Raw genomic sequence first — 48,806 nt, 5'->3', positions numbered from 1 at the left:
CGAGGTGCCGTCCGGCATCAGGCCCTTGCCTTGCGTCGAGCGGATGGCCTGGCACAGGTTGGTCTTGCGCGACAGGCAGAACTTGCACTGGCGGCACTCCGGCGTGTACAGCGGGATCACGTGGTCGCCCGGCCTGAGCGAAGTCACGCCCGGGCCGACGTCGGTGACGATGCCGGCGCCCTCATGGCCGAGAATCGCCGGGAAGATGCCTTCCGGGTCCGCGCCCGACAGCGTGTAGTAATCGGTGTGGCAGATGCCGGTGGCCTTGATTTCCACCAGGACTTCACCGGCGCGCGGCCCGTCCAGGTCCACCTCTTCGATCGTTAGCGGCTTTCCCGCCTCCCAGGCAACTGCTGCGCGTGTTTTCATTGAACGTCCCTATTGAATCAAGCTCTTGGTGCCAGACTATAAATGGACCGACGATGGCGATGGCCGGTCCGGTATGCAGTTGTCCAAAGACGGACGCAAGTTGGCCGACGCCCGTCATCGCTCGTGCGAACGGAACGCGGAGAAAGACAATTTCCCCATCATGGAACGACAGGTTCAGCATTCGCTTTCACTTTCACTTTCAGTGAGCGCCGCTACCTCGGTGGCATTGCCATCGCGCTGCGACGCCGGATCTATGCCCTTGTCGCGATAGGTGGCGGGCGGGATTCCGAACTGCTTGCGAAATTCTCGGCCCAGGTGTGATGCGTCGGCAAAGCCGCAGCCCAACGCGATGTCGGAAACCGTGCGGTCCGAGCTGTTCAACAGCCACGCCGCCGTGCGTAGCCGCACATGCTTGGCGAATGCCTGCGGGCTCTTGCCGGTCTCTGCCTTGAAGAGGCGCTCAAGCTGGCGCGGCGACATGTCGAGCTTGCAGGCGAGCGCCTCAAGCGGCAGCGCCCGGCCGACGTGCTGCTCCATCAGCAGGATCGCGCGCTTGACCTTCGGGTGCGTCGCCGGCTCGAGGCCGGGCGGATGTGGCTGCGGCGCGTTGCCTTTTTGCATCTCGCCGACGAGCAGGATCCGCAGCGCCTTCTGTACCGTGGCGTGATCGAAGTGGCGCAGCAAAATGGCGGCGGCGACGTCGATCGACGCCCGCCCGCCCGAGCAGGTGATGCGCCGGCGGTCGATCACAAACAGCCGGTCCGCAATCAGCAGGTCCGGATCGACCGAGGGAAAGCGCTCAACAAAATCCCAGTAATGGAACCAGCTGACGCAGGCGCGATGCCCTTCGAGTACACCCGCGCGCATCAGCGAGAAGACGCCGGTGCAGATGCCAACGATCGTCGCGCCGCCGGCGGCCGCGCGACGGATGAACTCGAGCGTCTCAGGTCCCGCCTGGGGCCCCGAGTGCAGTAGCCCGCCAACCACGACCACGTAGTCGAACGGCTCCGCGTCGTCGAATGTCTCCCATGGCGCGACCTGGATCCCGCAACTCGCGCGTACCGGCGCGAGGGTGTTTCCGATTACCGTCCAGACACACCGCACCGGCTTGCTGTAGTCGCCGTCGTCCGCCGACAGTCTGAGCATGTCGACGAAACCCGAAAACGCGGTCAACGTGAAGTTCGGCAGCAGCACGATGCCGAAGCGGACGCGCCGGGGCGCCGGCTCGGCGACGGGAGAAATGGGTACGTCGGGTGTCATGGCGGCATCCATCTTGACAGGCTCGTGCAGGCGGGCGGATCGGGGTGGCGGGCTGGAGCTTCGGTGGCGAACGCTGGTGATGCATACGGCATCCCATGCAGCCCTCGCGGCCCACCCGCACGACGCGGCTCCGTCACCGCCAGAGTCGCCGATCGGCGGGGCGCGGACTTGTGCATTTGCGACACGAATCATCGCCAAAGCGAACTTCCGGCGAGTCCGGACCGCCCCCTGGCGTCGCTGTCCCACGTTGATGCCGCTTTTGTTCTATCGGCAATTTCCGCACTTTGATGTACTGGCATCCAACGACACCTACCAGGCCAGAGCAAAGAGGCAGCCAGATGAATGTCAGTGTTTTCGACCTTTTCAAAATCGGCATCGGTCCATCGAGTTCACACACAGTCGGCCCGATGATCGCCGCATGTCGCTTCGTTTCGCATCTTGAGGATGCGAACCTGCTCGGCTTCGTGCGGCGCGTGCGGGCGGAACTGTACGGTTCGCTCGGCGCGACCGGCAAGGGCCATGGCACCGACAAGGCGGTGCTGCTCGGGCTGGAGGGAAGCCTGCCGGACCGGATCGATCCGGACGCCATTGAGCCACGCCTTGCGCAGATGCGCAAGGACAGGCGCCTGCTGCTCCTTGGCAAGCATGAGATCGCCTTCGACGAGAAGGAGCATATCGGCTTCTTCCGCCGGCTGATGAGCGGCACCGGGAACGTCGTGCATCCCAACGGCATGCGCTTCCAGGCGTTCGACGAGCAGGGGCAGTTGCTCGTCGAAAAAGAGTTCTACTCGATCGGTGGCGGCTTCGTCATCAATCGCGACGGGGACCGCGTGAATGGCGTGCGCGCGGCGGCCGAGGTGCCGTATCCGTTCCGCACCGGGGCCGACCTGATGCAAGCCTGCGGCGACAGCGGCTTGTCGATTGCGGCGCTCGTCTTTCGCAACGAATGCGCGCTGCGCCCGGCGGAAGACGTACGCGCCGGGCTGCTGGCGATCTGGCAAACGATGGCGGCCTGCGTCGAGCGCGGCTGCAAGGTCGAGGGCGAGCTGCCCGGCCCGATGCGCGTGAAGCGCCGCGCGGCGGAGCTCAACCACCGGTTGCGCACACGCTCCGAGGAATCGCTGCGTGATCCGCTGTCGATGCTTGACTGGGTCAATCTCTATGCAATGGCCGTCAATGAGGAGAACGCGGCGGGCGGCCGCGTCGTCACCGCGCCGACCAACGGCGCGGCTGGCGTGATCCCGGCGGTGCTCCACTACTACGTGAAGTTCGTGCCCGGTTCGAATGACGATGGCATCGTCGACTTCCTTTTGACGGCGGCGGCGATCGGGATGATCTACAAGGAAACCGCGTCGATCTCGGGCGCCGAGGTCGGTTGCCAGGGCGAAGTGGGCGTTGCGTGTTCGATGGCTGCGGCCGCGCTAGCCGCAGTGATGGGCGGCACCCCGGGCCAGGTCGAGAACGCCGCCGAAATCGGCATGGAGCACAACCTCGGGATGACCTGCGATCCGGTCGGCGGGCTGGTCCAGATCCCATGCATCGAGCGCAATGCGATGGGTGCAATCAAGGCGCTCAACGCCTCGCGCATGGCGCTGAAGGGCGACGGCCAGCACTACGTGTCGCTCGACTCGGTGATCAAGACCATGCGCGAGACCGGTGCCGACATGAAGACGAAGTACAAGGAGACGTCGCGCGGCGGTCTGGCCGTGAACGTCATTGAATGCTAACGAGGGTCCATCCAATGAGCCGCTATTCGATATTCAGTCTGTTCCGCAACGGCTTGTCCTATCACGAGAATTGGGAGAAGCAATGGCGGAGCCCGGAGCCCAGGCGCGAGTATGACGTGGTGATCGTCGGCGGCGGTGGGCACGGCCTCGCGACCGCCTACTACCTCGCGAAGGAGCACGGCATCACGAACGTCGCCGTGCTCGAAAAGGGCTGGATCGGCGGCGGCAACACGGCGCGCAACACGACCATTGTCCGCTCGAACTACCTGTGGGACGAGTCCGCGGCGCTCTACGAAAAGGCGATGAAGCTGTGGGAAGGCTTGTCGCAGGACCTGAACTACAACGTGATGTTCAGCCAGCGCGGCGTGATGAACCTGGCCCACACGCTGCAGGATGTGCGCGACACCGAGCGCCGGGTCAACGCGAACCGCCTGAACGGCGTCGACGCGGAGTTCCTGACGCCGCAGCAAATCAAGGAGATCGAGCCAACGATCAACCTGAACAGCCGCTACCCCGTCCTTGGCGCGTCGATCCAGCGCCGGGCCGGCGTGGCCCGGCACGACGCGGTCGCGTGGGGCTTCGCGCGCGGCGCCGATCGTGCCGGGATCGACATCATCCAGAACTGCCAGGTGACGGGCATCCGCCGAGACGGCGGCGCGGTGGTGGGCGTCGAGACCGTGAAGGGCTTTATCAAGGCGAAGAAGGTCGCGGTGGTCGCGGCCGGCAACACGACGACCATCGCCGACATGGCGGGCGTGCGCCTGCCGATCGAGAGCCACCCGTTGCAGGCCCTGGTGTCGGAGCCGATCAAGCCGGTCGTCAACTCGGTGATCATGTCCAACGCGGTGCACGCGTACATCAGCCAGTCTGACAAGGGTGACCTGGTGATCGGTGCCGGCATCGACCAGTACACCGGCTTTGGCCAGCGCGGCAGCTTCCAGGTCATCGAAGGGACGCTGCAGGCAATCGTCGAAATGTTTCCGGTGTTCTCGCGTGTGCGGATGAACCGGCAGTGGGGCGGCATCGTCGACGTGTCGCCGGATGCCTGCCCGATCATCAGCAAGACCGACGTGAAGGGCCTCTATTTCAACTGCGGCTGGGGCACGGGCGGCTTCAAGGCGACGCCGGGCTCGGGCTGGGTATTCGCGCACACGATCGCGCGCGACGAGCCGCATCCGATCAACGCCCCGTTCGCGCTGGATCGCTTCTATACCGGCCACCTGATCGACGAGCACGGCGCTGCCGCTGTCGCGCACTGAACGCCCCAAGGAGAAAGAAATGTTGCTGATCGAATGTCCATGGTGTGGCCCGCGCGCCGAATCCGAGTTCTCGTGTGGCGGCGAGGCCGACATCGCGCGCCCGCTCGAAACCGATAAGCTGTCCGACCGCGAATGGGGCGACTACCTGTTCATGCGCACCAATACCCGCGGCACGCATCGCGAACAATGGATCCACGCCCAGGGCTGCCGCCGGTGGTTCAAGGTCGAGCGCGATACCGTCACCTACGACATCAAGGGCTACGAGACCTTCGTCCAGCCCGCCGCCAATGCATCGCAGAAAGGGGCCAAGAAATGAGCCAGAAAGACCGTCTCGGCGCGGGCGGCCGCATCCATCGCGGCCAGCCGCTGGCCTTCACGTTCAACGGACGCGCCTACCAGGGCTACCAGGGCGACACGCTGGCGTCCGCGCTGCTCGCCAACGGCGTCCGCTTTGTCGCGCGCAGCTTCAAGTACCATCGCCCGCGCGGCATCATGACCGCCGACGTCGCGGAGCCAAATGCCGTGGTGCAACTGGAACGCGGCGCGTACACGGTGCCGAATGCCCGCGCGACCGAGATCGAGCTGTACGAAGGGCTCATCGCCACGAGCGTGAACGCCGAACCGGACCTGGAGCACGACCGCATGGCGGTCAACCAGAAGTTCGCGCGCTTCATGCCGGCCGGCTTCTACTACAAGACCTTCATGTGGCCGCGCAAGATGTGGCCGAAGTATGAGGAGAAGATCCGCGAGGCGGCGGGCCTGGGCAAGGCGCCGACGACGCTGGACGCCGATCGCTACGACAAATGCTACGCGCATTGCGATGTGCTCGTGGTCGGAGGCGGCCCGACCGGCCTTGCGGCCGCCCATGCGGCGGCAGAGACCGGCGCACGCGTGATTCTGGTCGACGACCAGCGTGAGCTCGGCGGCAGCCTGCTGTCCGGGCGGACCGAGATCAACGGCAAGCCCGCACTGCAGTGGGTCGGCGAGATCGAGAGCAAGCTGCGCAAGCTGCCTGACGTGACGATCCTGTCGCGCAGCAACGCGTTCGGCTACCAGGACCACAATCTTGTCACCGTGACGCAGCGCCTCACCGACCATCTGCCGGTAGCGATGCGCCATGGCTCGCGCGAGCTGCTGTGGAAAATCCGCGCAAAACGGGTGATCCTGGCGACCGGCGCACATGAGCGCCCGATCGTCTTCGGCAACAATGATCTGCCGGGCGTGATGATGGCATCGGCGGTATCGACCTACATCCATCGCTTTGGCGTACTGCCGGGGCGCGACGCGGTCGTGTTCACCAACAATGATCGCGGCTATCAGGCGGCGCTCGACCTGAAGGCAAGCGGCGCGAAGGTGACGGTCGTCGATCCGCGCGCTTCGGCCACCGGCGCGCTGCCCGCCCTCGCGAAGCGGCAGGGCGTGACCGTCATGAACGGCGCGGTCGTGATGGCCGCGTCCGGCAAGCGGCACGTTACGTCAGTCAATGTGACTTCCTATGCAAACGGGCAGGCCGGTAGCAAGGTGTCCAGGATCCCCTGCGATCTCGTCGCCATGTCCGGCGGCCTGAGCCCGGTGCTTCACCTGTTCGCACAGTCGGGCGGCAAGGCACAGTGGAGCGATGAGAAGGTGTGCTTCGTGCCAGGCAAGTCGCTGCAGGCCGAGGTGAGCATTGGCGCCGCGGCAGGGGAATTCAACCTGGCACTGGCGCTGCCGCTCGCGCTGGAAGCGGGCCTCGACGCGGCCAGGGCTGCCGGCCTCGGTAGCGCAAAGCGCCCGGCCGTGCCGAAGGTCACAGCCCTCGCCGAGGGCGCGCTGTTGCCGCTTTGGCTCGTCGGCAGCCGCGCGGCCGCCGCACGCGGGCCGAAGCAGTTCGTCGACTTCCAGAACGATGTCGCCGCGTCGGACATCCTGCTTGCCGCGCGCGAAGGCTTCGAATCGGTCGAACATGTGAAGCGCTACACCGCGATGGGCTTTGGTACCGACCAGGGCAAGCTCGGCAATATCAACGGGATGGCGATCCTGGCACAGGCGCTCGGCAAGTCGATTCCCGAGACCGGCACGACCACGTTTCGTCCGAACTACACGCCGGTCACGTTCGGCACGTTCGCCGGGCGGGAAGTCGGCGACTTCCTTGACCCGATTCGAAAGACCTGCGTGCACGAATGGCACGTCGAGCATGGCGCGCTGTTCGAGGATGTCGGCAACTGGAAGCGTCCCTGGTACTTTCCGAAGCGGGGCGAGGACCTGCATGCCGCGGTGAAGCGCGAATGCCTCGCCGTGCGCAATAGCGTCGGCATCCTCGATGCGTCGACGCTCGGCAAGATCGACATCCAGGGTCCGGACGCAGTGACGCTGCTTAACTGGATGTACACGAACCCCTGGAACAAGCTCGAAGTCGGCAAGTGCCGCTATGGCCTGATGCTTGACGAGAACGGCATGGTCTTCGACGACGGCGTGACGGTGCGGCTTGGCGAGCAGCATTTCATGATGACGACGACGACGGGCGGCGCCGCGCGCGTGCTGACCTGGCTTGAGCGTTGGCTGCAGACCGAGTGGCCGGACATGAAAGTCCGGCTGTCATCGGTCACCGATCACTGGGCGACCTTCGCGGTGGTCGGGCCGAAGAGCCGAAAGGTGTTGCAGAAGGTCAGCCATGACATCGACTTCGCGAACGATGCATTCCCGTTCATGAGCTATCGGAACGGCACCGTCGCCGGTGCAAGGGCGCGCGTGATGCGGATCAGCTTCTCGGGCGAACTGGCGTACGAAGTGAACGTGCCGGCAAACGCGGGCCGCGCGGTGTGGGAAGCGCTGATGGCGGCAGGCGCCGAGTTCGACATCACGCCGTACGGCACGGAAACGATGCACGTGCTGCGTGCGGAGAAGGGCTACATCATTGTTGGCCAGGACACCGACGGTTCGATCACGCCGTACGATCTCGGCATGGGCGGCGTTGTCGCGAAGTCGAAGGACTTCCTGGGCAAGCGCTCGCTGACGCGTTCGGATACCGCCAAGGACGGCCGCAAGCAGTTCGTCGGCCTGCTGACTGACGACGCGGACTTTGTGCTGCCGGAGGGTGCACAGATCCTCGCGCCGGGTACGCGCCTGTCGTCCACCGAGGCAACACCGATGATCGGTCATGTGACCTCCAGCTACTACAGCCCGATCCTCAAGCGCTCGATTGCGCTCGCCGTGGTCAAGGGCGGCCTGGGCAAGATGGGCGAGAGCGTTGCGATCCCGCTGGCCGATGGCCGGCGCGTGATGGCAAAGATCTCCAGCCCGGTTTTCTACGATACCGAAGGGGTGCGCCAGAATGTGGAATGAAACGGGAAATGCTACGCCGGTGGCCGACATGCCGGCGTCTGAGGCGCGCAAGCGCGCCGTGCGACTCGAGTCGCCGTTCGTCGGCGCGGCCGACCTGCTGAACGCGCAGATGTCGGGTGCGGCGAAGCTGTTCGTGATGCGCGAGCGGGCCTTTCTGGATCTCGTGATCGTGCGTGGTGAGTTGTCCGATCCCTTGTTCGTCGATGCGTTCGAGAGCGTGGTCGGTTGCCGCCCACCCGCAGCACCGAACACCGTCGCGCGGAGCGCTACCTATGACGTGCTGTGGCTCGGCCCGGACGAGTGGCTCGTGCGGTCGAACGGGCCGGTGCCGGCGGGTGTACTGGAGCCGAAGCTTACCCAGGCGATCGCCGGGGCGTATGCGGCGGCGGTCGACGTCGGCAGCGGCTACACGGTTGTCGAGATCCGTGGCGAGCGTGTGCGTGACGTGCTCGCGCGCGGCTGCCCGCTCGACCTGCATCCGCGCGTGCTCAAGCCGGGGCAGTGCGTGCAGAGCCACTACTTCAAGGCCTCGATCGTGCTCGTGCCGACAGAAGCCGACCGCTTCGAGATCGTGGTGCGCCGCAGCTTTGCCGATTACTTCTGCCGCATCATCCTGGACGCGGCGGTGCCGCTGACATCATGAAGCTCGTCGATAACGCGTTCAACGGTCCGCTGGCCGCGCTTGATGCACCGCTCCTGCCCGGGCGCGGGTGGAGTGTGTTCATCGATGCCCTGGCGGTGCCGGTGCGGATAGGCATCCATCCGCACGAGCACGATGCACCGCAGCCGATCATCATCGATGCGCGTCTCGGCTATCGCAGCGAGCCGCGCGAAGATGGCGAATGGATCGACTACGAAGGCTATTGTGCTCGCCTGGCCGGGTTTCTCGGGCACAAGCCGCATACGCGGCTGCTCGAGACGCTGGTGGCCGAGATCGCGGAGCTGTCGTTTCGCGAATGGCCCGCGCTCGACACGTTGACGCTGGCCGTGCATAAGCCGAAGATCCGGCCCGGCACGCAACGCGTCGGTGTCGCACTCGAGTGGACACGCGCCGATTACCTGAGGCGCAGCGGGAAAGTGGCCTGAGCACTGCCGGGACCATGTCGGCCTTGTTCAAACGCGTGTCGGTATTCGACATGGGCTTCCCGGCCTTCCGGACTACTCTCCTAGACGCCGCCGCAGTTGGCGCACCGACCGGTGAGCCAGCGGCGCAAGCAAGTCACATAAACACGAGGAGAGAATCCGATGAAAATGGGAGCGACTGCGGGCTCGGCCCTGGCTTTGATGGTTTCCACGTCCGCCTTTGCCCAAAGCGGCGTCACGCTGTACGGCATCATCGACGAAGGCATCAACTACACCAGCAACGTCGGTGGACATAGCCTGACCGAGGTGGCAAGCGGTTTTGCGCAAGGCAGCCGCTGGGGCCTGAAGGGCACGGAAGACCTGGGCGCCGGCCTCAAGGCGCTGTTCCAGCTCGAAGGCGGCTTCAATGCGAGCAATGGCAAAGCGGCACAGGGCGGATTGCTGTTTGGCCGGCAAGCCTATGCCGGGCTTTCCGACAACCGATTCGGCAGCGTCACGGTCGGGCGCCAGTATGACTCGGTGATCGACTATCTGGCGCCGACGACTGTTGCCGGAAACTGGGGCGGTACCATGTTTGGCCATCCCTACGACAACGACAACTTCATCTACTCGTTCCGCGTCAACAATACCGTCAAGTACACGAGCCCATCGTTTGGCGGCTTCCAGTTCGGCGGCACCTACAGCTTCAGCAACGACACCAGCTTTGCCAACAACCGCCAGTTTGGCGGAGGGATGCAGTACGCGAATGGCGGGTTGCTGCTGGCGGCGGCCTATCTGCAGGCGGACAACCCATCGGCCACGTCGGGGGGCGCCATCACCAACGGCGGCGACCAGAACTTTCTTGCCAAGCGCTTGCGCATCTTCGGTGCCGGCGTCAACTACACGTTCGGCGCGGCGACGGCCGGCTTCGCCTACTCCAATTCGAACCTGACCGAGCCGCTGTCCACGTCGTACATCTCCGGTTCGATCCTGCCGGCCACCGGAACGCTGAACTCTCTCCGGTTCCAGAACCTGGAGGTGAATTTCAAGTACCAGTTCACGCCCGCTTTCTATGCGGGCGGGGCCTACACGCTCACCCTGGAGAACTTCAATGCATCGTCCGGCGACGCAAAGCCGAAAGTGCATTCCTTTGGCCTGATGGCGGATTACAGCTTCTCCAAGCGCACCGACGTTTACCTCCAGGGCGCCTACCAGCGTGTCGCCGGCGGCAAGACCGGCACTGCACTGGACATGGCCGACCTTCCCGGCGCGGCGAACGCATCATCGACATCGAGCCAGTTCCAGGTTCGCGCCGCGATTCGCCATAAGTTCTGAACCCATTGCTTTCCTGAGGTGGCCGCGAGTCGCGACAGCGACTCGCGGCAGACAGCCCGGACAGCCACGCAAGGCCCGATCAGCGATCCGATCCGCACTGCCGCCATACATTCTGGCCGTACAGGTACGCCATCACGCCGCCGCCGGGCAGCGACGCGATGCAGGTCGGCTTGCGCCCCCAGCGCTCGACGAGCCATGCTGCGCACAGGAAGCCCGGCACGCCGCCAAGAGAAATCAGTACCGTGTAGTAGACCGATTGCGTCACCGCAAAGCCGGCCTGCTGCAACAGCGCGTCAAGCCAGGACGTCAGCCCGTAGAAGCCGAGCAGCGCGAAGAACCATAGCAACCAGACCATCGTCGTGCGGCGGCGATAGGCGCCGCTCCAAATCTCGCGCAGCGCGCCGCGCCCGCGCACTGGCGCGGTGGTCAGGTATTGCGCGGGCCGTGGCAGGTTCGCCAGGTGTACGCGGGGGGTTCGTGTTGGCGACGCTGCCCGATGTCGGCAATGTGCAAGCGCCTGTCGGGTTCTCGACGTCTTCCCCGGTTTCCCTGGACTACTCTCGATGGCGCATGCTGCGCATGCCACGCCAGTCGGCGCGGCCGCGGCACGGTGCAACGAGACATGGAGACAAGACAATGAGCAGCAACCGCGGTGTCGTATATCAGGGGGCGGGTAGCGTCGAGGTGCAAACGATCGACTATCCGAAGATGGTCGATCCGAGCGGCCGTGCGATCGGCCACGGCGTGATCCTCAAGGTCGTGAGCACAAACATCTGCGGGTCCGATCAGCACATGGTGAGAGGACGCACCACCGCGCCGACCGGGCTCGTGCTGGGTCACGAGATCACGGGAGAGGTGATCGAGGTTGGCCGGGACGTCGAGACGCTGAAGATCGGCGACCTCGTCTCCGTGCCGTTCAACGTCGCGTGCGGACGGTGCGCGATGTGCAAGGAGCAGCACACCGGCGTATGCCTGAGCGTCAATCCGTCGCGCGCGGGGGGAGCCTACGGGTACGTCGACATGGGCGGGTGGATCGGCGGGCAGGCCGAGTATGTGCTGGTACCGTATGCCGATTTCAACCTGTTGAAGTTTCCCGACCGCAACCAGGCGATGGCGAAGATGCGCGATCTCACCTGTCTGTCGGACATCCTGCCCACTGGCTACCATGGCGCTGTGACTGCCGGTGTGAAGCCCGGCTCGACGGTCTACATCGCCGGTGCCGGCCCGGTCGGCATGGCAGCGGCCGCGTCAGCGCGCCTGCTCGGTGCCGCTTGCACGATCGTAGGCGACATGAACCCGGCGCGGCTCGCGCACGCGAAGGCAATGGGTTTCGAAGTCGTCGATCTGTCGAGGGACGCTACGCTCGGCGAGCAGATCGCCGAGATTCTCGGCACGCCGGAGATCGACTGCGCGGTGGATTGCGTCGGCTTCGAAGCGCACGGCCACGGCTCGGCGGGTCATGCGGAGGAGGCGCCCGCCACGGTGCTTAATTCGCTGATGGAAATCACCCGGCCCGCCGGTGCGATCGGCATTCCGGGGCTTTACGTGACCGATGATCCGGGCGCCAGGGATGCCGGGGCACAGCGCGGCAGCCTGAGTATTCGCTTTGGTCTTGGCTGGGCGAAATCGCACTCGTTCCATACGGGCCAGACGCCGGTGCTCAGGTACAACCGCAACCTGATGCAGGCGATCCTGCACAACCGGTTGCCGATTGCGCAGATCGTCAATGTGACTGTCATTTCACTGGACCAGGCGCCGGAGGGCTACAAGCAATTCGATGGTGGCGCACCCCGCAAGTTCGTCATCGATCCGCACGGGCTGCTGGCGGCCTGACCCGCGAGACGGAAACGAAACGGGCGGCCGATGTCTGGCCGCCCGTTTCTGTCTGGCGTTGCGGTGTCAATGGGGTTGCATCATCGCCGACGCGTAGGCGGATGCGCCGTGCGCGGCGGACTTCGCCAGCGGCGCGCCCTGCGCCCTGCGCTCGCGCGTCGGCGGGACGCCGAACGCGTCGCGGTAGCTCTTGCTGAAATGGCACGCCGACTGGAAGCCGCATGCCATGGTGATGTGCATGATCGACATATCGGTCTGCAGCAGCAGCTCGCGCGCGCGGCGCAAGCGCAGCGTCAGGTAGTAATGCGTGGGCGTCATCCCGAGATGGTCGCGGAACAGGCGCTGCAATTGCCGCTGCGACAGGCTTGCCAGCCGTGCAAGCTCTTCGCGCGACAGCGGCTCTTCGATGTTGTTTTCCATCAGCGACACCACTTCGAACAGCGATTTCTTGGCCGAGCCCAGTCGCGCGACCAACGGCATCTTCTGCTGCGCGCTGGTGTCGCGCACGTGCTCGACGATGAACTGCTCGGCGATCTGCGTCACAAGGGCGCTGCCAACGCGCCGGTTGATCAGGTTCAGCATCATGTCCAGCGGCGCGACCCCGCCGGTGCATGTGACCCGGTCGCGGTCGATCACGAACAGTTCCTTCAGGAAGCGCGTGTCGGGAAACTCCTCCTTGAGCGCCGACATGTTCTCCCAGTGGATCGCGCAGGCATAGCCGGCCAGCAGCCCGGATTTCGCGAGCGCGTACGTGCCGGTGCAAAGGCTGCCCAGCATGATGCCCTCGCGCGCCGCGCGGCGCAGGGTGGAAAGATGCTCCGAGGTCGTCGAGCGCTGCACCTCGATGCCGCCGCAGACGAACACGATGTCCGGACGCCCGATGCTGGCCGCGGGGTGAGTGTCGATCGCCAGGCCGTTGCTCGCTGTCACCGGCCCGCCCTCCGGGCTGATGATGGTCCAGCGGTACAGTTCCTGGCCGCTCAGGTAATTGGCCATGCGCAGGACCTCGATCGCGTTGGTGAACGCGATCATCGTGAAGTTGGGCAGCGGCATGAACGCGAAGTGAGCTAACGACGCGGAGCGGTCGGTCGACATGGGTGGGGGCGTCCTTCGGATTTTTAAGGTGCATGTCCAGTCCTCGGGAAAAGGACTGGCTGCTCTTTGTATTTCATTGTTATGTCAGCCGCAACTAGCGTGCCATACGGCGAAACCCTAGCCAGTCAACAGGGTGCGTCAACGAAGACATGGTGCGCACCGAGCGTGTTGCACTGCAATCGAGAAACGCTGCCCGCGCATCGCGCCTCGCGCACCGTCTCAGTGCATCCCATGGCCACTTGTGAAAATCGGACGCGCATGGCGGAAATGGAAAAGAACGCGTCTGAATTCATCAATCGGGCGGGAGCGCGAACGACAAGAATAGATCCGTCGGCAACGCTGCGCCGATCGGCTGGAAAGCCTGGCGCAGCGGGCCTTTCGCCCCCCGTCAGCATTTCCATTCCACACGGACCTCTATGTCGAACACTCAGTCTTTCTTCTCGCAGCCCCTGGCCGAGCGCGATGCGCTGGTTCGCGGCGCCCTCTCGAAGGAACTCGAGCGCCAGCAGTCGCAAGTCGAGTTGATCGCGTCAGAAAACATCGTGTCGCGTGCGGTGCTCGAAGCGCAGGGATCGGTACTTACCAACAAGTATGCCGAAGGCTACCCGGGCAAGCGCTACTACGGCGGCTGCGAATTCGCCGACGAAGTCGAGGCGCTCGCGATCGAGCGCGTGAAGCAGCTGTTCCATGCCAGCTATGCCAACGTGCAGCCGCACTCGGGCGCCCAGGCAAATGGCTCGGTCATGCTCGCGCTGACCAGGCCCGGTGACACCGTGCTCGGCATGTCGCTGGACGCGGGCGGCCACCTGACCCATGGCGCCAAGCCGGCTCTGTCGGGCAAGTGGTTCAACGCCGTGCAGTATGGTGTCAACCGGGAGTCGATGCTGATCGACTACGACCAGGTCGAAGCGCTGGCGAAGGCGCACAAGCCGAGCCTGATCATCGCCGGATTCTCCGCGTATCCGCGCCAGCTCGACTTCGCCCGCTTCCGCGCGATCGCCGACAGCGTCGGCGCGAAGCTGATGGTGGACATGGCCCACATCGCGGGCGTGATCGCCGCCGGCCGCCATGCGAATCCAGTCGAGCACGCCCACGTCGTCACATCGACCACGCACAAGACCCTGCGCGGCCCGCGTGGCGGCTTCGTGCTGACCAACGACGAAGACATCGCCAAAAAGATCAACTCGGCGGTGTTCCCGGGGCTGCAAGGGGGGCCGCTGATGCACGTGATTGCGGCCAAGGCCGTCGCGTTCGGCGAGGCGCTGACATCGGAGTTCAAGACCTACATCGACAACGTCCTCGCCAACGCGAAGGCGCTGGGCGAAGTGTTGAAGGAGGGCGGCGTCGACCTCGTGACCGGCGGCACCGACAACCACCTGCTGCTGGTCGACCTGCGCCCCAAGGGCCTCAAGGGTACGCAGGTCGAGCAGGCGCTGGAGCGCGCCGGCATCACCTGCAACAAGAACGGCATCCCGTTCGACACCGAGAAGCCGACCATCACGTCGGGCATCCGGCTCGGCGCACCGGCCGCCACGACGCGCGGCTTCGGCGTCGGGGAGTTCCGCGAGATCGGCCGCCTGATCCTGGAGGTGTTCGAATCGCTGCGTGCGAATCCGGACGGCGACGCCCCCACTGAGCAGCGCGTGCGCCGCCAGATCTTCGCGCTGTGCGAGCGCTTCCCGATCTACTGACCCGCCGAACGGACTGGAACGACCTATGAGCCCCCTGCACCAGGACAGCATCATCATCGATGGCCTGAACATCTCGAAGTTCGAGCGGTCGGTGTTCGAAGACATGAAGAAAGGCGGCGTCACAGCCGCGAACTGTACGGTCTCGGTCTGGGACAACTTCACCAGGACCGTCGACAACATCGCGCTGATGAAGCAGGCGATTCGCGACAACAGCGAACTGCTGACGCTCGTGCGCACCACCGACGACATCCAGCGCGCCAAGCACGAAGGCAAGACCGGCGTGATCCTCGGCTTCCAGAACGCCCACGCCTTCGAGGACAACCTCGGCTACATCGAAGCCTTCGCCGACATGGGCGTCCGTGTCGTGCAGCTCTGCTACAACACGCAGAACCTGGTGGGAACCGGATGCTACGAGCGTGATGGCGGGCTGTCGGACTTCGGCCGCGAGGTGATCACGGAGATGAACCGTGTCGGCATCATGGTCGACCTGTCGCACGTCGGCGGCAACACGTCGTCGGAGGCGATTGCGTTCTCGAAGAAGCCGGTGTGCTACTCGCACTGCCTGCCGTCCGGTCTCAAGGAGCATCCGCGCAACAAGAGCGACGCGCAGCTGAAGGAGATCGCCGACGCCGGCGGCTTCGTCGGGGTGACGATGTTCGCGCCGTTCCTCAGGCGCGGGATCCAAGCGACGGTCGACGACTACATCGAAGCAATCGACTACGTCGTCAACCTGATCGGGGAGGACGCGGTCGGCATCGGCACCGACTTCACCCAGGGCTACAGCACCGAATTCTTCGACATGCTGACGCACGACAAGGGCCGCTATCGGCGCCTCACCAACTTCGGCAAGGTGATCAACCCCGAAGGCATCCGCACGATCGGCGAGTTCCCGAACCTGACCGCGGCGATGGAGCGCGCGGGCTGGAAGCCATCGCGCATCCGCAAGATCATGGGCGGCAACTGGGTGCGCGTCTTCAGGGACGTCTGGGGCGCTTGACACCGCGCCATCTGTTAGCTGAATCACATCAATACGGGACGAGCCCGCGCGCAATGCGCGGGCTCGCGGGCGACGCCGCGCCTGCGCAACCGATACAAGCGGCCTTTTCCTCACGGAGTTACCACGATGCAACCGCAACTGCCGATCGACGTTGATCCCGAAACCGGTGTCTGGACCACCGATGCGCTGCCGATGCTTTACGTGCCGCGCCACTTCTTCACGAACAACCATGTCGCCATCGAAGAGGCGCTCGGCCGCGATACCTACGCGGAGATCCTCTACAAGGCCGGCTACAAGTCCGCCTACCACTGGTGCGACAAGGAAGCGCAGTTGCACGATATCAGCGGCATGGCCGTGTTCGAGCACTACCTGAAGCGGTTGTCGCAGCGTGGCTGGGGCCTGTTCTCGATCCTGGAGGCCGATCCGGCGACGGCGAGCGCGCGCATCGCACTGCGCCACTCGTCATTCGTGCTCCAGCAGCCCGGGCAGAGCGGCAAGCTTTGCTACATGTTCGCCGGTTGGTTCGCCGGCGCGATGGACTGGGTCAACGACACGTCCGCCGCGGGCAAGGGCGCTCCGCGTGCGCAATCGAAGGAAGTGCAGTGCGCCGCCGAAGGGCACGATCACTGCGTGTTCGAAGTGTCGCCGATCTCGCGCTGACACCGAAGCCCTTCCGCACTACGACAAATACCAGACACACCAACGCCAGAGGTCGTCCGCGATGCGTTATCCCCACCTGTTCAAACCTTTGCAGCTTAACCAGCTGACGCTGCGCAACCGGATCGTCAGCACGGCGCACGCGGAAGTGTATGCCGAGCCGGGCGGCTTGCCTGGCGACCGCTACGTTCGCTATTACGAGGAGAAGGCGAAGGGCGGTGTCGGCCTGGCGATCTGCGGCGGCTCGAGCCCCGTGTCGATCGACAGTCCCCAGGGTTGGTGGAAGTCGGTGAATCTCTCGACCGACAAGATTATCGATCCACTCTCGCGCCTGGCTGAAGCGATGCACAGGCACGGCGCCAAGATCATGATTCAGGCCACGCACATGGGACGCCGCTCGGCGTTCCACGGCGAGCACTGGCCGCACCTGATGTCGCCGTCCGGCGTACGCGAGCCTGTGCACCGCGGCAATGCGAAGATCATCGAGCCCGAGGAGATCCGCCGCATCATCACCGACTTCGCGGCGGCAGCCAGGCGCGTGAAGGACGCCGGCATGGACGGCATCGAAATTTCGGCCGCGCACCAGCACCTGATCGACCAGTTCTGGAGCCCGCGCACGAATTTCCGCACCGACGAGTGGGGCGGCAGCCTGGAGAACCGGCTGCGCTTCGGCGTCGAGGTGCTGCAGGCCGTGCGCGAGGCGGTTGGCAAGGACTTCTGTGTGGGGCTGCGCATGTGCGGCGACGAGTTCCATGAAGACGGCCTCGATCATGAGCAACTGAAGGAGATCGCGCAGGCAATGTCCGAGTCGGGGCTCATCGACTATCTCGGTGTGATCGGCTCCGGCGCCGACACGCACAACACGCTCGCGAACTGCATGCCGCCGATGGCGCTGCCACCCGAGCCGTTCGTGCATCTGGCCGCGGGCATCAAGTCGGTGATCAAGGTGCCGCTGATGCACGCGCAGAGCATTCGCGACGCGGGCCAGGCCGAGCGCCTGCTCGCCAACGGCATGGTCGACCTGGTCGGCATGACGCGCGCGCAGATCGCGGATCCTCACATGGTCATCAAGATTCGCGACGGCCGCGAGGACGAGATCAAGCAATGCGTCGGCGCCAACTACTGCATCGACCGCCAGTACAACGGCCTTGACGTGCTGTGCGTGCAGAACGCGGCGACCTCGCGCGAAGCCACGATGCCGCACCTCATCGAGAAGTCGCGCGGGCCCAAGCGCAAGGTCGTCGTGGTCGGTGCCGGGCCCGCGGGGCTGGAGGCGGCACGCGTCGCGCGCTCGCGCGGCCATGACGTGGTGCTGTTCGAGAAGCACACCGAAGTGGGCGGCCAGATCCTGCTCGCCTCGAAGGCGCCGCAGCGCGAGCAGATGCAGGGCATCGTGCGCTGGTTCGACATGGAGACCAAACGCCTTGGCGTCGACCGGCGCCTGGGCGTGGAAGCGGATGCGAAGATGATCATGGCGGAGAAGCCGGACATCATCGTGCTCGCCACGGGCGGCCGGGCATTCTCCGATCAGGTCCCTGGCTGGGCCGTGGCCGAGGGTCTCGCGGTCAGTTCGTGGGACGTACTGGCCGGCAACGTCGAGGCTAAGGAGAACGTGCTGGTCTACGACGGCGTGAGCACGCACGCCGGCGCGGGCGTTGCGGACTATCTGGCCAGCCGCGGTGCGAAGGTCGAGATCGTGACGCCCGACGTCAAGGTTGCCGACGACTGCGGCGGCACGACCTTCCCGATCTTCTATCGCCGCCTGTATGCGCAGGGCGTGATCCATACGCCGAACTACTGGCTGGACCGCGTCTACAAGGAGGACGGCAAGACGATCGCGGTGCTGCGCAACGAGTACACCGAAGAGCAGGAGGAGCGTGCGGTCGACCAGGTGGTGATCGAGAACGGCTCGACGCCGAACGACGCGCTGTACTGGAAGCTCAAGCCGGAATCGGTCAACCGCGGCCAGGTCGACGTGCACAAGCTGTTTGCGTCGGAGCCGCAGCCGTGCCTGTCCGAAACGCTTGGCAATGGCCGCTTCCTGCTGTTCCGCGTCGGCGACTGCATCTCGATGCACAACATCCACGGCGCGATCTACGACGCGCTGCGGCTCGCGAAGGACTTCTGACCATGAATCCGTCCCTCCTGATTACCGTTCTGCTCTGGCTGTCGGTGGCGGGGCTCGCTTTCGCGGTCGTGAAGCGCGCGTCGTACTGGCGTCTGGGGCGGGCCACTGCGCCCGGATCGTTCGGCATCATGAACCTGCTGGCGATCCCCAAGCGCTATTTCGTCGACCTGCACCACGTTGTCGCCCGCGATCCGTACATTGCGAAGACGCACGTCGCCACGGCGGGCGGGGCGCTGGCCGCGCTGGCACTCGTGTTCGTCAACTACGGTCTCGCGATCTACTCGCCATGGCTTGACAAGGCGACGTTCGCCGCGGCACTAGCGATGTTGATTGGCGTGGTGTTCGTCTGGCGCCGCCGCGCCGCGAAGGATGTGCCCGCACGCCTGTCCAAGGGGCCGTGGAACACGCTGCCCTGGCTGCTCGGTTCGTTTGCGCTCGGCCTGGTGCTGTTCGTGGCGGTGCCGGCCGACCTGATGTCGGGCGCGTTTGCGGTGATCTGCGCGCTGCTGATCGGCGCCGGCGCCTTCGCGATGACATTCGGCGCGGCAAGAGGCGGCCCGATGAAACACGCGATTGCGGGCCTCATGCATCTGGCGTTTCATCCGCGCCAGGAGCGGTTCGCGGGCAAGGCCGACGCGTACACCGGCAGCGGCACCGCCACGCCGCCAACCGCGCTCAAGCTGCCAGAGATCGAAAAGCAGGAGTACGGCGTTGCCCGGCCCGTCGAGTTCCGCTGGAACCAGCTGCTGAGCTTTGACGCCTGCGTGCAGTGCGGCAAGTGCGAGGCCGCGTGTCCCGCGTTTGCCTCGGGGCAGCCGCTCAATCCGAAGAAGCTGATCCAGGATCTCGTGGTCGGCATGGCGGGCGGCACCGACGCCGCCTACGCCGGCAGCGCGACGCCCGGGATCGCCATCGGCCGCCATCGCGGCGAGCCGAATGGCCCGATCGTGTCGGGCCTGATCGAAGCGCAGACGCTCTGGTCGTGCACGACCTGCCGGGCCTGCGTGCAGGAATGCCCGATGCTGATCGAGCATGTCGATGCGATTGTCGACATGCGCCGCAACCAGACGCTCGTCCATGGCACCGTACCGGGCAAGGGCGCCGAAGTGCTCGCAAACCTGCGCGAGACCGGCACGATGGGCGGCTATGACACCGCGGCGCGCTATGACTGGTCGGTCGACCTCAATGCGCCCGTGGCACAGCGTGGCAAGTCGGTGGACGTGCTGATCGTTGCCGGCGAAGGCGCCTTCGACATGCGCTATCAGCGCACGCTGCGGGCCTTCGTGAAGGTGCTGAACAAGGCCGGCGTCGATTATGCCGTGCTTGGCGGCGCGGAAACCGACACGGGCGATGTGGCCCGCCGGCTTGGCGACGAGGCGACGTTCCAGCAGATGGCGAAGCGCCTGATCGGCACGCTCGGGACCCTGTCATTCGGGCAGATCGTGACGGCGGATCCGCACGTGATGCACAGCCTGCGCAACGAGTATCGCGCCCTGGGCCTGCGCGTCACGGTCAAGCATCACACGAGCTATCTGGCCGAGTTGGCCGACAGCGGCCGCATCGCGCCGAAGGCCGTCGAGGCGCTGCGCGAGAAGCGCACGACCTATCACGACCCATGCTATCTCGGCCGCTACAACGGCGAGACCGAAGCGCCGCGCAAGCTGCTGAAGACGATCGGCATCAAGGTCGTGGAGATGGAGCGCAACGGCATGCGCGGCCGCTGCTGCGGCGGCGGGGGCGGAGCACCGCTGACCGACATTCCGGGCAAGCAGCGCATTCCCGATATCCGCATCGCCGATGCGCAAGCCGTGGGCGCGGAAGTCGTTGCGGTCGGGTGCCCGAACTGCACGGCAATGCTGGAAGGCGTGGTCGGGCCGCGCCCGGAAGTGCTCGATGTAGCCGAACTCGTTGCGGCCTCGCTGGAGTGACTCGATGAACAAGATTCCACGTATCGATCCGCGCCGGCCCTTCGTCGTGACGGCGGCGGGCCTGAGAAGGATCACGCTGGGCGAGACCGGCAGCGCGGATCCGAACACCGCGCACTGGGCCGCGCACGCGCACGGAGCGCCAGCGGCCAGGCCGCGCCGCCAGGTCGGCGATCCGCAGCACGTACTGCTGGTCGCCGCGCACAGCGAGCGCGGCGCGCTCGACGATCACGCGTGCCAGGTGCTCGCCGCGGCCGCGTTGCTTGCCGACGTGCAGACCGAGGTCGCGCTGCTGGTGTTCGGCGAGCTGAAGGACGACGCGGCGGTGCTTGGCGCCGACAAGGTCATCGTGCTGCCGGCGTTCGATCGCCGCGCGTTTGCGCCCGATGCCGAATTGCGGGCTTTGCTGGCCTGCGCGGCGGCGTTGTCGCCCAAGCATGTCTTCCTGCCTGATAACCCGACCGGCGACGGCGATCTCGGCCGCCGCTATGCCGCGGCGACGGGTACGAGCGTCGCGACGCAAGTGGTCGAGATCGACGCGCATCACGTTGGCGCCTATGCCCAGGCGAAGCGTGCGTTCGCGACACGCTCGCTTCCCGACGTGATCTTGCTCGCACCGGGCGCGGTCGACACGAAGCTGCCGTTCATCGGCGCGGGCCAGTCGCTGTCCGGCGACTTCCTGCTCGGGATCGGCGACGGCTCGCAGCCGTACCGCGATCTGGGCCTGGACGAGATCGATGCCGCACAGGTCGCACTCGAGGAAGCGGACTTCATCGTGTCCGCCGGCAACGGCGTGGCCGACATCGGCGCGTTCGAACAGCTCGCCGGCGTGTTCGGCGCGGCGATCGCCGCGAGCCGCGTCGCCGTCGACAACGGCCATTTCACGCGCGACAAGCAGGTCGGCGCGACCGGCAAGACCGTCGAGGCGAGCGTCTATATCGCCTTCGGGATCTCGGGCGCCGTGCAGCACCTGCAGGGCATCAAGGACTGCCGTCATGTGATCGCCGTCAACCAGGACGGCAGCGCACCCATCGCCAAGCGCGCGAACCTGACCATCGTCGGCGACGCGAAGGAGACCATCGCGGCGCTGATTGACGCGGTGCAGGCCGCGCGCCGCGCGAACGGACGAACGCCGGCCACGGCCAGCGTGCGCGAACCCCTAGGAGCCGCAGCATGAACGCCCCCCAAGCTATCCGACGCATCGCGGTGCTGGTGTCCGTCGGCCGCCAGCCGGTCAGCGGTGCCACGCGCTACAGCCGCAACGACGCGGCGGCGCTCGGGATCGCCCTGGCGCTCGCGGGCAAGCATGGTGCACAGCTGGCCGTGCTGCACGCGGGCGATGCCGCCGAGCCGGCGCTTGCCGACTACCTGGCGCTCGGCGCACGCGAGGTCGAGGTGCTCGCATGCGGTGCCGGGGGAGATGCCGGACGCACACTGGCCGCGCGCGTCAAGGATTACGACCTCGTGCTGACCGGCACGCGCGCGGAAGGCGCGTACGACACCGGGATGCTGCCGTACCAGGTCGCCGCCGCGCTGGGCCGCCCGCTGGTTGGCGCGGCTGTCGACGTCGATACCGCGCACGGGCGCGTCACCGTGCGGCAGTTCCTGCCCAAGGGTGTGCGCCGGCGCGTCGAGGCGGTGCTGCCCGCCGTGGTGGCCGTCCATCCACTCGCGAGCGCGCAGCCGCACTATGCGTATGCACGGCTGCGCGCGGGCGCGGTCCGGACGGCGCCCGCCGCACGATACGAAGACGCCGATGCCGCCGCATGGACGGTGGGCGCTCCCGAACGCAAGCCTGTCAGGCTCGCCGCCGCCGAGAAGCGCAGCGGGCACGCCCGGATGCTGTCGGCGACGACCACTGAAAGCCGTGGCGGCAACGTCGTAAACAGTGGGACTTCGGTCGAAAAAGCACAAGTCATCCTCGCGTACTTGCGCGAGCATCAACTCATTGACTACTGATGTTGCCGGTCTGTTGGCAAACAAACCAGGAATGCAGGGAATCCGGAGCAAAACGATGAACGTATCGGTATCGGCAGACATTCGTACGCTGGTGGAACGGCGCAAGCAGGGTTACAGCCTCGAGGCACCCTTCTATCAGAGCGAGGAGATCTTTGCCCTCGACATGGAGGCCATTTTTCGCAAGCACTGGATTCAGGTGGCGGTCGAGCCCGACGTGCCCGAGCCAGGCGATTACGTGACCGTCGAGCTGGGCCACGACTCGATCCTGATCGTGCGCGACGACGACATGCAGGTGCGTGCGTTCCACAACGTGTGCCGTCACCGCGGTGCGCGGCTGTGCAACGAGGACAAGGGCACGGTCGGCAACATCGTCTGCCCGTATCACAGCTGGACCTACAACCTGAACGGCAACCTGATCTTCGCCGAGCACATGGGCGAGAAGTTCGACCGCTGCAAGCACAGCCTCAAGTCCGTCCATGTACAGAACCTCGCAGGCCTGATCTTCGTCTGCCTGGCGGACGAACCGCCCGCCGATTTTGCCGCGCTGCGTGCCGCGATGGAACCGTACCTGCTGCCGCACGATTTGCCGAACACGAAGATCGCCGCGCAGGTCGACATTATCGAAAAGGGCAACTGGAAGCTCACGATGGAGAACAACCGCGAGTGCTATCACTGCGTGGCAAACCATCCCGAGCTGACCATCTCGCTGTACGAGTACGGATTCGGCTATCAGCACTCGCCAGCCAATGCCGAGGGCATGCAAGCGTTCGAGCAGACCTGTACCGAGCGCGCCAAGCAGTGGGAAGCGATGGGACTGCCGTCGGCCGAGGTCGAGCGCCTGCTGGAAACGACGGGCTTCCGCACACAGCGCCTGCCGCTGGACCGCAGCGGAGAGTCGCAGACACTCGACGCGAAGGTCGCCTCGAAGAAGCTGCTTGGCCAGTTCAAGCAGGCCGACCTGGGAGGGCTCTCGTTCTGGACGCAGCCGAACTCGTGGCATCACTTCATGAGCGACCACATCGTCACGTTCTCGGTGATCCCGCTATCGGCCGGCGAAACACTGGTGCGCACCAAGTGGCTTGTCCACAGGGACGCGCGCGAAGGCGTCGACTACGACGTGAAGAACCTGACGGCGGTCTGGAACGCGACCAACGATCAGGACCGGGTGCTTGTCGAGTACTCGCAGCGCGGCTCGGCTGACAGCGCATACGAGCCGGGCCCGTACTCGCCGTTCACCGAGGGCCTCGTCGAGAAGTTCTCGGCGTGGTATGTCCGCCGGCTGGCCGAGCAGATCGGCGCCTAGGCCGTGAACAAGCCGCGAACAGGCCAGCAGGCAGGCGAGTACGCAAACAGGAAACAGCGAAGCGAAAGAGGCGGAAATGGAGATGATGCGCGATGCGGTCCAGTTCGAGCCGGCCGACTGCCGGGTGACGCGCCCGGCGTTCTGGAGCGCGCTCCCCGAGCGCTGGACGAGCGACGTCGAGGAGACGCTGGTGTGCTGCCACGTGCGGCACGAAACGCACGACGTGAAGAGCTTCTTCTTCCGTTCACCGGAAGGGCGCGCGTTCGTGTTCGAGCCGGGCCAGTTCATCACGCTTGAACTCGATATCGAGGGCGAAACGATCAACCGCTGCTACACGATCTCGTCGTCACCGGCGCGGCCGCACACGATCTCGATCACCGTCAAGCGGGTGCCGGGCGGCAAGGTGTCGAACTGGCTGCACGACAACCTGAAGCCGGGTGCGCCGATCCGCGTGCTGGGTCCCGCCGGCGAGTTCACGTGCGCGCGGCATCCGGCCAGCAAGTTCCTGTTCCTGTCGGCGGGTTCGGGCATCACGCCGCTGATGTCAATGAGTCGCGCGCATCATGATCTGGGCGAGGACCGGGACATCATGTTCGTGCATAGCGCCCGCACGCCGGATGACATCATCTTCGCGCGCGAACTCGACCTGATCGCCTCCAACCACGCGAACTTCCGCACAACCTTTGTCTGTGAGCGGCTCGGTGCGCGTACTAGTTGGCCAGGCGTGACGGGGTTCCTGTCCCTGCCGCTGCTGAAGCTGATCGCGCCGGACTTCATGGAGCGCGAGATCTTCACATGCGGGCCGGCGCCTTACATGAAGGCCGTGCGCGAGCTGCTCGACGAGGCGGGATTCGATCGCGGTCGCTACCACGAGGAGAGCTTTTCTTTCGAGACGCTGGCGGCCGAGGCCGAGGCCGCGGCCGAAGCGCCTGATGCCGACGCGGAACCGGTGGCAAACGGCGATGCGGTGGCGGCGCAGTTCAGCGTCTGTTTTGCAAAGAGCCAGCGGGAGATCCTGTGCGGATCGGGGCAGCATGTGCTGGAAGCGGCGCGGCAATCGGGCGTGCGGCTGGCGGCCTCTTGCACGCAGGGCATGTGTGGCACCTGCAAGGTCCGGCTCGTATCCGGCCAGGTGGAAATGAAGCACAACGGCGGGATCCGCCAGCGCGAGATCGATCAAGGCATGGTGCTGCTGTGCTGCAGCAAGCCATTGACGGATCTCATCATTGACAAGTGAGGCGGCCGCCGGCCACCCGGTTGCCGGCCAATGACATCCGTCGCGCCTCTCTCGACGATTGTACGTACACGGGGCAGTTCCGCTCCGGCCAATGGAGACATGCCATGAAGCTTCTCTCAAAGCTGTTGTTTACCGGCGCGGCGTCGGTGATGTTGACCTGGAGCGCGTTTGCGCTGGGGGATTCCAAACCGCCCTTGAAGATCGGTTACGTCGAGGGGTGGGATGACAGCGTCGCGACGACGAACGTGGCGGCGCGGATCATCGAGAAGAAGCTGGGGTATCCGGTGCAGCTCGTGCCCCTGGCAGCGGGCGTCATGTGGCAGGGCGTCGCACGCGGCGATCTCGATGCGACCCTCTCGGCCTGGCTGCCGGTGACGCAGGGCGCGTACTGGGACCAGTTTAAGACCAAGGTGGTCAATCTCGGCCCGAACTTTACCGAGGCCAGGATTGGCCTGATCGTTCCCGCATCCGTGAGTGCGAAGAGCATTGACGACCTGAACGCACAGAAGGCGACGTTCGAAGGGCGCATCGTTGGCATCGATGCCGGCGCTGGCGTCATGCGCAAGACCGCCGAGGCCATCAAGACTTATGGGCTCAGTTATTCGCTGATGCCAAGCTCGGGCAGTGCGATGACCGCCGAACTGGCGCGCTCGATGAACGCGAACAAGCCGGTGATCGTGACGGGGTGGGCGCCGCACTGGATGTTCGCCAAGTGGAAGTTGCGCTTCCTCGAGGATCCGAAGAAGGTGTTCGGGGATGCCGAGCATGTCGACAACATCGTGAACCCGGGGCTGGAGACAAAGGCAAAGCCGGTTGTCGCATTCCTGAAGAAGTTCCAGTGGAAGCCGGGCGAAATCGATAGCGTGATGCTGGCGATCCAGGGCGGCACAAAGCCGGACGCGGCCGCCGATGCGTGGATCTCAGCGAATGGGGACCGCGTGAATACGTGGCTCGACGCCGAGCACTGATTCATAAAGCGAAGCCAGGAGATCAAGCAACGCCGGCCACGATCGCATTTCGATCGTGGCCGCTTTGCTTTGCGGTCACGGAAGGACGACGGTCCGGTCTCCATTGAGAAACACCCGCCGCTCGATGAACGCCTTGACGGCGCGGGAAAGCGTGATGCATTCGACGTCGCGCCCGACGGCAAGCAGTCGCTCGGGCCGGTACGAGTGGTCGACGCGTTCGACGGACTGCTCGATGATGGGGCCCTCGTCGAGATCGTCGGTGACGAAATGCGCGGTGGCGCCGATCAGCTTCACGCCGCGCGCATGCGCCTGGTGATACGGCTTCGCGCCCTTGAAGCCGGGCAGGAAGGAGTGGTGGATATTGATCGCGCGATTGGCGAGGGCCGCGCTGGTCTCGGCGGACAGCACCTGCATGTAGCGCGCGAGAATCACAAGTTCTGCGCCGCTCGATTCAAAGAAGTCAAGCCACCCGGCCTCCTGCTGTGCCTTGGTCTCGGGCGTAATCGGGAAATGCCGGAAAGGGAGGTCGTGCTGCTGTGCAAGCGGGGCCAGGTCCGGATGGTTCGAGGCGATCCCGACGATGTCCATTTCCAGCTCACCCATGCGCCAGCGGAACAGCAGATCCGCGAGGCAATGCTCAAGCCTGGACACCATGATCAGTACCTTCGGTCGGGCGAGCGCGTCGTGGATCGCCCAATGCATGCCGAAGTCGTCTGCAATCGGCGTGAACTCCTGCCGCAATACGTCGACGTCCAGCGTTTGTGCTTGCGCCGGATGGAATACACAGCGCAAGAAGAAGCGGTTGCTCAGGTCGTCATCGAAGACGGTCAACGCGTCGACATAGCAATGGTGGCGCTCGAGCAGGCCGACCACCGCGGCCACCTGGCCCGGGGCGCTCGGGCACGACAGCGTGAGGATGAATGATTGCGAACGAGGCAGGGCGTCCATGGGATTCCTTTCATTGAGGGTGGCCTGCGGGCGCCTTGTGCGCACGCGCGTGCCATGCGCGAAGTAGAGCAGGACAATGGGCAGGCCGGATAGAACCGAAGCGCCGCGTGGCTGGTATCGGTGCGCCAGTGAAGATTGGCGGGCGCGACGCCTGAGCCTTGAGCGCACTGGTGCAGCGGGTCGCAATCGATCGATTGGACGTCGCATGCTGGCAAGCAGGCGCAGACAATCGGTTGCGCCGATTGTCGGTGTCGCATTTGCGCAAGCACTTGTCGGAATTCATCGGCTGGGGACGGCCTTTTCTGGCAACTATGTAGGGGATCGCACGATATCTGTTTGCGATGCGACGAACCGGGTTAACCGGAGCATTCCAGGGAAGAGGTAGCAATGCACCGTCAGCGCCTTTCAAACGCAAGAGGCGCGGGCATGCCATATGACGTATGAGTCCCCGCAGGACCAGGAGAAGGTTTCGATGGATAGTCCCAAGGTCGTGGTCGAAGGTCTGTGCAAGGTATTTGGAAGTAATCCGCAACAGGCGCTGGACATGCTCGCCGCCGGGTCGACGAAGGACGAAGTGTTCAGGCGCACCGGCCAGGTGGTCGGCGTCCATAACGTCTCGTTCGATGTCAAGGAAGGCGAGATCTTCGTGCTGATGGGCCTGTCCGGCTCCGGCAAGTCAACGCTGATCCGCCTCGTGAACCGGCTGGTCGAACCGACAGCCGGGAAGGTGTTGATCGGTGGCCGCGATGTAGCCGCCGTGAGCCGCTCTGAACTGATCGCGCTGCGTCGCAAGGACATGAGCATGGTGTTCCAGTCGTTCGCGCTGATGCCACAGCGCACGGTGCTGTCGAATGCCGCGTTCGGGCTGGAGGTCGCCGGCGTCGGCAGGAAGGAGCGCGAGCGCAGAGCGATGGATGTGCTCGAGCAGGTGGGGCTCTCGACGTTTGCGCAGAAGCTGCCGCGCGAGTTGTCGGGGGGCATGCAGCAGCGTGTCGGCCTTGCCCGGGCGCTTGCCGTCAATCCGTCCCTGATGATCATGGATGAAGCGTTCTCCGCGCTCGATCCCCTCAAGCGCAAGGAAATGCAGAACGTGCTGCTGCAACTTCAGAAGGAGCATCGCCGCACCATCATGTTCGTGTCGCACGATCTGGAGGAAGCACTGCGCATCGGCAGCCGGATCGCGATCATGGAAGGCGGCCGGCTGGTGCAGGTTGGCACGCCGCAGGAGATCATTGCGAAGCCGGCCGACGACTACGTCCGCACGTTCTTCGACGGTATCGATACCAGCCGCTACCTGACCGCCGGCGACCTGATGCAGAAAGACGCCGTGCCGGTCGTGTCAAAGCTCGATGCGGCGAGCATTGCTGCGACGCTGAACGGACACGCCGCCTATGCCTTTGTGCTGGATGCCCAGCGCAAGGTCCGTGGCTGCGTCATGCGCGATGCAAAGGAAAGCGTGCGGCCCGTGGAAAGCATCCGTCGCAATGCATCGCTGGAACACGTTGTCGAGCGCGTCGTCGCGAGCCCGAATGCGCTGCCGGTCGTCGACGACAATGGCTGCTACTGCGGGTCGGTAGACCGTGCCGTCATCCTCAAAGCTATCACGCACCTGAGAGGTCACCATGTCTGAATCCCTCCCGCTCGGCCACTGGGTCGACCAGTCTGTCCATTACCTGCTCGACCACGACGCGGCGACGTTCGACACCGTCGGGCGCGCGATCGAGGGCCTCGCCGCACTGATCGAGCGCAGCCTCCAGGCCGTGCCGATGTGGCTGATGATGGCGATCTTCATCGGCATTGGACTCTGGCGGGTCGGCTGGCGCTTTGCACTCTTCACTGCCGCGTCGCTGTTCGTGATCTTTGCCACCGGGTTCTGGGATCAGACTGTCATCACGCTGGGCCTCACGCTGTCGTCGACGATCATCAGTCTGCTGCTTGGCGTTCCGCTGGGCATCTGGGCGGCGAAGAGCAGGGTGGTGGCGGCCGTCGTGCGTCCGATCCTGGACCTGATGCAGACCATGCCTGCGTTCGTTTACCTGATTCCTGCCGCGATGCTGTTCGGCCTGGGCCGCGTGCCGGGCATCCTTTCCACGGTGATCTTTGCCATGCCGCCGGCCGTGCGCCTGACGAGCCTGGGAATCCGACAGGTGAACATGGAGATCGTCGAGGCGGGCTATGCGTTCGGCTGCACGCCGTGGCAATTGCTGTACAAGGTGCAGTTCCCGAACGCGCTGCCGTCGATCATGCAGGGCGTGAACCAGACGATCATGATGGCGCTGTCAATGGTCATCATCGCATCGATGGTCGGGGCGGGCGGCCTGGGCAACGAGGTGCTCGCCAGCATCCAGCGGCTCGACATCGGCCTGGGCTTCGAAAGCGGCCTCTCGGTGGTGCTACTGGCCATTATTCTCGACCGCATTACGGAAAGCTTCGGCCGCGCACCCGGCACCGCCAAGGCACCGCTTTTCTCTGGGCTCAGGCAACTGTTTTGCGCCAAGACAGCGACGGCGCAAGCCTGATCCCCGGCTCCTCCGTTCGCCAGGAGACTGACGTGAGCGCCGTTGCCGCCGCGCTGCCCGACAGCGCACCCACTTCGATGTCGTCGCTGGCGCATTTCGGCTTCCTGACGTTGCCCGATTTCTCGATGATCGCGTTCTCGAGCGCGGTCGAAGTGCTGCGCATGGCGAACTATGTCGGTCGCGCCCAGCATTACACCTGGTCGATCTATTCGCCCGAAGGGGCGCCGGTGCACGCTAGCAATGGCATCGCGGTACGGCCGACGCGCGCGCTCGATGCCTCGGGCTTGCCCGATGTCATGATCGTTTGCGGCGGCATTCGCATTCGCGACGCCGTGGACGATGGTACGCGCACGATGCTCTCCAGGCTGGCCGGGCAAGGCCTTCCGCTGGGCGGCATCTGCACGGGCGCCTTTGCGTTGATGTCGGCCCATCTGCTGGACGGTTACCGCTGCGCCGTGCATTGGGAAAACCGGTCCGTCTTGCACAGCGAGTTTCCGCAGGTCCGGTTCGCCGACGAGTTGTTCGTCATCGACCGCGATCGGCTGACGTGCACGGGCGGCACGGCACCGATCGACATGATGCTGAATCTCGTAGGCTTGCGGTTCGGCCAGAAGCTTGCCGCGCAGGTTTCCGAGCAGTTCATCCTGGAGCGGATCCGCAGTGCGACGGATCCGCAGCCGATCCCGGTCGATGCGCGGGTCGGCCTGTCGCGGGCCGAGTTGGTCGAGGTGGTACGGCTGATGGAGGCGAATATCGAGGAACCGTTGTCGCTCGATGAACTGGCGCGGCTTGTCCGGCTGTCGCAGCGGCATCTCCAGCGGATGTTCCGGTTTTATCTGAACGTATCGCCCACCCACCATTACATGACCCTGCGCCTGAAGCGGGCCCGCGAGCTGCTGCGCACGACCAGCGCGTCAATCGCCCGCGTTACCGCGGTTTGCGGATTCCACTCGCCGAGCCATTTCAGCAATGCGTATCGCGCGCAGTTCGGTCATGCGCCCAGTCACGAACGCCGACCGACAGGATGAGCACCGGGGAGCACGGAGCGCTCGCCAGGGCGAGAATCCAACGCGCAGTATCGCGCGAGCTTGACTACCGACCTTGATACGCCGATGAGCCAGACGACCTTGCACGCATTGCGCACGCCACTGTATGAGCGCCACCTTTCCATCCGCGCCCGGATGGCTGATGTGGATGGCTGGCATCTGCCAGTCGCTTACGGATCCCAGATCGAGGAGCACCACACCGTTCGCGCGGATGCCGCCATGTTCGACGTCTCGCACAGGGGCGTGGTCGACGTATACGGGTTGGACGCGCGAAGGCTCCTCGGCAAGGTTCTTGCCAACGACATCGGCAAGTTGAAGTCTCCCGGCAAGGCACTCTATTCGTGCATGCTGAACAGAGAGGGAGGCGTCATCGGTGACCTGGTGGTGTACTACCTGAACGATGAATGGTTCCGTATTGTCCTGAACGCGGACGCCGCAAGTCGCGACATTCAGTGGATCCAGTCGCAGATCGGTGCGATGAAGAGTTCGGCGACGCTGGTTCCGCGCCGCCAGGATCTTGTCACGGGGGATGTGGAGCCCCTGGCAATGATCGCCGTGCAAGGCCCCCATGCCCGGAGGAAGGTGTTTCAGGCCATTCCGTCCACACACGCCGCTGAAAAGGTGAAGCCGTTCAATTCCATGATCGTGCACGACCCTGTCGTGGGGGAACTGATGCTGGCGCGGACGGGGAAGACCGGCGAGGATGGGTTCGAAGTCATGATGCTGGCAAAGCACGCGGTTCAGGTATGGGACATGCTGCGGTCGGCCGGCATCTCCGCAGCGGGCCTTGAGGCATGGGAAACCCTTCGGCTCGAAGCCGGCATGCACTTGCATGGGCGCGACATGGACCCACACACCTCGCCTTTTGACGTCGGCCTGGGCTGGACTGTGGAGCTTGGGCCGGAGCGCGATTTCGTCGGCAAGGCAGCGCTACGCGCTCGCCCCCAGGACTGGCAGTTCGTCGGACTGTCCTTTGAGGGAAGCGCCGCCGTTGCTCGCGCACAGAGCCCGGTGCTGAGTCTTGGAGGAGAAGTGATCGGGAAGGTGACGAGCGCAACCTACAGCCCGACGCTCCGGATCGCCATCGCTTTCGCGCTCGTCAACCCAGGGATCCAGTTCGGCTCGTATGTCGATGTCGAGGTCTACGGCAAGAGAATCCCTGCCAAGGTCGTTCGTCCACCTTTCGTACGGGACGGAAGCTCCGTGCCGCAGCATTAGGGCGGGCGTCAACAACAGTCTGCCGGCGCTATCGCCTCGGCTGACAAGAACACCGGAACGCTTATGCATGACACCTTGCCACAGCGCTTGCGCTCACTGCTTTTCGTCCCCGCGGATAGTGACCGGAAGCTTGCGTCCGCGCTAAAGTCAGCAGCGGACGGGCTGGTGTTCGATCTGGAAGATGCCATCCCCGAGTCGGGGAAGGACGATGCACGGCGCAAGCTGGTGGCCTTTCTGGAGCGGCATCGCGCCTCGATGCAGCCGGCCTTGCTGGTGCGTGTCAACGGACTGGGGTCCGGCCATATCCTGCGCGACCTGGCCGCCGTGATCCCGTACCGGCCCAACGCAATCGTGCTGCCGAAGTGCCGGAGTGTCGATGATGTGCACCGCCTTTGCGATTTCCTCGCAGCCTTCGAATGCGCGCTGTTGGACGGCAGGTGGGAAGTCTCCATCATTGCGATGGCCACCGAGTCGTCCGAAGGCGTATTCGGATTATCGTCGTATCGCAACGCACCCATGCGGCTACGCGCGCTGATGTGGGGGGTGGATGACCTCGCCGCGGACCTCGGCGCATTCTCCTCGCATGCAGGCAAGGAACTGACTGCGCCGTTTTCCGTGGCCCGTACCATGTGCCTGCTGGCGGCCGCCCAGGCGGGGATCGACGCCATCGATGCGGTCAGTACGAGGCTGACTGACCCGGCGAACATCAGAGAAGAGTCTGCCCAGGCCAAGCGCGACGGATTCTCGGCCAAGGCCGCGGCGCACCCGGCGCACATTGATGCCATCAACCAGGCCTTTGTCCCGCAGGAAGAGGAAGTACGCTGGGCCAGACAGGTGGTCGAGTCGTTCTCGGGCGTGGGGGCCTCGGGTGTGGCCAGGCTGGGAAATTCCATGATTGATCGGCCCCACCTGCGGCTCGCCCATCGCATCTTGTGCCATATCGACGAGAGTTGATGCTTGCGGGTCAGGTCGGCGAGACATGTGGCTGCCGAGGACCAGGCGGCTTTGCCGACGAGGGTCTCGCGACAGGAAAGGACGAAAGCCAATGAGGACGAAGGAAATGCCCGTCACGATTCTTTTCATGGCATGCCTTGCCGTTGCCTACTTCTTGCCGGATCAGATCTCGGTTCCGATGATGCTGATTGCGTCGATAGCGGCTGTCGTCCATGCGTGCCTGACGGATTAGCCTGTCTCTAGCTTCGGCGAGACGTCGCTGCAACGCTGACTTGCCCAGGCTGCGCCAGCACAGGAAAGAGGTGCGCCCCTCAAGGCGGCGCCATTAGAATCGGGGTAGAGGGGCGGGACGGTGACAGCGCCGCGCCGATTCCCCGAGTCGACGGAGTTGACTGATGATCCACTTTCCTCGACGGCTGTACGTTGCCGGCCTGATCGCTGTGTTGCTGTCCTTCACCTGGAGCCAGTCATATGGAGAGATGGTCGTCGGAATCGGTGTGTCCAGTCCTCTAACGGGGATCAATGCCGCCAATGGCAAGGATATCGAGAATGGTGTTCGTCTCGCTTTGGAAGAGGCCAACGCGCAGCACATCAAGCTGGATGGCCGGGAGGCCCGCTTCGAACTTCATTCGGTTGACGACCAAAGCGACCCCCGCATAGGCGTCCAGGTCGCCCAGAAGCTGGTCGACGATGGTGTGGCCGTCGTTGTGGGGTACTACAACTCGGGTGTTGCCATTCCATCCGCACGGGTCTTCGCCAGCGCAGGCATACCGATGATCCATCCTGCGGCGACCAATCCGGCCATTACGCATCAAGGCCCGAAGACGGTGTTCCGCATCATTGCGACGGACACCCAAAACTCCGGTACGGCGGGAAAGTACGCGGTCAATGTCATGAAGGCGCAGCGGATTGCCGTGATGGACGACCGAACCGCGTTTGGCCAGGGGGCCGTGGACGAGTTCAAGAAGGCCGTGACGAGCGCCGGCGGAAAAATCGCGATCGCTGAGTACACCAGCGACAAGGCGGTCGAGTTCAGCGCGCAACTGACGAACATCCGGGCTGCCAACGCCGACCTGCTGTTCTTCGCTGGCCTGGACAACCAGGCGGCGCTCATCGCGAAACGGATGAAGGAGCTCGGCATGCGAACCCGGTTCGTCGGCAGCGGTGGCATCGCCGACAGTATTTTCCTGAATATTGCAGGTCCCGCTGCGGAAGGTGCGATGGCCTGGGAGTACGGGCGTCCTGTCGATACGCTGCCGCAAGGCAAGGCCTTCATGCTGAAGTTCAGGAAGCGCTTTGGTACTGACAGCCTGATCTATGCGCCCTTTGCGTATGACGCCACGTGGGTGGCGATCCATGCGATCAGGCAGGCCAACTCCGCGAAGCCGGGCGAATTCGTGCCCGCGCTACGGGTCATGCAATACGACGGCATCACGGGGAAAATTGCCTTCGATACCAATGGCGACCTGAAGAATCCTACCTCGACGCTCTATCAGGTAAAGGGTGGCCGTTGGTTTCCGGTAACGACCATTGGGGCCGAATGACGGAGTTTGCGGGCCGGCGTGATTGAGCCAGGCCGCCTCAGCAGGTGGAGGAGACGTTCAGCCGGCCAGGCTGTCCAATTCTTGCCGCAAGGGGGCGTATGCGCCCGCATGGCCGGCAGCCACTGCCGCGGCGGCAGCGGCCATGCGCGCCTGCGCCGCAAGGTCCGGCCGTGGTTCGGCCAGCACCGCGGCTATCCACCCGCCCATCGCGGCATCCCCGCAACCTACGGTATCCGCAACATTCACCTGGAACGCTGGCTGCTCCACCACGCTGTCGGACTGGAGCAGGGTCAGGCCGTCGGCGCCGCGCGTGAGCATGATGGCGGCGTCCGGTGCCATGGCCCGCACCTGCGCGAGCGCTGCCTCCAGGGCCAGTGCCGGAAAGAGGCCCGCCAGGTCTTCATCCGAGATCTTGATGTAGGACGCCAGCCCGAGCATGTGTGCAAGCGCTTCGCCATAGCCCGGCGCGTTCATCAGTTTGCGGTAGTTTGGGTCGAAGGCAATGCGCTTGCCGGCACCGGCTGCGTGCGTGGCTTCCTGGCACAGGCATGCGGCCAGCGGCTGACGTGCCAGGCTGATGGAGCCAAAGTGAACGACTTGCGCCGCCTGACGCCAGCCCTGCGGCAGCCGGGACGGCTCGAAATGCAGGTCGGCACTGTCGTCACCCACGAAGAAGTACTGCGGGGGATGGCGCGAAGCGACAAAGGCCAGGAAGGGCGAGCGATCGACGCGTTGCAGGAAGCGCATGTCCAGGCCGGCCTGCTCGCTGGCCTGGGCCAATTCGTCGCCGAACAGGTCCCGGCCGACAGCGCCGGCAAAGGCCGTGTCGATGCCCAGGCGCGCGCCTACGCGCGCCACGTTCCAGCAGGACCCGCCGGGCAGGCCGAGCCAGCTTCCGTCGGCCTGGCGAACCATGTCGGTGAGGGCTTCGCCGAAGACGACATAGCGGGGCAAGGGCTTGGACATCGATGATCCTGTATCTGTGGTTACGCGCACTGCGCGCCTGGGTTGACAGGGAGAAGGCTCGCGGCCGGACTACTGTGTCCAGTAGACGTCCACCGGCGTGCTTTGCTGATGCAGCAAGTAGCTGACCGGCAGCATCGGCGTGGGTTCCAGCGTGGCGGCATCGAATACCTGCTTCTTCCACGGTCCGCGGAAGCCCAGCAAGACCCGGCTCGCGCGCAGCAGGGCACTCAGGTTCAGGCTGACGCGACGATGCGGTGCGGCGCGAGGGCTCAGCGCCAGGTAGCCCGGCGGCCCGTTCAGGGACAGGCCCTCGTGCAGCTCCGGCGCATCGGGGAACAGCGACGCAGTATGGCCGTCTTCGCCCATGCCGAGGATGACGAGATCGGGCTGGCGATAGGTTCGGTTCAGCTCGGCCACGACCTCCGCGGCGTCGATCTGGTCAATTTCCGTGCAGAACGGCGGGACCGGCGGCTGGAACGATGCGCGCGACGCGGCCTGGCGCAGCAGCCGGTCGCACACCAGGCGCGCGTTGCTGTCGGCGTGGCCGAGGGGCACCAAGCGCTCGTCGACCAGCATCACGCTGACTCGATCCCAGGGCAGGACGCGCTGCCGGAGGGCCTCGAACAGCGGCAGCGGCGAACGACCGCCGGAGACCGCCAGGCAAGCCTGGCCTTTTTCGGACAAGGTACGTTCCAGTTCGCCGGCCACGGCTTGCGCCATGGCTTCGACGTGGGCGGCGGCATCCTCGGGTTCAATCAGGCGCATGGCTCCCCCTGCAAGTCCCTGTCATGGCGTGATGCGGTGTGGCGCTGTGGTTCTGGCGTCGCACGCGGCGGATCAGCGCGGCGGTCGAGGCGTCATGCGGCTGCGGCGGCGCGCCTTCCAGTTCGCGCTCGATGGGGCCGGCCAGTTTCTTGCCGAGTTCCACGCCCCATTGATCGAAGGAGTTGATGTTCCAAAGGATGCCCTGCACGAACGTGCGGTGCTCGCACAGGGCGAGCAAGGCGCCCAGGTGGAAGGCATCGAGTTGCTGCAGCAGCAGCGTGTTGCTGGGACGGTTCCCTTCGAACACAAGATGCGGCACCAGGCTCTCGTCAAGCTGCCCTTCGGCGCGCACCTCGTCGGCGGTGCGACCGCGCAACAGGGCTTCGCCCTGCGCAAAGCAGTTGGCCAGCAGCTTGGTATGGTGGCCGGGCAAGTCACTGTGCGGCTGCAGGCAGGCGATGAAGTCCACCGGTACCAGCTGCGAGCCCTGGTGCACCATCTGGAAATAGGCATGCTGGCCGTTGGTACCGGTAGTGCCCCATACCACTGCGGCGGAGCCGGCCTGCAGCGCCGCGCCGTCGTGCTGCACCGACTTGCCGTTGCTTTCCATCTCCAGTTGCTGCAGGAAGGCCGGGAGCAATTCCATCGGCTCGCAATAGGGCGCTACGCAGCGGCTGCCTGCGCCCAGGAAGCTGCGGTACCAGACATCGAGCAGGCCGAGAATCATCGGCAGGTTCTGTTCGGGCGGCGCACTGGCGAAATGCCGGTCCATGGCCCGTGCGCCGTCAAGCAGCAGACGGAACCGGTCAAAGCCGATCGCCACGGCGATCGACAGCCCGACGGCCGACCACAATGAGAAGCGCCCGCCGACCCAGTCCCAGAACGGGAACATGTTGACCGGGTCGATGCCGAACGCCGCCACGGCGTCGCGGTTGGTCGACACGGCCACGAAGTGGCGAGCCAGGTCCGCCTGCGAGGCCCCGTGGCGCAGGAACCAGTCGCGCGCGGTGCACGCGTTGGCCATGGTTTCCAGCGTAGTGAAAGTCTTGGAACAGACGATCACCAGCGTGGTGGCCGGCTGCAAGCGTGCCAGCTTGCGGGCCAGCTCGCAGCCGTCCACATTGGCGACGAAATGCATGCGCGGCGCGGCTTCCTCATCCTGCACCAGGGCGCGGCACACCATGCGCGGCCCAAGGTCGGAACCGCCGATGCCGATGTTGACCACATCCGTGATGGCGCGGCCGTCAAAGCCTGTCCATGCGCCGCTGCGCACTTGCTGCGCGAAGCGTTCCATCTGCGCGAGTACCGCCGACACATCGGGTTCTACCGGCACGCCGAGTGCCCGGTAGCCATCGCCGGGGCGGGCACGCAGCGCCATGTGGAGTGCGGCGCGGCGCTCGGTGGTGTTGACCGGCTCGCCGGCAAACATGGCATCGCGCCGCTCGCACGCGCGCGCCTCGCGGGCCAGCTCGAACAGCAGGGCCAGGGTCTCTTCGGTGACGCGGTTCTTGGCGTAGTCAAGGGTCAGGCCACAGGCCTCAGCCGCCATGCGTTCGGAGCGGACCTGGCCGTGCGGGCCTGCAAACCAGTCGCGCATATGGGCATGACGAATGCTGGCAGCATGTTCACGCAGGGCCTGCCAGGCGGGGAGGGACGTCGACATCGGGGGCTGCTCCAGTGCGGGAATCGGGATAGGCGATGAACGGGAATTCGTACTACATCTCTTCATGCCAGGCCATGCCGTCGCGCGACAGCAGGGCGCTGGATGACGCCGGTCCCCAGGTGCCGGCGGTGTACAGCTTGGGAGGGGCGTTGGTGTTCTCCCATGTCCTGAGAATGGGAGCGACCCAGCGCCAGGCCTGGGCCTGTTCATCTCTGCGCACGAACAAGCCCAGCCTGCCGCGGATGACATCCAGCAGCAGGCGCTCGTACGCGCCCATGCGGCGTACGCGCGGACCCGCCCCCGGGCGTTGCAGGTCCAGCGAAGCCGGCACCAGCGCTTGCGTGTCACCGGGCTGCTTGGCCAGGAAATAGAGCCGGATGCTCTCTTCCGGCTGCAGCGTGATGACCAGCCGGTTCCCCGCCGGCGTGCCCAGCGGGCGCGCGAACAGCGCGCAGGGCACATCGTGGAAGTGGATGACGATCTCCGCCACGCGCGACTGCATGCGCTTGCCCGTGCGCAGGTAGAAGGGCACGCCGGCCCAGCGCCAGTTGGCGATCTCCGCCTTGATGGCGACGAAGGTTTCGGTCCGGCTCTCGGGCGGGATACCCGGCTCGCTGACATAGCCAGGCACCGGGTTGCCCCCGGCAGCACCGCGGCAGTACTGGCCACGCACGACCTTCTCGGCCACGTCCTCGGGCCGGATCGGCCTGAGCGCCTTGAGGATCTTCAGCTTCTCGTCGCGGATCGCGTCTTCGGACAGGCTGGCAGGCGGCTCCATGGCCACCATGCACAGCAACTGGAGCAGGTGGTTCTGCACCATGTCACGCATCGCGCCGATGCCGTCGTAGAAGTTGCCGCGCCGCTCCACGCCCAGCTCCTCGGCGATGGTGATCTGCACTTCCTTGACCCACTCGCGCCGCCATAGCGGCTCGAACAGGACGTTGCCGAAGCGCACCGCCATCAGGTTCTGCACGGATTCCTTGCCCAGGTAATGGTCGATGCGATAGATCTGGTCCTCGGCAAAGAACTTCGCCACCGCCGCATTGATCGCCTCGGACGACTCGAGGTCATGGCCCAGCGGTTTTTCGAGCACGATGCGGCTGCGTTGGCCGGTGAGCCCGACGCGCGCCAGCTGCTCGCAGATCCTGACAAAGAGGTGTGGCGCGGTGGCCAGGTAGCACACCACCACTTGTGCGGCACGGGCATTCACCAGCTCGGCCAGTGCATCGAAGCCCGGCTCGGTGTTGGCGTCGACCTGCAGGTAAACGATGCGTTCCAGGAAGGCCGGCCACGACGAGGCCACGGCGTTGCCCGCCAACGCGGGCAGTACCTCGTCGTTGAGCATGGCAAGATAGGCCTCGTGGGCCAGCGGCTGGCTGCCCAGCGCGAGAATGCGGCCTTGCGGATGCAGCGCGCCGGCCGCATGCGCGTCGAACAGCGCGGGCAGGAGCTTGCGGCGGGCCAGGTCGCCGGTGGCGCCGAACAGTACGAAATCGAAATCCGGGGCCTGCGCGCCGGTTTTGGTGCTATCCATCATGTCGCCTGGAAGGTCTGAAAGGGGTTCGGGTTTGGCCGGGGCGCTATCTCGGCGCCGCCCAGCCCTTGTAGTCGCGGACATTGGCGCGCGTGACCAGGGTGGAGGGCAACAGCACCACCGGCCTGGCGGGCCGCTGGCCGTTCATCATGCCGACGCCGAGCTGCACCGCGGTGCGGGCAATGGCCCATGGGTCCTGGCTGGCCGAGGCCTGCACCAGCGTGTCGGCCTTCAGCGCCGCCTCGATGTCGGGCGCGCCGTCCACCGATGCGATCAGGATGCCGCGCCGGTTGAGCTGGCGGGCGGCCAGGTCGGCGCCGACCGCCTGCGGGTCATTGATGGTGAAGACGGCATCCACCTTGGGAAAGCGCGTCAGGTAGAGCTGCATCACGTTGAGCCCGCCTTCGCGCGATCCCTTGGCGTCCTGGTCGTCGGACAGGATGCGGATGTCCGGGTGTTTCGCCAGCACCGCCTTGCAGCCCCTGACGCGGTCCAGCACGGCTGACACCGGCGGCCCGTTCTGGATGATGAGGTTGCCGTGGCCGTTGAGTCGTTCGGCAAGGAAACCGCAGGCCAGCTCGCCGGCCTGGAGGTTGTCGGTCTGCACGGTGGCGTCCGCACCGGCTGCGGCCACGTCCACCGCCACCACCACGATGCCCGCCTTCTTCGCCTTGCGCACGGCCGGTTCGATGGCGCGCGCGTCGGCGGCGTTGATCAGGATCAGATCCACGCCGGCGACGATAAAGCTGTCGATATGCGAGAACTGCTTGTTCAGGTCATAGTCGGCCGACAGCACGGTGACCTTGGCCTGCGGGTTGACCTGCTTCGCGGCGGCTTCGGCGCCGTGGGCCAGCGCCACGAAGTATGGATTGCCGAGGGAGCCCAGCGTGACGCCCACCTTCTTCAACTGCCGCGGCGCAGCGGCCGTGGATGGCTCGGCAGCCGGGGCTTGTGCCGTCGCACCGGCAATGCAACATGCGCCGAGCGCGACTGCCATCAGGAATTGCTTGATCACTTCTGTCTCCTGCGTGTGCTCAGGTGCGGGCCGAGCCCTTCTGGCGATAGCGGTCCAGCGCGACCGCGCCGATGATGACCAGGCCCTTGATGATGTACTGCCAGATATCCGACACGCCCAGCAGCACCAGGCCGTTGGAGAGTGCCGCGATAATCAGCGCGCCGATCAGGGTGCCGCCGATGGAGCCGACGCCGCCGACAAAGCTGGTGCCGCCCAGGATCACCGCGGCGATCGCATCGAGCTCATAGGATTGCCCGAGCTGCAGGCCGTTGGCCGCGTACAGGCGCGAGGCGGACATCACGCCGCCAAGCCCTGCCAGCAGGCCGGACACGGCATAGACGAACAGCAGCACCCCCCACACCTTGATGCCCGACAACCGCGCCGCCTCGGCGTTGCCGCCCACGGCGTAGATCTGCAGCCCCAGCACGGTCCGGCGCAGCACGACCCAGGACACCGCGATCACGGCACAGGCGATGATCACCAGCCAGGGCACGCCCAGCACGTCGCCGTTGCCGATGAAGGCAAAGCCGATGTCAGGGTTGTAGACGGTGCTGTCATGTCCGGCCAGCCGCGCCAGCCCGCGCACCGCGGTCAGGCTGCCGAGCGTGACGATGAAGGGCGGCAGCTTCATGAAGGCGATCAGCGCGCCATTGACCAGCCCGAACAGCAGGCCGCACAGCAGGGCGGCGGGCACGCTGAGCGCGGACAGTTCGGGCGTCAGCGAAGTCAGCATCGCCGCCACGGCCGAGATCGAGAGGATGGACCCGACCGACAGGTCGATGCCACCGGTCAGGATGACGAAGGTCATGCCGGCCGCCAGCACCAGGTTGATCGACGCCTGCTGCGCGATGATCGACAGGTTCTGCAGGCTGGCGAAGTTGTCGGTCAGCAGCGTGAAACCGGCGCACAGCAGTACCAGCACGGGCAGCATGCCCAGTGCCCGCAGGCGCTCCTGTGTGGTGGCGCCGCGGCGGCCGGCGGGCGTGTGCGCCGTGCCGTGCGAGGAAACGGCGTGTGGCGTCGGGTGGATCGAATTGCGCATGGTGTCTCCTGAATCTGTGGCGGTGCTTGCCGCCGACCGGCTGCGCGGTCTCGGGGGATGGTCGGTTCAGTGAAGCACGGTGGCCGGTGTCGGGTCGTCCGCACCGGTGGCGAGGGCGATGATGCGTTCCTGCGTGGCGGCGGCATCCGGGCAGGCGTGTACCTCGCCCACCAGCCGGCTTTCGCGCATCACCAGCACGCGGTCGCACAGGCCTACCACCTCCGGCAGTTCGCTGGAGATCAGCAGGACGGCCACGCCGGAACGGGCCAGCTCGTCGATGAGGCGGTAGATCTCCGCCTTGGCGCCGATGTCCACGCCACGTGTGGGTTCGTCCAGGATCAGCACGCGCGGCTTCGTCTCCAGCAGGCGCGACAGCATCACCTTCTGCTGGTTGCCGCCCGACAGCGAGCCGACATTGACGCGCGGATGCGCCACGCGGATGCCCAGCGAGCTGACCGCGTCGGCCGTGCGCCGGCGCGCGCTGGCACGGTTGAGCCGGCCGCCGCGCAGTGCATCGCGCGCGGCGACGATCAGGTTGATGTTCTCGTGCACGCTCTGGTCAAGGAACAGGCCCTGCAGCTTCCGGTCTTCCGTCAGGTAGGCAATGCCGGCGTCAATGGCCTGGCGCGGATGATGGACGGCCAGTGGCGAGCCGGCCAGGTATACCGCGCCGCTGGTGGGGGTATCGGCGCCGAAGACCAGCCGCGCAAGTTCCGTGCGGCCCGCCCCGACCAGCCCGGCCAGGCCCAGGACCTCTCCGGCATGCAGGTCGAAGCTGCAATCCCGCACGCGCCGCCCGTCGGACATATTGCGCACCGACAGCACAATGCCGCCCGCTTGCGTCTGGCCATGCGTCTTGGTGTAGAAACCCGACAGGTCGCGGCCGACCATCATCTTGACCAGTGCCGCCTGGGTCAGCTGGGCCTTTTCCAGTGTGCCGACGTAGCAGCCGTCGCGCAGCACGGTGACGCGGTCCGCCAGTTCGTCGATTTCGGCCATGCGGTGGCTGATGTAGATGATGGCCATGCCGTCGGCCCGCAACTGGCGGATCAGCGCGAACAGGCGGTCGGTCTCGCGGGTGGACAACGGCGTGGTCGGTTCGTCCATCACCAGGATGCGGGTCTCGAAATGCACGGCGCGGGCGATTTCCACCAGCTGGCGCTGGGCGATCGACAGGCGCTCGACCAGGGTCTGCGGCGTAAAGTCGGCGCCGAGCCGGGCCAGCGTGGCCTCGCAGGCCCGCACCATCGCGGCGCGATCCACCATGCCGTGGCGGCGCAGGTGGCGTCCCAGGTAGATGTTCTCGGCCACGCTCAGGTTGGGCGCCAGGCTCAGTTCCTGGTAGATCACGGCAACGCCGTGGGCGCGCGCGGCGAGCGGGCCGTCAATGACAACCGGATGGCTGGCGATGCGGCACTCGGCACCATCGTCGGCGATATAGGCGCCCGCGAGGATCTTCATCAGCGTCGACTTGCCGGCGCCGTTCTCGCCCATCAGCGCGTGGACCTCACCGGGATAGATCGTGAGCTGGACGTTGCTGAGCGCCTTGACGCCAGGGAACGTCTTGGAGATGTTGCGCATCTCCAGCAGCGGCGCCACCGGGGCGTGCCGTGGGGCGGGGATCGTGTCAGACCGTTGCATGGCTGGCCTCCGGAACGATGGCGGACGCGCCCTTGAGCAGTTCCGCGCGCGGCGAGAAGTTCATGAACATCGGCAGGGACGCAGCCCCGACCGCGCCGGCATTGGCGCCAAAGCAGCCGCGCACGATGCGCGCGGCGGGGCGTGCCTCCGGAGCGCTGTCGTCCAGTGCCTGCTGCAGGCGCTCGATCAGCGTGGGCACGAGGCCGCCGTCGATATCGGCATCGAAGATCACCAGCGGCACGTCCAGCACGGCCAGCGCGGATTGAAGCGCGGGGGCCATCGCCTCCACACAGTCATCCACCCATTCCGCCACGGCCGGGTGCTTCAGTTCCACCTGCCGCTGCAGGTCGGCATGCCCGTGCACCGTCACGCCGTGGTGGCGCAGGTGGCGCGTCAGCGCGTTGAGCGAGGCGCGCGAGAGCAGGATGTCGCGCCGCCGGCCCGGCACGGTCGGGGCGGAGGCCAGCGTGCTGGGCGGCACCGGCATCATGGCGATGTCGCCGGCATTGCCCGAGACCCCGCGCACGCAGTCGCCGTTGAGCACCACGCCGCCGCCGATCGCCGGGCCAAGGAAGACATAGAGGAAATGCTGGGCGTGGTGCCGGCCGTAAAAGAGTTCGGCCACCGCGGCCGCGGTGCCGTCGTTCTCGCTGAATACCGGCAGGCGCGTTGCTGCCGCCAGCATCGAGGGGAAATCCGACTCGTCCCAGGCTCGAAAAGTGGCCTGGAAGGCCTCGCCCTGCACATCGAGTTCTCGCAGCCATGCGCCGAGGTTGTAAGGCTGGGCAACGCCGACGCCAAGCAGGCGCTTCTGCTCGGCCGGGGAGAGCAGGGCGCGCATTTCCTCGATGTCGCGGCGCACCAGTTCCAGCGCCTGGTCAGGGTGGGGCAACACCATCTGGTGCGCGCGGCTGGCGAGGATATGCCCGGCGAAGTCGACCATGACGGCCTCGATGCTGCCGCGGTCGAGCCGCACGCCAAGGCCAAACGCCCCCTTCGGCTGCAGGCGGATCAGGCTTGCAGGCTGGCCGCGCTGGCCTTCGACGCGCCGCCCGGAAAGCTGGATCAGGCCTTCGTCGGTCAGTGTCTGCACGATGCTGCCGACTGCCGTGTTGGTGAGCTGCGCCATGCGGGCCAGGTCGGCCTTGGATGCCTCGCCGGCGCGGCGCAAGGCCAGCAGCAAGGCGCGCTCGTTGTACAGGCGCAGGCTGGCGGAGTTCACGCCACGGCCTGCCTTGGATGCGTTCATCTTGTCTCCGCCCGGTGGGCTCCCAGCTCGGGAGCGCTATTAATTAATTCATGTTGAATTAAAGAACAGAGAGAGGAAGAACTCAACTGAGGGGAAACCCGCACGGCATTTTGGGAAGTCCGGGCTGATAAAAGCGTTTTGTGGCTGAGATGAGGATAGTGGGGCACTTATGATGCACGTATGGCAGCCGGCTCAAGCGGAGGTTCCGCCTGTCCGGCGCCATCATGTCGCAGCCACCAACCGCGATTTGCAGAAGGCTGAAGGCTGTGTCCGTCCCTACATCCGGTACACCATGCCAAGCCAGACACTGCGCGGCGCCCCCGGGGCCACGAACAACGCCGTCGCACTGTCGCCTGGCGCGACATGCGGCTGCACCAGGGTGCCGCCGGGAAACACATTGTTCGCGACCTGGCCGTAGGTCTCGTAGCGCCGGTCAAACAAATTGGCGACGCGAGCATATACCTCGAAGCGCTTGTTAACCTGGTACGCCGCGCGCAGGTTGACGGTGGCGTAGCCGGGCACGCGCCAGTTGGCCGCCTTCGGCGGCTGGCCCGGCTGCGGGTCGGCGCGCAGTCCGTCTTCGTTGCCGCTGGCGGCGCTGTCGGACACGGCGACGAGGTCGGCGCCCAGCGTCAGCCCTGCCACGGCTTGCCAGTCCGCGCCGAACTTGAACGTGTGGCGCGGCAGGCCGGCTACGCGCATCCCGGGGTGGACGTCGATGGTGCGTTCGCCGACCGCAAGCTGTCCGGTCGCCTGGTAGGTCGCCTGCAGGTAGCTGTAGGCAAAACGCAAGGTGACATCGCCGACGCGCTGGCGGGCGCTGAGATCGAGGCCCTGGTTACGGGTGCGGTCGAAGTTCGAGAAGTAGCCCATCTGTGTGTTGGGCGCGCGCAAGAACAGGATGTCGTCGTGGTTGTCGATGCGGTAGAGCGTCGCGGTGACGTCGGTGTCCTTGCCGGGGCGCCAGCGCACGCCGGCTTCAAAGGCGTGTGAGACCACCTGCTTCAGGTAAGGGTCCGCCTGTAGCCCGGCGGGCAGGCGGCATGGCTGCGTCGGGTCGGCACAGCCGAGTTCCAGGACTGTAGGCACGCGGTTATTCTGCGCGTAGCCGCCGAACACCGAGACGCCGTCGCCCAGCTTCTGCACCAGCCCCAGCGCGGGATTAAGACGGCGGTAGGTAAAGCTCTCGCGCGCTTGCTCGCTGCCGTCGCTGTTTTGCAGCGTATTGCTCACCGTGGCGAGATTCCATCGTGCCGACGCCGTCAGGAACGTGCTGGGCGTCAGGGTCCAGGTGTCCGAGAGATACATGCCGAACGTGCGCGCGTTGCCGCTGACGCCCGAGACGAGATTGTTGGGCGCGTCGGGGTCGGCCACCGCACCGCGGTCGTCGGTGAAGGTGCCCAGCTGGGCGAACTGCGAATAGCTCAGCCGGCTTCGGTCCAGGCTGATGCCGGCGTTCAGCACATGGCGTTCCGTCTCCCTGGCCAGGCTGAGCGCCACGCCGATTGTTTGCTGCCGCATATGGCTGGTGTTGACCACGGCAGGATGCAGCAACGCGCCTTCGGCCCGGGTCACGCCGCAGCCCTGGCCACGCGGGCTGCCGTCGGCGTTGAAGCCGTCCTCGCAGGCCTCGGCATAGTTCTCGTAGTCCGGGTTGACGTCGCCGCTGGCGGTGTCGCGCCGGCTGTTGCGCACATAGGCCAGGGCGGCGGCGCTGGTCTTGTCGTCGAACCAGTGGCGGCCGTTGACGGCGACCTGCGTGACCTGGTTGCGGGTCTGGTCCGGATAGGTATACACCGCGCGGCGGTCCAGCTGATAGATGTCCGGCTCGGTGGCATTGCCGCTGGCACGGTAGGCCGGTACCAGCCCATTGCCACTCAGCGTGCTGCGGCCGTGCAGCAGCGACACATCGAGGCTGTCGGTATCGCCCGCATAGCCCGCCTTGGCAAAGACGTTGCCGAGATGCCCCGACGAGTCGTCGCGCCAGCCGTGCTCCTGGAACAGCGTGCCGGCGGCAAAGGCATGCCAGCCGCCTGCGCTGCGCACGCCGCCCGACAGGTCGGCGCGCTTGCGGTTGCCGCTGCCGTAGGACAGGTCGGCAGTGAAGCCAGGCGAGTCCAGGCCGGAGCGGGTGGTCATGGCAAGCGCGCCGCCCAGGCTGTTCAGGCCATAGGCCGGGTTGGCGCTGGAGATTAGCGACACGCTTTCCAGCGCGGCCTCGGGGATCATGTCCCAGCTGATCACATCGCCGAAGGGTTCGTTGACGCGAATGCCATCGAGATAGACCGACAGCCCCTGCGGCACGCCCGCGATCGATGAAGCGCGGTAGCCGCGGTAGGTGATATCGCTCTGGAACGGGCTGCCCTGGATATCGTTGGTGTTGACGCCGGCCAGGTTGCGGCCCAGGTAGTCGGCCAGGTTGCTGGCGCGCGTGCCGTTCAGGTCATCGCCGCGCACGGTCTGCACGGTGTAGGGCACCAGGTTGCTGTCCACGCCGATGCCGGGCAGCGGCGCCGCCGCCACCACCAGCACTTCGGGCAGTACGGCACTGTCCTGCTTTGGAGCAGCAGTGTCCCATTGCGCAACAGCGGGCCGCTGCGCCAGCACGGCGACGGCCAGGGCGATGGCCGTGGCCGCGCGGCAGCAGCGCTTGCCACGCCGCGCCGGCGCGTGCTGGATGGCCTGCGATGACGGGGCAGGGAACGGGTTGGCTGGCATCTTGCATCTCCTCCGGAATCGGGGCGCGCTGCCTGCGTCGGGCAGCGACTGGACCTGAACAAACTGAGGGGATGGGGAGCAGGTTCCGTACCTCGGGCATCGGGAAAAACTCCCGACCCGGGGCGCGCCCGGACTCCACCTTCCTCCGGAGGAGCACTGCCATGACGATGTCGCGTTTCCTGGCCAGCCGTGCGCTCTGGCTGTCCTGCGCCTGCCTCGCTGGCGCGTTGCTGGTGACGCTGTGGCTGGCGCAGCAGGCCATTGGCGAAGAGCGCAGCGGTGCCGCCGCCACGGCGCAACTGGTCGCGCGGCTGTCGGCACTGCAGTCCGCGGGGCCGGCGGAGCGCGCGGCCCACCTTGCCGCGCTGCGCGTGATCAATCAATCGACGCGCATGCGCCACCTGCGGCTGCACGTCGAGGACGCCGCCGGCCACGCGCTGGTGGAAACGGCGCCGAAGGCGGAACTGGCCCACGCGGAAAGCCAATGGGACATCCGCGCGCGCGATGGCACCGTCTACCATGCCGCGCTGCGCTGGAACCCGGACAGCGAACTGCGCGAGGCGCGCCGCGACGTCATCGGCAACCTGGCCCTGCTGAGCGCGTACAGCGTGCTGTTGCTGTGCGGACTGTCATGGTTGCTGCGCCGGGCGCTTGCGCCTTTGCAGCAGATTCTCGACGCCATTGGCCACTACGAGCGCAAGGACTACAGCCTGCGCCTGCCCGCCATGCGCATCCGCGAACTGGATCAGGTTCGCCGCGCGCTGAACGACCTGGCCGGCGCGCTGGCGCATCACCAGGCCGAGCGGCGCGCGCTGAGCCGCAAGCTGCTGGACGCGCAGGAATGCGAGCGTGCCAGGCTGGCGCGTGAATTGCACGACGAGTTCGGCCAGGTGCTGACCGCCATGCGCGCCGATGCCGCCTACCTGGTGCGCAAGTGCTCGCATGCGCCGATGCTGCAGATCGTGGCCAACGACCTGGCTGGACATTGCGCCCGGATCCAGGACGAAGTGCGCCACCTGCTGCATCGTCTGCGCCCGCATGGCGCGCAGCCCGACGGACACGTCGCCGGCGTGGACCGCCTGCTGCAGGACCTGGTGCGCAGCTGGCGGGGACAGCCGGGCCAGTCGGTGCAGCTCGATTGCGCCGTCGATCTTGGCGGCGCCATGCTGGGGCCGGACCTGACCCTGACGCTCTACCGGATGACGCAGGAGGCGCTGACCAATGTCATGCGCCACGCCAGCGCCCGCCGGGCGTCGGTCTGCATCGCAAGGAATGGGGACAAGGTCTGCTGGTGTGTGGAGGACGACGGCGCTGGCATCGGTGACATCGACGCGGCCCTGCAGCGCAGCCATGGCCTGCGGGGCATGCACGAGCGCGCCTGGGCGCATTGCGCCACGCTGCTGGTCGGAGACGCCCAGCGCACCGGGGATACGCGGGGTTGCCGCCTGAGCGCGATTTTTCCGCTGCCTGCGCCCGCGCCGCAGGCGCCATCGATGCAAGCAGGGAGGCAGGCGGCATGAACCCGATCGATGTGGTGATTGCCGACGATCACGCCGTGGTGCGCACGGGCTACCGGCGGCTGCTCGAACTGGACGAAGGCATGCGCGTGGTGGCGGAGTTCGGCGACGGCGATGCCGCCTACGACTGGCTGGTCCGAACACGGGCCGACGTGCTGATCCTGGACCTGTCGATGCCGGGCCGCGGCGGCCTGGAGATACTGCGGCGGCTGGGCGTGCGTGTGCCGGCGCTGCGCACGCTGGTGTTCAGCATGCACGACAGCGCGGCCGTCGTGATGCAGGCGATGCGCGCCGGCGCTGCCGGCTACCTGACCAAGAGCAGCGCGCCCGACGCGCTG

Annotated in this window: 38 protein-coding genes and 2 pseudogenes (1 of these 40 cut by a window edge); 26 read left to right on the top strand and 14 right to left on the bottom strand. The window is 65.8% G+C overall.

Translation table 11 applies throughout. The features are described 5' to 3' along the window. Together AC3FKH_RS11620 and AC3FKH_RS11615 are read right to left on the bottom strand one after the other, a co-directional pair. The coding region (locus tag AC3FKH_RS11620) for an alcohol dehydrogenase catalytic domain-containing protein (protein WP_488675607.1) at positions 1-369 on the bottom strand (369 nt) is incomplete at its 3' end. Positions 370-543: 174 nt separating this feature from the next. Then, entirely contained in the window at positions 544-1,629 is a 1,086-nt protein-coding gene (locus tag AC3FKH_RS11615; RefSeq protein WP_488675652.1) for a GlxA family transcriptional regulator, read from the bottom strand. Between the two features lie 338 nt (positions 1,630-1,967). On the opposite strand from AC3FKH_RS11615, the gene AC3FKH_RS11610 reads away from it, so the two are divergent. From AC3FKH_RS11610 to AC3FKH_RS11580, 7 genes are all read left to right on the top strand, one after another. After that, positions 1,968-3,356: an L-serine ammonia-lyase gene (locus AC3FKH_RS11610; protein WP_488675606.1), complete on the top strand. Its 1,389-nt coding sequence runs from the start codon at positions 1,968-1,970 to the stop codon at positions 3,354-3,356. Positions 3,357-3,370: 14 nt separating this feature from the next. After that, positions 3,371-4,615: a sarcosine oxidase subunit beta family protein gene (locus AC3FKH_RS11605; protein ID WP_488675604.1), complete on the top strand. Its 1,245-nt coding sequence runs from the start codon at positions 3,371-3,373 to the stop codon at positions 4,613-4,615. Positions 4,616-4,634: 19 nt separating this feature from the next. Then, entirely contained in the window at positions 4,635-4,931 is a 297-nt protein-coding gene (locus AC3FKH_RS11600; protein ID WP_488675603.1) for a sarcosine oxidase subunit delta, read from the top strand. Next, a complete protein-coding gene (locus AC3FKH_RS11595) occupies positions 4,928-7,939 on the top strand; it encodes a sarcosine oxidase subunit alpha family protein (RefSeq protein WP_488675602.1) in 3,012 nt (1,003 codons plus the stop codon). Before AC3FKH_RS11600 ends, AC3FKH_RS11595 begins: the two co-directional genes overlap by 4 nt. Next, entirely contained in the window at positions 7,929-8,582 is a 654-nt protein-coding gene (locus AC3FKH_RS11590; RefSeq protein ID WP_488675600.1) for a sarcosine oxidase subunit gamma, read from the top strand. Before AC3FKH_RS11595 ends, AC3FKH_RS11590 begins: the two co-directional genes overlap by 11 nt. After that, positions 8,579-9,025, top strand: coding sequence for a dihydroneopterin aldolase (locus AC3FKH_RS11585; RefSeq protein WP_483734584.1), 447 nt, complete (start codon positions 8,579-8,581; stop codon positions 9,023-9,025). Before AC3FKH_RS11590 ends, AC3FKH_RS11585 begins: the two co-directional genes overlap by 4 nt. 159 nt (positions 9,026-9,184) lie before the next feature. Continuing rightward, positions 9,185-10,336 (top strand): porin, encoded by a 1,152-nt coding sequence (locus AC3FKH_RS11580; protein WP_488675597.1) that lies wholly within the window; start codon positions 9,185-9,187, stop codon positions 10,334-10,336. Positions 10,337-10,445: 109 nt separating this feature from the next. Here AC3FKH_RS11580 and AC3FKH_RS11575 read toward each other — a convergent pair. Further along, positions 10,446-10,922, bottom strand: a pseudogene (locus AC3FKH_RS11575) (MFS transporter); the annotation flags it as partial. A 50-nt stretch (positions 10,923-10,972) separates the two neighbouring features. Between AC3FKH_RS11575 and fdhA the strand changes: the two are divergent. Continuing rightward, entirely contained in the window at positions 10,973-12,169 is a 1,197-nt protein-coding gene (gene fdhA, locus AC3FKH_RS11570) for a formaldehyde dehydrogenase, glutathione-independent (RefSeq protein ID WP_488675596.1), read from the top strand. 66 nt (positions 12,170-12,235) lie between these two features. Here the strand turns inward: fdhA and AC3FKH_RS11565 are convergent, their stop codons facing one another. Next, the gene (locus AC3FKH_RS11565) at positions 12,236-13,264 is read right to left on the bottom strand and encodes a GlxA family transcriptional regulator (RefSeq protein ID WP_488675594.1); all 1,029 of its coding nucleotides are present in this window, start codon (positions 13,262-13,264) and stop codon (positions 12,236-12,238) included. A 416-nt stretch (positions 13,265-13,680) separates the two neighbouring features. On the opposite strand from AC3FKH_RS11565, the gene AC3FKH_RS11560 reads away from it, so the two are divergent. The 10 genes from AC3FKH_RS11560 (at position 13,681) to AC3FKH_RS11515 (ending at position 26,129) form a co-directional block, all read left to right on the top strand. Continuing rightward, complete coding sequence (locus tag AC3FKH_RS11560; RefSeq protein ID WP_488675593.1) at positions 13,681-14,955, top strand: serine hydroxymethyltransferase; 1,275 nt, start codon at positions 13,681-13,683, stop codon at positions 14,953-14,955. Between the two features lie 25 nt (positions 14,956-14,980). Continuing rightward, on the top strand, positions 14,981-15,952 hold the full coding sequence (locus AC3FKH_RS11555; protein WP_488675591.1) for a dipeptidase: 972 nt from the start codon (positions 14,981-14,983) through the stop codon (positions 15,950-15,952). Between the two features lie 126 nt (positions 15,953-16,078). After that, complete coding sequence (locus AC3FKH_RS11550; RefSeq protein ID WP_488675589.1) at positions 16,079-16,612, top strand: DUF5943 domain-containing protein; 534 nt, start codon at positions 16,079-16,081, stop codon at positions 16,610-16,612. A 61-nt stretch (positions 16,613-16,673) separates the two neighbouring features. Further along, a complete protein-coding gene (locus tag AC3FKH_RS11545) occupies positions 16,674-18,737 on the top strand; it encodes an oxidoreductase (protein ID WP_488675587.1) in 2,064 nt (687 codons plus the stop codon). Between the two features lie 2 nt (positions 18,738-18,739). Beyond that, positions 18,740-20,665, top strand: coding sequence for a (Fe-S)-binding protein (locus AC3FKH_RS11540; protein WP_488675586.1), 1,926 nt, complete (start codon positions 18,740-18,742; stop codon positions 20,663-20,665). Positions 20,666-20,669: 4 nt separating this feature from the next. Next, positions 20,670-21,839, top strand: coding sequence for an electron transfer flavoprotein subunit alpha/FixB family protein (locus AC3FKH_RS11535; RefSeq protein WP_488675584.1), 1,170 nt, complete (start codon positions 20,670-20,672; stop codon positions 21,837-21,839). After that, positions 21,836-22,621: an electron transfer flavoprotein subunit beta/FixA family protein gene (locus AC3FKH_RS11530; protein ID WP_488675583.1), complete on the top strand. Its 786-nt coding sequence runs from the start codon at positions 21,836-21,838 to the stop codon at positions 22,619-22,621. Before AC3FKH_RS11535 ends, AC3FKH_RS11530 begins: the two co-directional genes overlap by 4 nt. 55 nt (positions 22,622-22,676) lie before the next feature. Then, positions 22,677-23,924, top strand: coding sequence for an aromatic ring-hydroxylating oxygenase subunit alpha (locus tag AC3FKH_RS11525; protein ID WP_488675582.1), 1,248 nt, complete (start codon positions 22,677-22,679; stop codon positions 23,922-23,924). An 82-nt stretch (positions 23,925-24,006) separates the two neighbouring features. Then, the gene (locus tag AC3FKH_RS11520; RefSeq protein WP_488675581.1) at positions 24,007-25,161 is read left to right on the top strand and encodes an FAD-binding oxidoreductase; all 1,155 of its coding nucleotides are present in this window, start codon (positions 24,007-24,009) and stop codon (positions 25,159-25,161) included. A 104-nt stretch (positions 25,162-25,265) separates the two neighbouring features. Continuing rightward, positions 25,266-26,129 (top strand): glycine betaine ABC transporter substrate-binding protein, encoded by an 864-nt coding sequence (locus AC3FKH_RS11515; protein WP_488675651.1) that lies wholly within the window; start codon positions 25,266-25,268, stop codon positions 26,127-26,129. A 75-nt stretch (positions 26,130-26,204) separates the two neighbouring features. Here AC3FKH_RS11515 and purU read toward each other — a convergent pair whose 3' ends face one another. Then, positions 26,205-27,077, bottom strand: a complete 873-nt coding sequence (gene purU / locus AC3FKH_RS11510; protein WP_488675580.1) for a formyltetrahydrofolate deformylase — start codon at positions 27,075-27,077, stop codon at positions 26,205-26,207. A gap of 466 nt (positions 27,078-27,543) precedes the next feature. On the opposite strand from purU, the pseudogene AC3FKH_RS11505 reads away from it, so the two are divergent. The 6 genes and pseudogenes from AC3FKH_RS11505 to AC3FKH_RS11480 all read left to right on the top strand — a co-directional run. Beyond that, positions 27,544-28,707: pseudogene (locus AC3FKH_RS11505) on the top strand (quaternary amine ABC transporter ATP-binding protein); the annotation flags it as partial. Then, the gene (choW, locus tag AC3FKH_RS11500) at positions 28,700-29,596 is read left to right on the top strand and encodes a choline ABC transporter permease subunit (RefSeq protein ID WP_488675578.1); all 897 of its coding nucleotides are present in this window, start codon (positions 28,700-28,702) and stop codon (positions 29,594-29,596) included. The pseudogene AC3FKH_RS11505 and the gene choW, both read left to right, overlap by 8 nt. Positions 29,597-29,673: 77 nt before the next feature. Next, positions 29,674-30,624 (top strand): GlxA family transcriptional regulator, encoded by a 951-nt coding sequence (locus tag AC3FKH_RS11495; RefSeq protein WP_488675649.1) that lies wholly within the window; start codon positions 29,674-29,676, stop codon positions 30,622-30,624. An 84-nt stretch (positions 30,625-30,708) separates the two neighbouring features. Continuing rightward, positions 30,709-31,860: a glycine cleavage system aminomethyltransferase GcvT gene (gcvT, locus tag AC3FKH_RS11490; RefSeq protein ID WP_488675577.1), complete on the top strand. Its 1,152-nt coding sequence runs from the start codon at positions 30,709-30,711 to the stop codon at positions 31,858-31,860. 63 nt (positions 31,861-31,923) lie between these two features. After that, positions 31,924-32,814 carry an HpcH/HpaI aldolase/citrate lyase family protein gene (locus AC3FKH_RS11485; RefSeq protein ID WP_488675576.1) on the top strand — a complete coding sequence of 297 codons (891 nt, stop codon included), beginning with the start codon at positions 31,924-31,926 and terminating at the stop codon, positions 32,812-32,814. A 395-nt stretch (positions 32,815-33,209) separates the two neighbouring features. Continuing rightward, the gene (locus tag AC3FKH_RS11480) at positions 33,210-34,358 is read left to right on the top strand and encodes a branched-chain amino acid ABC transporter substrate-binding protein (RefSeq protein ID WP_488675575.1); all 1,149 of its coding nucleotides are present in this window, start codon (positions 33,210-33,212) and stop codon (positions 34,356-34,358) included. 57 nt (positions 34,359-34,415) lie between these two features. On the opposite strand, the gene AC3FKH_RS11475 is transcribed toward AC3FKH_RS11480, so the two are convergent. The 9 genes from AC3FKH_RS11475 to AC3FKH_RS11435 form a co-directional block, all read right to left on the bottom strand. Beyond that, entirely contained in the window at positions 34,416-35,324 is a 909-nt protein-coding gene (locus tag AC3FKH_RS11475) for a carbohydrate kinase family protein (RefSeq protein ID WP_488675573.1), read from the bottom strand. A 69-nt stretch (positions 35,325-35,393) separates the two neighbouring features. Beyond that, complete coding sequence (gene pgl, locus AC3FKH_RS11470) at positions 35,394-36,089, bottom strand: 6-phosphogluconolactonase (RefSeq protein WP_488675571.1); 696 nt, start codon at positions 36,087-36,089, stop codon at positions 35,394-35,396. Beyond that, positions 36,076-37,752, bottom strand: coding sequence for a glucose-6-phosphate isomerase (gene pgi / locus AC3FKH_RS11465; protein WP_488675569.1), 1,677 nt, complete (start codon positions 37,750-37,752; stop codon positions 36,076-36,078). Before pgi ends, pgl begins: the two co-directional genes overlap by 14 nt. 52 nt (positions 37,753-37,804) lie before the next feature. Further along, positions 37,805-39,286, bottom strand: coding sequence for a glucose-6-phosphate dehydrogenase (zwf, locus tag AC3FKH_RS11460; RefSeq protein ID WP_488675567.1), 1,482 nt, complete (start codon positions 39,284-39,286; stop codon positions 37,805-37,807). Positions 39,287-39,332: 46 nt separating this feature from the next. Next, positions 39,333-40,283 (bottom strand): ABC transporter substrate-binding protein, encoded by a 951-nt coding sequence (locus AC3FKH_RS11455; RefSeq protein ID WP_488675648.1) that lies wholly within the window; start codon positions 40,281-40,283, stop codon positions 39,333-39,335. Between the two features lie 37 nt (positions 40,284-40,320). Then, positions 40,321-41,343, bottom strand: coding sequence for an ABC transporter permease subunit (locus AC3FKH_RS11450; protein ID WP_488675565.1), 1,023 nt, complete (start codon positions 41,341-41,343; stop codon positions 40,321-40,323). A gap of 66 nt (positions 41,344-41,409) precedes the next feature. Further along, entirely contained in the window at positions 41,410-42,984 is a 1,575-nt protein-coding gene (locus AC3FKH_RS11445; RefSeq protein WP_488675563.1) for a sugar ABC transporter ATP-binding protein, read from the bottom strand. Further along, positions 42,971-44,233, bottom strand: a complete 1,263-nt coding sequence (locus tag AC3FKH_RS11440; RefSeq protein WP_488675561.1) for an ROK family protein — start codon at positions 44,231-44,233, stop codon at positions 42,971-42,973. The genes AC3FKH_RS11445 and AC3FKH_RS11440 overlap by 14 nt, the downstream gene beginning before the upstream one ends. Before the next feature lie 276 nt (positions 44,234-44,509). After that, positions 44,510-46,951, bottom strand: coding sequence for a TonB-dependent receptor (locus AC3FKH_RS11435; RefSeq protein ID WP_488675560.1), 2,442 nt, complete (start codon positions 46,949-46,951; stop codon positions 44,510-44,512). 161 nt (positions 46,952-47,112) lie between these two features. On the opposite strand from AC3FKH_RS11435, the gene AC3FKH_RS11430 reads away from it, so the two are divergent. Both AC3FKH_RS11430 and AC3FKH_RS11425 read left to right on the top strand, forming a co-directional pair. Then, complete coding sequence (locus AC3FKH_RS11430; protein WP_488675558.1) at positions 47,113-48,471, top strand: histidine kinase; 1,359 nt, start codon at positions 47,113-47,115, stop codon at positions 48,469-48,471. Then, positions 48,468-48,806, top strand: the 5' portion of a protein-coding gene (locus AC3FKH_RS11425; RefSeq protein WP_488675556.1) for a response regulator. 282 nt of this gene lie beyond the right edge of the window; the window shows 339 of its 621 coding nt (coding positions 1-339); it begins with the start codon at positions 48,468-48,470; its stop codon lies beyond the right edge, outside the window. The genes AC3FKH_RS11430 and AC3FKH_RS11425 overlap by 4 nt, the downstream gene beginning before the upstream one ends.

The organism is Cupriavidus sp. 21MJTG02-4 (assembly GCF_057798975.1).
The sequence above is the reverse complement of the archived record's forward strand: the minus strand, read 5'-3'. Positions and strand labels throughout refer to the sequence as shown.

Excerpts from the sequence above, each read along its gene's own strand:
- AC3FKH_RS11580 (WP_488675597.1), top strand. The coding sequence starts at position 9,185 with ATGAAAATGGGAGCGACTGCGGGCTCGGCCCTGGCTTTGATGGTTTCC.
- pgi (WP_488675569.1), bottom strand. The coding sequence starts at position 37,752 with ATGTCGACGTCCCTCCCCGCCTGGCAGGCCCTGCGTGAACATGCTGCC.
- AC3FKH_RS11540 (WP_488675586.1), top strand. The coding sequence starts at position 18,740 with ATGAATCCGTCCCTCCTGATTACCGTTCTGCTCTGGCTGTCGGTGGCG.
- AC3FKH_RS11610 (WP_488675606.1), top strand. The coding sequence starts at position 1,968 with ATGAATGTCAGTGTTTTCGACCTTTTCAAAATCGGCATCGGTCCATCG.
- AC3FKH_RS11475 (WP_488675573.1), bottom strand. The coding sequence starts at position 35,324 with ATGTCCAAGCCCTTGCCCCGCTATGTCGTCTTCGGCGAAGCCCTCACC.
- AC3FKH_RS11495 (WP_488675649.1), top strand. The coding sequence starts at position 29,674 with ATGTCGTCGCTGGCGCATTTCGGCTTCCTGACGTTGCCCGATTTCTCG.
- choW (WP_488675578.1), top strand. The coding sequence starts at position 28,700 with ATGTCTGAATCCCTCCCGCTCGGCCACTGGGTCGACCAGTCTGTCCAT.
- AC3FKH_RS11545 (WP_488675587.1), top strand. The coding sequence starts at position 16,674 with ATGCGTTATCCCCACCTGTTCAAACCTTTGCAGCTTAACCAGCTGACG.
- AC3FKH_RS11455 (WP_488675648.1), bottom strand. The coding sequence starts at position 40,283 with ATGGCAGTCGCGCTCGGCGCATGTTGCATTGCCGGTGCGACGGCACAA.
- purU (WP_488675580.1), bottom strand. The coding sequence starts at position 27,077 with ATGGACGCCCTGCCTCGTTCGCAATCATTCATCCTCACGCTGTCGTGC.
- AC3FKH_RS11600 (WP_488675603.1), top strand. The coding sequence starts at position 4,635 with ATGTTGCTGATCGAATGTCCATGGTGTGGCCCGCGCGCCGAATCCGAG.
- AC3FKH_RS11515 (WP_488675651.1), top strand. The coding sequence starts at position 25,266 with ATGAAGCTTCTCTCAAAGCTGTTGTTTACCGGCGCGGCGTCGGTGATG.
- AC3FKH_RS11520 (WP_488675581.1), top strand. The coding sequence starts at position 24,007 with ATGATGCGCGATGCGGTCCAGTTCGAGCCGGCCGACTGCCGGGTGACG.
- AC3FKH_RS11435 (WP_488675560.1), bottom strand. The coding sequence starts at position 46,951 with ATGCCAGCCAACCCGTTCCCTGCCCCGTCATCGCAGGCCATCCAGCAC.
- gcvT (WP_488675577.1), top strand. The coding sequence starts at position 30,709 with ATGAGCCAGACGACCTTGCACGCATTGCGCACGCCACTGTATGAGCGC.
- AC3FKH_RS11525 (WP_488675582.1), top strand. The coding sequence starts at position 22,677 with ATGAACGTATCGGTATCGGCAGACATTCGTACGCTGGTGGAACGGCGC.
- AC3FKH_RS11485 (WP_488675576.1), top strand. The coding sequence starts at position 31,924 with ATGCATGACACCTTGCCACAGCGCTTGCGCTCACTGCTTTTCGTCCCC.
- AC3FKH_RS11535 (WP_488675584.1), top strand. The coding sequence starts at position 20,670 with ATGAACAAGATTCCACGTATCGATCCGCGCCGGCCCTTCGTCGTGACG.
- zwf (WP_488675567.1), bottom strand. The coding sequence starts at position 39,286 with ATGGATAGCACCAAAACCGGCGCGCAGGCCCCGGATTTCGATTTCGTA.
- AC3FKH_RS11550 (WP_488675589.1), top strand. The coding sequence starts at position 16,079 with ATGCAACCGCAACTGCCGATCGACGTTGATCCCGAAACCGGTGTCTGG.
- AC3FKH_RS11590 (WP_488675600.1), top strand. The coding sequence starts at position 7,929 with ATGTGGAATGAAACGGGAAATGCTACGCCGGTGGCCGACATGCCGGCG.
- AC3FKH_RS11555 (WP_488675591.1), top strand. The coding sequence starts at position 14,981 with ATGAGCCCCCTGCACCAGGACAGCATCATCATCGATGGCCTGAACATC.
- AC3FKH_RS11480 (WP_488675575.1), top strand. The coding sequence starts at position 33,210 with ATGATCCACTTTCCTCGACGGCTGTACGTTGCCGGCCTGATCGCTGTG.
- AC3FKH_RS11530 (WP_488675583.1), top strand. The coding sequence starts at position 21,836 with ATGAACGCCCCCCAAGCTATCCGACGCATCGCGGTGCTGGTGTCCGTC.
- pgl (WP_488675571.1), bottom strand. The coding sequence starts at position 36,089 with ATGCGCCTGATTGAACCCGAGGATGCCGCCGCCCACGTCGAAGCCATG.
- fdhA (WP_488675596.1), top strand. The coding sequence starts at position 10,973 with ATGAGCAGCAACCGCGGTGTCGTATATCAGGGGGCGGGTAGCGTCGAG.
- AC3FKH_RS11605 (WP_488675604.1), top strand. The coding sequence starts at position 3,371 with ATGAGCCGCTATTCGATATTCAGTCTGTTCCGCAACGGCTTGTCCTAT.
- AC3FKH_RS11595 (WP_488675602.1), top strand. The coding sequence starts at position 4,928 with ATGAGCCAGAAAGACCGTCTCGGCGCGGGCGGCCGCATCCATCGCGGC.
- AC3FKH_RS11560 (WP_488675593.1), top strand. The coding sequence starts at position 13,681 with ATGTCGAACACTCAGTCTTTCTTCTCGCAGCCCCTGGCCGAGCGCGAT.
- AC3FKH_RS11450 (WP_488675565.1), bottom strand. The coding sequence starts at position 41,343 with ATGCGCAATTCGATCCACCCGACGCCACACGCCGTTTCCTCGCACGGC.
- AC3FKH_RS11440 (WP_488675561.1), bottom strand. The coding sequence starts at position 44,233 with ATGAACGCATCCAAGGCAGGCCGTGGCGTGAACTCCGCCAGCCTGCGC.
- AC3FKH_RS11615 (WP_488675652.1), bottom strand. The coding sequence starts at position 1,629 with ATGACACCCGACGTACCCATTTCTCCCGTCGCCGAGCCGGCGCCCCGG.
- AC3FKH_RS11430 (WP_488675558.1), top strand. The coding sequence starts at position 47,113 with ATGACGATGTCGCGTTTCCTGGCCAGCCGTGCGCTCTGGCTGTCCTGC.
- AC3FKH_RS11445 (WP_488675563.1), bottom strand. The coding sequence starts at position 42,984 with ATGCAACGGTCTGACACGATCCCCGCCCCACGGCACGCCCCGGTGGCG.
- AC3FKH_RS11565 (WP_488675594.1), bottom strand. The coding sequence starts at position 13,264 with ATGTCGACCGACCGCTCCGCGTCGTTAGCTCACTTCGCGTTCATGCCG.
- AC3FKH_RS11585 (WP_483734584.1), top strand. The coding sequence starts at position 8,579 with ATGAAGCTCGTCGATAACGCGTTCAACGGTCCGCTGGCCGCGCTTGAT.